General features: G+C 68.5%; 51 protein-coding genes and 1 pseudogene (1 of these 52 running past the window's edge). 23 read left to right on the forward strand and 29 right to left on the reverse strand.

The window, feature by feature from the left end; translation table 11 throughout:
• Window positions 1-702 precede the first annotated feature (702 nt).
• From CWC60_RS05715 to CWC60_RS05730, 4 genes are all read right to left on the reverse strand, one after another.
• Window positions 703-1,332 carry a ParA family protein gene (locus CWC60_RS05715; protein WP_206419789.1) on the reverse strand — a complete coding sequence of 210 codons (630 nt, stop codon included), beginning with the start codon at window positions 1,330-1,332 and terminating at the stop codon, window positions 703-705.
• Between the two features lie 14 nt (window positions 1,333-1,346).
• Entirely contained in the window at window positions 1,347-2,834 is a 1,488-nt protein-coding gene (locus CWC60_RS05720; protein ID WP_164516395.1) for a CYTH and CHAD domain-containing protein, read from the reverse strand.
• Between the two features lie 205 nt (window positions 2,835-3,039).
• Entirely contained in the window at window positions 3,040-4,041 is a 1,002-nt protein-coding gene (locus CWC60_RS05725) for a lipid A deacylase LpxR family protein (protein WP_109793035.1), read from the reverse strand.
• Window positions 4,038-4,844 (reverse strand): hotdog family protein, encoded by an 807-nt coding sequence (locus CWC60_RS05730; RefSeq protein WP_109793036.1) that lies wholly within the window; start codon window positions 4,842-4,844, stop codon window positions 4,038-4,040. Before CWC60_RS05730 ends, CWC60_RS05725 begins: the two co-directional genes overlap by 4 nt.
• 329 nt (window positions 4,845-5,173) lie before the next feature.
• Here CWC60_RS05730 and CWC60_RS05735 point away from each other — a divergent pair, with 329 nt between their 5' ends.
• The 17 genes from CWC60_RS05735 (at window position 5,174) to lpxC (ending at window position 24,545) form a co-directional block, all read left to right on the forward strand.
• The gene (locus CWC60_RS05735; protein ID WP_109793400.1) at window positions 5,174-5,641 is read left to right on the forward strand and encodes a division/cell wall cluster transcriptional repressor MraZ; all 468 of its coding nucleotides are present in this window, start codon (window positions 5,174-5,176) and stop codon (window positions 5,639-5,641) included.
• Window positions 5,638-6,606, forward strand: coding sequence for a 16S rRNA (cytosine(1402)-N(4))-methyltransferase RsmH (gene rsmH, locus CWC60_RS05740; RefSeq protein WP_109793037.1), 969 nt, complete (start codon window positions 5,638-5,640; stop codon window positions 6,604-6,606). The genes CWC60_RS05735 and rsmH overlap by 4 nt, the downstream gene beginning before the upstream one ends.
• On the forward strand, window positions 6,603-6,932 hold the full coding sequence (gene ftsL, locus CWC60_RS05745; RefSeq protein ID WP_109793038.1) for a cell division protein FtsL: 330 nt from the start codon (window positions 6,603-6,605) through the stop codon (window positions 6,930-6,932). Before rsmH ends, ftsL begins: the two co-directional genes overlap by 4 nt.
• Window positions 6,929-8,689 carry a peptidoglycan D,D-transpeptidase FtsI family protein gene (locus tag CWC60_RS05750; protein WP_109793039.1) on the forward strand — a complete coding sequence of 587 codons (1,761 nt, stop codon included), beginning with the start codon at window positions 6,929-6,931 and terminating at the stop codon, window positions 8,687-8,689. The genes ftsL and CWC60_RS05750 overlap by 4 nt, the downstream gene beginning before the upstream one ends.
• Window positions 8,676-10,106, forward strand: a complete 1,431-nt coding sequence (locus CWC60_RS05755) for a UDP-N-acetylmuramoyl-L-alanyl-D-glutamate--2,6-diaminopimelate ligase (protein ID WP_109793040.1) — start codon at window positions 8,676-8,678, stop codon at window positions 10,104-10,106. The genes CWC60_RS05750 and CWC60_RS05755 overlap by 14 nt, the downstream gene beginning before the upstream one ends.
• Window positions 10,103-11,527 carry a UDP-N-acetylmuramoyl-tripeptide--D-alanyl-D-alanine ligase gene (locus tag CWC60_RS05760; RefSeq protein ID WP_109793041.1) on the forward strand — a complete coding sequence of 475 codons (1,425 nt, stop codon included), beginning with the start codon at window positions 10,103-10,105 and terminating at the stop codon, window positions 11,525-11,527. Before CWC60_RS05755 ends, CWC60_RS05760 begins: the two co-directional genes overlap by 4 nt.
• A gap of 11 nt (window positions 11,528-11,538) precedes the next feature.
• Window positions 11,539-12,627, forward strand: a complete 1,089-nt coding sequence (gene mraY / locus CWC60_RS05765) for a phospho-N-acetylmuramoyl-pentapeptide-transferase (protein ID WP_109793042.1) — start codon at window positions 11,539-11,541, stop codon at window positions 12,625-12,627.
• Window positions 12,628-12,631: 4 nt separating this feature from the next.
• On the forward strand, window positions 12,632-14,008 hold the full coding sequence (murD, locus tag CWC60_RS05770) for a UDP-N-acetylmuramoyl-L-alanine--D-glutamate ligase (RefSeq protein ID WP_109793043.1): 1,377 nt from the start codon (window positions 12,632-12,634) through the stop codon (window positions 14,006-14,008).
• The gene (locus CWC60_RS05775) at window positions 14,005-15,126 is read left to right on the forward strand and encodes an FtsW/RodA/SpoVE family cell cycle protein (RefSeq protein ID WP_109793044.1); all 1,122 of its coding nucleotides are present in this window, start codon (window positions 14,005-14,007) and stop codon (window positions 15,124-15,126) included. The genes murD and CWC60_RS05775 overlap by 4 nt, the downstream gene beginning before the upstream one ends.
• Entirely contained in the window at window positions 15,126-16,244 is a 1,119-nt protein-coding gene (gene murG / locus CWC60_RS05780) for an undecaprenyldiphospho-muramoylpentapeptide beta-N-acetylglucosaminyltransferase (RefSeq protein WP_109793045.1), read from the forward strand. Before CWC60_RS05775 ends, murG begins: the two co-directional genes overlap by 1 nt.
• Window positions 16,241-17,659, forward strand: a complete 1,419-nt coding sequence (gene murC, locus CWC60_RS05785; protein WP_109793046.1) for a UDP-N-acetylmuramate--L-alanine ligase — start codon at window positions 16,241-16,243, stop codon at window positions 17,657-17,659. The genes murG and murC overlap by 4 nt, the downstream gene beginning before the upstream one ends.
• 11 nt (window positions 17,660-17,670) lie before the next feature.
• Window positions 17,671-18,594 carry a UDP-N-acetylmuramate dehydrogenase gene (gene murB / locus CWC60_RS05790; RefSeq protein WP_206419790.1) on the forward strand — a complete coding sequence of 308 codons (924 nt, stop codon included), beginning with the start codon at window positions 17,671-17,673 and terminating at the stop codon, window positions 18,592-18,594.
• Window positions 18,591-19,496, forward strand: a complete 906-nt coding sequence (locus tag CWC60_RS05795; protein WP_109793048.1) for a D-alanine--D-alanine ligase — start codon at window positions 18,591-18,593, stop codon at window positions 19,494-19,496. The genes murB and CWC60_RS05795 overlap by 4 nt, the downstream gene beginning before the upstream one ends.
• On the forward strand, window positions 19,484-20,371 hold the full coding sequence (locus CWC60_RS05800; protein ID WP_109793049.1) for a cell division protein FtsQ/DivIB: 888 nt from the start codon (window positions 19,484-19,486) through the stop codon (window positions 20,369-20,371). Before CWC60_RS05795 ends, CWC60_RS05800 begins: the two co-directional genes overlap by 13 nt.
• Window positions 20,372-20,375: 4 nt before the next feature.
• Complete coding sequence (gene ftsA, locus CWC60_RS05805; RefSeq protein ID WP_109793050.1) at window positions 20,376-21,623, forward strand: cell division protein FtsA; 1,248 nt, start codon at window positions 20,376-20,378, stop codon at window positions 21,621-21,623.
• A 144-nt stretch (window positions 21,624-21,767) separates the two neighbouring features.
• Window positions 21,768-23,432 (forward strand): cell division protein FtsZ, encoded by a 1,665-nt coding sequence (gene ftsZ / locus CWC60_RS05810; protein WP_109793051.1) that lies wholly within the window; start codon window positions 21,768-21,770, stop codon window positions 23,430-23,432.
• Between the two features lie 210 nt (window positions 23,433-23,642).
• Window positions 23,643-24,545 carry a UDP-3-O-acyl-N-acetylglucosamine deacetylase gene (gene lpxC / locus CWC60_RS05815; protein ID WP_109793052.1) on the forward strand — a complete coding sequence of 301 codons (903 nt, stop codon included), beginning with the start codon at window positions 23,643-23,645 and terminating at the stop codon, window positions 24,543-24,545.
• Window positions 24,546-24,584: 39 nt separating this feature from the next.
• Here the strand turns inward: lpxC and CWC60_RS05820 are convergent, their stop codons facing one another.
• Window positions 24,585-24,992 (reverse strand): helix-turn-helix domain-containing protein, encoded by a 408-nt coding sequence (locus tag CWC60_RS05820; protein WP_109793053.1) that lies wholly within the window; start codon window positions 24,990-24,992, stop codon window positions 24,585-24,587.
• A gap of 174 nt (window positions 24,993-25,166) precedes the next feature.
• Between CWC60_RS05820 and CWC60_RS05825 the strand changes: the two genes are divergently transcribed.
• The 3 genes from CWC60_RS05825 to ligA are packed head-to-tail and all read left to right on the forward strand — an operon-like array spanning window position 25,167 to window position 29,770.
• Window positions 25,167-26,018, forward strand: coding sequence for an outer membrane protein assembly factor BamD (locus tag CWC60_RS05825; protein ID WP_109793054.1), 852 nt, complete (start codon window positions 25,167-25,169; stop codon window positions 26,016-26,018).
• Between the two features lie 12 nt (window positions 26,019-26,030).
• Window positions 26,031-27,698 carry a DNA repair protein RecN gene (gene recN, locus CWC60_RS05830; RefSeq protein WP_109793055.1) on the forward strand — a complete coding sequence of 556 codons (1,668 nt, stop codon included), beginning with the start codon at window positions 26,031-26,033 and terminating at the stop codon, window positions 27,696-27,698.
• Complete coding sequence (gene ligA, locus CWC60_RS05835; RefSeq protein ID WP_109793056.1) at window positions 27,695-29,770, forward strand: NAD-dependent DNA ligase LigA; 2,076 nt, start codon at window positions 27,695-27,697, stop codon at window positions 29,768-29,770. The genes recN and ligA overlap by 4 nt, the downstream gene beginning before the upstream one ends.
• Before the next feature lie 185 nt (window positions 29,771-29,955).
• On the opposite strand, the gene CWC60_RS05840 is transcribed toward ligA, so the two are convergent.
• The 22 genes and pseudogenes from CWC60_RS05840 to CWC60_RS05940 form a co-directional block, all read right to left on the reverse strand.
• Complete coding sequence (locus CWC60_RS05840; protein WP_164516396.1) at window positions 29,956-30,810, reverse strand: SMP-30/gluconolactonase/LRE family protein; 855 nt, start codon at window positions 30,808-30,810, stop codon at window positions 29,956-29,958.
• Between the two features lie 106 nt (window positions 30,811-30,916).
• Window positions 30,917-33,082, reverse strand: a complete 2,166-nt coding sequence (pnp, locus tag CWC60_RS05845; protein WP_109793058.1) for a polyribonucleotide nucleotidyltransferase — start codon at window positions 33,080-33,082, stop codon at window positions 30,917-30,919.
• Between the two features lie 124 nt (window positions 33,083-33,206).
• Window positions 33,207-33,476, reverse strand: a complete 270-nt coding sequence (gene rpsO, locus CWC60_RS05850) for a 30S ribosomal protein S15 (RefSeq protein WP_109793401.1) — start codon at window positions 33,474-33,476, stop codon at window positions 33,207-33,209.
• A 40-nt stretch (window positions 33,477-33,516) separates the two neighbouring features.
• Complete coding sequence (gene truB / locus CWC60_RS05855; protein ID WP_109793059.1) at window positions 33,517-34,422, reverse strand: tRNA pseudouridine(55) synthase TruB; 906 nt, start codon at window positions 34,420-34,422, stop codon at window positions 33,517-33,519.
• A complete protein-coding gene (gene rbfA / locus CWC60_RS05860) occupies window positions 34,409-34,813 on the reverse strand; it encodes a 30S ribosome-binding factor RbfA (protein WP_109793060.1) in 405 nt (134 codons plus the stop codon). The genes truB and rbfA overlap by 14 nt, the downstream gene beginning before the upstream one ends.
• 36 nt (window positions 34,814-34,849) lie before the next feature.
• Complete coding sequence (infB, locus tag CWC60_RS05865) at window positions 34,850-37,510, reverse strand: translation initiation factor IF-2 (protein WP_109793061.1); 2,661 nt, start codon at window positions 37,508-37,510, stop codon at window positions 34,850-34,852.
• An 18-nt stretch (window positions 37,511-37,528) separates the two neighbouring features.
• Window positions 37,529-38,125: a DUF448 domain-containing protein gene (locus CWC60_RS05870; protein WP_164516397.1), complete on the reverse strand. Its 597-nt coding sequence runs from the start codon at window positions 38,123-38,125 to the stop codon at window positions 37,529-37,531.
• A 13-nt stretch (window positions 38,126-38,138) separates the two neighbouring features.
• Complete coding sequence (nusA, locus tag CWC60_RS05875) at window positions 38,139-39,704, reverse strand: transcription termination factor NusA (protein WP_109793063.1); 1,566 nt, start codon at window positions 39,702-39,704, stop codon at window positions 38,139-38,141.
• A gap of 7 nt (window positions 39,705-39,711) precedes the next feature.
• Entirely contained in the window at window positions 39,712-40,260 is a 549-nt protein-coding gene (gene rimP, locus CWC60_RS05880; RefSeq protein WP_109793064.1) for a ribosome maturation factor RimP, read from the reverse strand.
• Window positions 40,261-40,400: 140 nt separating this feature from the next.
• On the reverse strand, window positions 40,401-41,063 hold the full coding sequence (gene trmB / locus CWC60_RS05885) for a tRNA (guanine(46)-N(7))-methyltransferase TrmB (protein WP_109793065.1): 663 nt from the start codon (window positions 41,061-41,063) through the stop codon (window positions 40,401-40,403).
• 1 nt (window position 41,064) lies between these two features.
• Window positions 41,065-42,234 carry a methionine adenosyltransferase gene (gene metK / locus CWC60_RS05890; RefSeq protein ID WP_109793066.1) on the reverse strand — a complete coding sequence of 390 codons (1,170 nt, stop codon included), beginning with the start codon at window positions 42,232-42,234 and terminating at the stop codon, window positions 41,065-41,067.
• 124 nt (window positions 42,235-42,358) lie between these two features.
• Window positions 42,359-42,778, reverse strand: coding sequence for a helix-turn-helix domain-containing protein (locus tag CWC60_RS05895; protein ID WP_206419791.1), 420 nt, complete (start codon window positions 42,776-42,778; stop codon window positions 42,359-42,361).
• A 242-nt stretch (window positions 42,779-43,020) separates the two neighbouring features.
• On the reverse strand, window positions 43,021-44,583 hold the full coding sequence (gene lnt, locus CWC60_RS05900) for an apolipoprotein N-acyltransferase (RefSeq protein ID WP_125182728.1): 1,563 nt from the start codon (window positions 44,581-44,583) through the stop codon (window positions 43,021-43,023).
• 26 nt (window positions 44,584-44,609) lie between these two features.
• Window positions 44,610-45,557: a hemolysin family protein gene (locus tag CWC60_RS05905; protein ID WP_109793069.1), complete on the reverse strand. Its 948-nt coding sequence runs from the start codon at window positions 45,555-45,557 to the stop codon at window positions 44,610-44,612.
• Window positions 45,554-46,072: an rRNA maturation RNase YbeY gene (gene ybeY, locus CWC60_RS05910; RefSeq protein ID WP_109793070.1), complete on the reverse strand. Its 519-nt coding sequence runs from the start codon at window positions 46,070-46,072 to the stop codon at window positions 45,554-45,556. Before ybeY ends, CWC60_RS05905 begins: the two co-directional genes overlap by 4 nt.
• A gap of 2 nt (window positions 46,073-46,074) precedes the next feature.
• Window positions 46,075-47,025: a PhoH family protein gene (locus CWC60_RS05915; protein WP_109793071.1), complete on the reverse strand. Its 951-nt coding sequence runs from the start codon at window positions 47,023-47,025 to the stop codon at window positions 46,075-46,077.
• 64 nt (window positions 47,026-47,089) lie between these two features.
• On the reverse strand, window positions 47,090-48,448 hold the full coding sequence (miaB, locus tag CWC60_RS05920; RefSeq protein ID WP_109793072.1) for a tRNA (N6-isopentenyl adenosine(37)-C2)-methylthiotransferase MiaB: 1,359 nt from the start codon (window positions 48,446-48,448) through the stop codon (window positions 47,090-47,092).
• A gap of 107 nt (window positions 48,449-48,555) precedes the next feature.
• The gene (locus CWC60_RS05925; protein ID WP_109793073.1) at window positions 48,556-49,353 is read right to left on the reverse strand and encodes a lysophospholipid acyltransferase family protein; all 798 of its coding nucleotides are present in this window, start codon (window positions 49,351-49,353) and stop codon (window positions 48,556-48,558) included.
• Between the two features lie 3 nt (window positions 49,354-49,356).
• Window positions 49,357-49,791 (reverse strand): Fur family transcriptional regulator, encoded by a 435-nt coding sequence (locus CWC60_RS24345; protein ID WP_165787539.1) that lies wholly within the window; start codon window positions 49,789-49,791, stop codon window positions 49,357-49,359.
• A 93-nt stretch (window positions 49,792-49,884) separates the two neighbouring features.
• Window positions 49,885-50,280: pseudogene (locus tag CWC60_RS24350) on the reverse strand (GNAT family N-acetyltransferase); the annotation flags it as partial.
• Entirely contained in the window at window positions 50,277-50,960 is a 684-nt protein-coding gene (gene tsaB, locus CWC60_RS05935) for a tRNA (adenosine(37)-N6)-threonylcarbamoyltransferase complex dimerization subunit type 1 TsaB (protein ID WP_164516398.1), read from the reverse strand. The pseudogene CWC60_RS24350 and the gene tsaB, both read right to left, overlap by 4 nt.
• Before the next feature lie 4 nt (window positions 50,961-50,964).
• Complete coding sequence (locus tag CWC60_RS05940; protein ID WP_109793076.1) at window positions 50,965-51,480, reverse strand: nitroreductase family protein; 516 nt, start codon at window positions 51,478-51,480, stop codon at window positions 50,965-50,967.
• Between the two features lie 95 nt (window positions 51,481-51,575).
• On the opposite strand from CWC60_RS05940, the gene CWC60_RS05945 reads away from it, so the two are divergent.
• Window positions 51,576-52,592 carry a polysaccharide deacetylase family protein gene (locus CWC60_RS05945; protein ID WP_109793077.1) on the forward strand — a complete coding sequence of 339 codons (1,017 nt, stop codon included), beginning with the start codon at window positions 51,576-51,578 and terminating at the stop codon, window positions 52,590-52,592.
• On the opposite strand, the gene CWC60_RS05950 is transcribed toward CWC60_RS05945, so the two are convergent.
• Window positions 52,589-53,485 carry a glucosaminidase domain-containing protein gene (locus CWC60_RS05950; RefSeq protein ID WP_109793078.1) on the reverse strand — a complete coding sequence of 299 codons (897 nt, stop codon included), beginning with the start codon at window positions 53,483-53,485 and terminating at the stop codon, window positions 52,589-52,591. The two genes, CWC60_RS05945 and CWC60_RS05950, sit on opposite strands and share 4 nt — an antisense overlap.
• A gap of 87 nt (window positions 53,486-53,572) precedes the next feature.
• Window positions 53,573-54,136, reverse strand: coding sequence for a NifU family protein (locus tag CWC60_RS05955; protein WP_109793079.1), 564 nt, complete (start codon window positions 54,134-54,136; stop codon window positions 53,573-53,575).
• Between the two features lie 138 nt (window positions 54,137-54,274).
• Here CWC60_RS05955 and CWC60_RS05960 point away from each other — a divergent pair, with 138 nt between their 5' ends.
• Entirely contained in the window at window positions 54,275-55,489 is a 1,215-nt protein-coding gene (locus tag CWC60_RS05960) for an adenylate/guanylate cyclase domain-containing protein (protein ID WP_109793080.1), read from the forward strand.
• A 43-nt stretch (window positions 55,490-55,532) separates the two neighbouring features.
• A protein-coding gene (locus tag CWC60_RS05965) for a LysE family translocator (protein ID WP_109793081.1) crosses the window boundary here: on the forward strand, window positions 55,533-56,069 show its 5' portion. 66 nt of this gene lie beyond the right edge of the window; the window shows 537 of its 603 coding nt (coding positions 1-537); it begins with the start codon at window positions 55,533-55,535; the stop codon falls past the right edge of the window.

Genomic DNA, 56,069 nt, shown 5'->3' on the forward strand with positions numbered 1-56,069 from the left:
GCACGCAAAGCCGACAAGGGGAATCCCCATCGGGACTCCACTGTCGGGTTCAATCCACTAGCATGGCCAATTGCAGTAGCCAGCGTCGGTATTTTGGTCGGGATTGTAATTGCCGGAATTTGCGCGGTCGACGTTTTGCCGTTTGAAAAGTGTTCAGAATAGAGGATGTGCCGTTTGTAGACTGAAATTTATCAATTTGCTCTGACAGAGAGCTGCCAATCTCATCTAGTTTCGAAACCTTCTGTGCACGTGCCGGCACGGGCATTCGCCCAACAGATTTTAAGTCTGTTGCGTCTACCAATTCCGCCACGCCCGGTTGCCATGACGCTGGCAGGAAGCCTGCCCCCGCGCCCGCGATTTGCCAAGGGGTGGCGCGCAACCAGCGACGGCGCCCTTGGGCTTGACCCAAGGGCCCAGCGGAAAGTCTGACTGGGTCCCGGGGTCGAGCCCCGGGACGCCGTATTGTGGGTGGCGGTGGCGGAGCGGGTCCGGATGGGTCGGTGGCAGGAGTCAGAAGGCGCGCGGGCCAGCCCAACCATCCCCCGCGCGCCGACCGGGAAAGTCAGAAGGCGCGCGGGCCAGCCCACCATCCCCCGCGCGCCAACCGGTAATGCCAGCCATGCCAACCCCGGCGGGCCAACCGGTGATGCCAGCCCAGCCATCCCCCGCGCGCCAACCGGTGATGCCATCCCCCGCCGGCTCCTATTGCCCTTCTATGAGTCTTATCAGCGGCAGCCAGTCGTCGACCGCGCCGGCGCGGCGGGAGGGGGCGAGGTCGAAGATGCCCAGGCCGCGCCGCGCCACATCCGGGTAGAGCGCGCGGTCGGCCAGCCGCGCCGCCGTCTCGTGGCCCAGGCCGGCCAGGAATTCGTCCAGCTCCTTCGCCGCGCGGGTGTTGGCGCGCACCCGGTTGGCGACCACGGCCAGGGGCTTGCGCCCCTTGGCGATGGGCTTGATCTCGTCGACCTTCTTCACGAAGCGCTTCGTCGCCGCCTCGTCGAAGACCGAGGGCAGCACCGGCATCACCACCAGGTCGGCCTGCTTCAGCAGCGCCTGCACGGCCTTCGAGGTGACCCCGGCCGGCGCGTCGATGACCAGCCGCTCGATCCCCTTCGGCACCTCGCCCGGCCCCTTGCGCCAGTCGAGCCCCTCGATCGCCGCGGCGTCCGCCGGGCGGCGCTTCAGCCATTGCAGGGCCGAGCGCTGCGGGTCGCCCTCGGCGATGGCGGTCCTGAGCCCGGCGGCGGCGAAGCAGGCGGCGAGATTGGTCGCCAGGGTGGTCTTGCCGCAGCCGCCCTTGGCGTTGGCCACCAGCACGGATATCAGCGCCATTCGCTCGTCCCCCCTCAGTCGCGCCAGAACGGCGCCGCCGCCCGGAAATCGTTCCAGGCCGCGATCATGTGCGGCTCCACCGCCTTCAGCCGGTGGGTGTACCAGCCCTTGACCAGCGCCGCGCCGACCATCGCTTCCGGCTGGCCCGCGGCGAGATTCTCGGCCAGCCCCTCGGCCACGGTGGCGTCGTTCATCCGTCCCAGATCGTCCTGCAGCGCGCGCAGGCTCTCGCGGAACGGGCCGATGCTGTCGTCGGGATACAGCGACTGGAAGAAGTCCAGCGCGTAGCGGAACTTCTTCACCGCGATGCGCACCTCGTGGCGCTGCGCCGTCGGCATGGTCTCGAAATCGCGGCCCTTCTTCCGGGCCTTGCGGAAGCGCTTGTCGAGCACCCGCGCGGCGAAGGCGGGCAGCGGCTCGCTCAGGTCGCCGGGCCCGGCCATGTCCTCGGCCAGCAGCATGACCTTCACGATCAGGCGGCTGAGCTCCCGGCCGGCGCAGAGCTCGCGCACCGCCGCGTAGGCCGCGGCCTGACGGGCCTCGGCGGCCTCCGTCAGCAGCTTCAGCCCGCGCGCCTCCCCATGCGCGGCGGCGACCGGCGGCAGGGTCTCGGCCAGGAAGACGTCCAGGTCCCGCGCCGGGCCCAGCGCCTTCAACACCGGCCGCGCGCGCTCGTCCAGGCGCTCCGCCTCCGCGCCGATGGCCTTGCCGAAAACCTTGAAGGCCGAGCGCAGGCGGCGCAGCGCGACGCGGAGCTGGTGCACGCCCTCCGGGTCGCGGCCGTCGGCGGCGGCGGGGATGTTGGCCATGATCTGGGTCGCGGTCTCGCCCAGGATGCGGGCGATGGCGCGGTTGACCGTGTCGCCGGGGCCGAGTTCCGGCTTGCGGGCCTTGCGCCAGGCGGGCGGCGCGCCGCCGGCCAGCTCCATGCCGCGGGCGGCCTTGGAGCGCGGCTCCAGCGCCAGCGCGTGCTTCGACAGCAGCATTTCCGCGGCAGCGAGCACGGCGCGCGGCTCGCCCTTCAGCAGCTCCAGCTCCAGCTCGCCCACGGGCATGCGGCGGTCCCCGGCCTCGATCCGGCCCGCGTCCAGCGAGCATTCGAGCACCGCGCCGCCGAACTCGACGATCTTCTTCGTGCGGCGGACCACCGTGCGATGCCGCTCCGACAGCTCCTCGGGCAGGATCACACCCAGCTCTCCGCGCGGCGCGCCGGCGGGCAGCAGGCCGGGATCCGCGGCCGGCGCGTCCAGCGCGGTCTCCCATTCGCCGCGCGCCAGCTCGCCCTGGCCCTCGCGCTTCAGGGTCAGGATGTGCTCGCCGCCCTTGTCGCGCAGGCGGAAGGTGAAGCCCTTGCGCCAGAGGCGGTCATCGGCGGTGTCGTGATAGACGCTGACCACGTCCGTCATCTTCTGCTCGCCGCGCCCCAGGTCGGCCAGCGCCGCCTTCAGGACGCGCGCCGGGCCCGTCAGCTTGATCTCCACCTCGACAGGCGCGTCCGTCATCTCCGCCTCCCTGGGCGCCATCCGGCCGCTGTGCGGCAACCGATCCGGGGACGCCCTGACCAATCCCGTCCGTTTAACCCGGGCTTCGCGGTCCTGTCAGCCGGAATCGGCATCGGGCCCTGTACAGCCGCGTTGTCACAAAAGTGACACATTTGCGGTGTTCAGTAATCGCAGGTCTCGGGAAGGATTGTTCGGGCGCACGCTATCAATAGCGCGTGGTCAGGGAAATCGCGGCGAAGTAGTGGGGGTCCTGCTGGGTGTCGAACTCCCGGCTGCGGCGCACCATGGTATAGGCCAGCCGGAAACCGCCGATATGGATGGCGATGCCGGCATCCGCCTCGAAAACGAAATTGCGTTTGTCGACCCGCGCGCTCTCGGTGAAGTTGTTGCCGTCCAGGACCAGGTTCTTGGCCACGCCGCGGGCCTGGAAGCCGGTGAAGAAGTACCAGTTGAAATCCGGGGCGCCGGCGATGAAGCCGCCGCCGGCCAGGCTGGGGCGGATGCGCGGCGGACCCAGGTCGTCCTGCAGGTCCGGCCCGAAGCGGGCGGTGAAGCCCAGCCGGCCCTCGGTGCGGATGTTGCCGATGCTGACGCCGGCGCTGGGCAGCACGTCGAAATTGTATTCCCGGCTTTCGCGCCAGACCCGCCAGGTGCGGTCGAAGCTGAGCAACAGGACGGGTTCATTCGACAGCTGGTTGTCCCAGCCCTTGGCGATCTCGCTGGCGATGAGCTGGTGCACCGTGTTCTGGGTGAACTCGCCCATGGCCAGCGGCCCGACAACGCCGAGCTGAAGGGTCAGGGTGTCCACCGCCGAGGTGCGGTCGACCACGCCGGCGAATTCCAGGTAGAGATAACCGGCATAGGGGTGCTCGCCGGGCTGCGGATCGGGGTCGGTGATGTCGCGCGGGGTGAACAGGTTCTGGCCGACGGAGACGCCTTCGTAGATGCGGGTCTCGTCCGCCACATCCAGGAAGGTCTGGCCCAGCCAGTCGGTCAGGTCGCTGACCGCGCCCTTGGGGCGCAGGTACTGCAGCCGCCAGCCATTGGTGTAGTTCTGGTCGGTGCGGGCGAAATAGTCGTTCTCGATCACGAATGACAACGTGCCGATCTCGGTCTCGGGCGCCTGCGCGCGCGCGCCTGACAGGACGGACGACAGCGCCAGCAGGGCCAGCAGGGTCAGCCGGAAACGCGAAGCCTGGGAAATCATGCACTCATCCGAACCTGTCTCGGTTCGTATATGGCGACATGGTCGATGCGCGCAATGGCGCGGCCTTCCGAGAACAGGGCGACGTCCAGCTCGACGAAGCCATGGCCCTTGTGGTCATAGCGCCGCGCGACCCGGGCGCGGGTCTCCAGATCGCCGCCCGCCTGCAGGGGCGCGAAATGGCGCACCGTGCTGCCGACATGGATCCACGGGCCCAGCCGGACATTGTCCTTCAGCGCGCTGTTCGCGCGGCGCAGCAGGAAGCCCGGATGCACCGCCCCGGTCTCCGTGTAGAGCGGATGCGTCTCGCGCACGTCGGCGCGGTAGCTCTGCTGGCCCGCGCCGTCGGCGGTCTCCCGGATCGTGCCCAGCGCCGCGCCTTCGGGCAGGGATTGCGCCGAGGCCGGCGGCCGCGCGTCCGGCGCCGGCAGCCCGGCTGTCGGGTACTGCTCCGGCAGAGGCGGCTCCGCCGGCTCGGCCAGCCAGGCGGTCGCCGTCGCCAGCTCGGTGTCCCGCGCCGAGAGCGCGATGGCCAGCCGGCCGTCCGCGTCGTCCCGGGCCTCGATCCGCGCGGTCTCGCCGTCATAGAGCGGCTTGCCGAAGCGGCACTCGATCATGCCCCGGGCGAGGAACGCCGCGCCGAAGCGGATCACCGCCGCCCGGGTCATGTAGGCGTAGACGTCGACGCCCGGCACCAGGCCGCCCTGGAAACCGAACTTCTTCGCCACCGAATCGTCATGGATTCGGTTCTCGCTGGCCGTGGCCGTGTTGAAGGCCGCCACCTCGTAGGCAATCGCGCCGCTCATCGAATTCCTCCCTGTCACGCCGGCCCGAGCATATCGCCTCGCGTCTGAGGGGTCACGGGGACCGGCGGCGCGGGCGTACGGGATTTGTCGCCCTGTTTCTTCGCGCCCGAAACAAAAACAGAACATATTGGCGTCGCAATTCTCCAATTGTTGGCGGCCATCACCATCCAGTTCCGGTCGATTCCATTGACGGCCCATTTTTTTCCACGTATATCCATTTTTGCCCCAGAAAATTCCGTGTATTTCCGGTGAGATCCAGAAGCCTCGGAGGGGAGAAGGCGTAACGGGCGGCGCGCAGGAAGCCAGAGCAGCGGAGCATCAGGCCGGGCATGAAGTTCTTCCTCGGCACATATGTCCGAAAGGTGGACCGGAACGGGCGGGTCTCCATTCCCGCCAAATTCCGCACGCTGCTGGGCGAGAGTGACGAGTCCGCCGAAGTTCACATCTTCCGCTCGCGCCACGACGACAACGTCCTCATCGGCTGCGGCGACGCCTTTCTCGAAAAGCTTTTCGAGCGGCTGGAGCGGGAAGACCCCACCAGCCAGGCCTATGAAGACATCAGCTATTCCATCTTCGGCGGGGTCAGTACGCTGACCATCGACGGCGACGGCCGCATCGTCCTGCCGCCCGAACTGCGCGAAGCGGTCGGCGTGGAGAAGGAGATCGCCTTCGTTGGCCGGGGCGACCAGTTCTCGCTGATGCATCCCGACGTCGCCTCCGGCAAGGTCGAGGAAGGCCGCGTGCGTTCCCGCAGCGCCCATGAGGGCATGCTGTCCAAGCGGGGGCGGGACGAATGAGCGCGCATCTGCCCGTCATGCTGGACGAGGTGACCGCGGCGCTGCGCGTGCGCGACGGCGGCCGCTATGTGGACTGCACCTTCGGCCTGGGCGGCTACACGGCGCACTGGCTGGCCTCGGCTGACTGCCGGGTCTACGCCATCGACCGGGATCCGGACGCCATCGCCGCCGCCGAGGTCATGGCCGAGGCTCATGGCGGACGGCTGACGCCCCTGCACGGCGCTTTCGGTGACATGGAGACCCTGTTGCGGGATGCAGACGCCGGCGCCGTCGACGGTGTCGCCATGGATCTGGGCGTCTCTTCGCCGCAGCTCGACCGCGCCGAGCGTGGTTTCAGCTTCCTGCGCGACGGGCCGCTGGACATGCGCATGAGCCGAAGCGGCGAGACCGCCGCCGACATCGTCAACACCTGGGAGGAATCCCGGCTGGCGGACCTGTTCTACCATTATGGCGAGGAGCGCCGCTCCCGTCCGGCGGCCCGCGCCGTGGTCCGCGCTCGCGACGAAGCGCCCATCGACACCACGGGCCGCCTGGCGGAGATCATCGCCGCCGCCATCCCCGCGCCGGGCAGCCGCATTCATCCGGCGACGCGGGTCTTCCAGGCCCTGCGCATTGCCGTAAACGACGAGCTGGGGGAACTGCGCCGCGGTCTCCGCGGCGCGGAACGCGTGCTGGCCGAAGGCGGCCGGCTTGCCGTGGTGAGCTTCCACAGCCTGGAAGACCGGCTGGTCAAACGCTTCCTGACCGAACGCTCGGGCGCCGAGCCCAGGGGTTCGCGTCACCGCCCCGAGGCCGCGGACGGGCGGGAGCCGTCCTTCCGGCTGCTCAAGCGCGGGGCGATCAAGCCCGGCGACGCCGAAATCGAACGCAATCCGAGGGCCCGGTCGGCGCGGCTGCGGGTGGCCGAAAGGTCCGCAGCCGCGCCGTGGCCGCCCGGCGCGGGCACGGAGGACGAAGCCGCATGAAGGGCTATATCGCCATCGCTTCGGTGTTCGCCGGTCTTTCCGTCGTCGGCGGGGTCTACGAGATCGAGCGCCGCCATGACGCCGCGGACAGCCACGCCCGTGAGATCGAGCGCCGCATTGAGAACGCCCGGCGCGAGATCCATGTGCTGGAGGCGGAGTGGAGCTATCAGACCCGCCCGTCCCGGATCGAGGACCTGGCGGCGCGGCACCTGCCGCTCAAGCCGACCGCGGCGGAGCGCATCCTGGCCGATCCGGCGGCGCTGCAGACCGTCATCGACCGCATGGGCGGCATTGTCGAAGCCCGATCGACGGAGGCACTGAAATGAGCCGCACCCTGTTCGATCCGGCGCCCTCGGCGGAACTTACGGGCCGTGATCTGAAGTCCCGGCTGCCCTCCAGCGACGCCGCGCGCGTGCGCCGCCGGCTGGTGCTGCTGGCCGTGGCTTTCGCCATCGGGTTCTTCGGACTTTCCGCGCGGACGGTGCAGCTTTCACTGCCCGCGCAGCCCCTGCTGGCCGACGCCGCCCAGGCGTCGGAGTCCGAGGCGCCGGCGTCGGCATCCGAGGCGCTGCCCTGGCGCAAGCGGGCTTCCATCGTGGACCGCAATGGCGGCCTGCTGGCCGTCGACCTGCCGACCCATACGCTGCTGGTCCACAAGCGGCGGGTGAAATCGATCCCGCATCTGGCGGAACGGCTGGCCGTGGCTCTTGGCGAAGACGACGCCGCCGGGATCCGCGAGCGGCTGGAATCGGCCCGCGCCAGCGTCATCCTGCGCCGCCGGCTGACTCCCGATCAGGTGGCCGCGGTCTACCGGGTCGGCGATCCGGCCATCGAGATGCTGCCAACGGTCACCCGCAACTACCCGGCGGGCGCGCTGACCGCGCACGTGGTCGGCTTCCTGGACGGGGAGCACCGCGGCCGCGCGGGCATGGAGCGGGGCCTCGAGACGCGTCTGCACGATCCCGCCGCGGAACCGGTCGCCCTTTCCATCGATCTCGGCGTGCAGCATGTGGTGCACCGGGAACTGAAGCGGGCCATCGAGACCTTCTCCGCCATCGGCGGCGCTGGCGTGGTGATGGACGTGGACACCGGTGAAGTGATCTCGCTGGTCTCCCTGCCGGACTTCGACGCCAACATGCGCGAGGCGATGCGCGAGGACGCCTTTTTCAACCGCGCCACCTATGGCCGGTACGAGATGGGCTCCACCTTCAAGGCCTTCACCACGGCCATGGCGCTGGAGGTGGGGCGCATGCGTCTGACCGACGGCTACGACGCGACACATCCGATCCGTTATGGCCGCTTCACCATCCGCGACCACCACGCCAAGGCGCGCTGGATGACGGTCGCCGAGATCTTCATGTACTCGTCCAATATCGGCGCGGCGAAGATGGCGGTGGACGTCGGTACCGAAGCCCAGCGCCGCTTTCTGGGCTCGCTCGGTCTCCTGGACCGGTCGCCGCTGGAACTGCCGGAAGTCATCGATCCCCAGGCCCCGGCCCGCTGGAAGGAACTCGAGACCATGACCATCGCCTTCGGGCATGGTCTCGCGGTCTCGCCGATGCAGGTCGCCGCCGCCATGGCCGCCATGGTCAATGGCGGACGCCACGTCACGCCGACGCTGCTGCGGCGCGGACCCGGCAACCCTGCCACCGAACGCGAGGTGATCTCCCCGGCGACCTCGGAGAAGCTGCGCAAGCTGTTCCGGCTCGTCGTGGCGGAAGGCACAGGGCGCCAGGCCCAGGCGCCGGGCTATGTCGTCGGCGGCAAGACCGGCACGGCCGAAAAGCCGAAGGCCGGCGGCTATTCCCGCAAGGCGATGATCACCTCCTTCGCGGGCATCTTCCCGATGCACGACCCGCGATACGTCATTCTCATCATGCTGGACGAGCCGAAAGGCACCAAGGAGACCTTCGGCTACGCCACCGCCGGCTGGAACGCCGCGCCGACCGCCGGTCGCATCATTCCCGAGATCGCGCCCATCCTGGGCGTGCGCCCGGTCGCGCCCGACGATCCGCGTGTCATCGAGGCGCTGTCCCTCCCCGCCAACGCCGAACGGACAGCGAGGCGGAATGAAACTCTCTAGGCTTGCAGGCGGGAGCGCGGGCGAACTTGGCGATATCGACATCGCCGGACTGACAGCGGACAGCCGGGAAGTACGTCCCGGCTTTCTCTTTGCCGCGCTGCCGGGCGTCCGCCATGACGGGACCGAATTCGTGCCGCAGGCGGTGGCGAGCGGCGCCGTCGCCGTGCTTGCCGGACGCAGCCTGGACGCCGGCGTGCCGCTGATCACCGGTCAGGATCCCCGACGCTGTCTGGCGCGCATGGCAGCCCGATTCTACCGTTCCCAGCCGGAAACGGTCGTTGCCGTGACCGGCACCAACGGCAAGTCCTCGATCGTGTGGTTCCTGCGCCAGATCTGGGCCGCGGCAGGGATCAACGCAGCCTGCCTCGGCACGCTGGGCGTGACCACCCGGAACGGCCACTATCCCGGTTCGCTGACGACACCGGACCCGGTGGCGCTGCAGCGACGGGCGGCGGCGCTGGCCAATGACGGCGTGACCCATCTGGCGCTGGAGGCCTCCAGCCACGGGCTGGCCCAGCGCCGCCTCGACGGGCTGCGGCTCGCCGCCGGCTGCTTCACCAATCTCAGCCACGATCATCTCGACTATCACAGCTCCGTCGAGGATTACCTCGAGGCCAAGTCCCGGCTGTTCGCCGAGTTGCTGCCAAAGGGCGCGCCGGCGGTGATCTGCGCCGATTCCGAACATGGCGCCACGATCGCCGGCCGCGCCCGTGAGGCCGGGCTGCGCGTGGTCACCTATGGCCGGAGCGGCGCCGACGTCGCCTACCGCGTGCTGGAGGCCGACCTGGACGGACAGCATCTCGAGATCGACGCCGCCGGAGAGCGGGCGCGGGTCCGCCTGCCTCTCGTCGGCGCGTTTCAGGCCGAGAACGCGATCGCGGCCTTCACCCTGGCGACCGTCCTGGACTCCGGGCGCCGGGGTGCTCTGGCGGCGCTGGCCGGACTGACGGGGGCGCCGGGCCGGCTGCAGCCGGCCGGCAGGTCCGCCGGCGCCGCCGCCTTCATCGACTACGCGCATACGCCCGAGGCGCTGCGCGCGGCGATTACCGCCCTCCGGCCCCACACGGCGGGCCGCATCGTCACCGTCTTCGGCTGCGGCGGCGACCGCGACCGGGCCAAACGGGCAGTGATGGGCCGGATCGCGGCCGAGCTGTCGGACGTCGCCATCGTGACCGACGACAATCCGCGCACCGAGGACGCCGCCGCCATCCGCGCCGAGATCATGGCGGCCTGCCCGGGCGGAATCGAGATCGGCGACCGCCGCCGGGCGATCGTGCGCGCCGTTTCCATGCTGCGCCAGGGCGATATCGCGCTGATTGCCGGAAAAGGCCATGAAACCGGCCAGATCGTGGGCGATCAGGTGCTTCCGTTCGACGACCTGTCGGTGACGGGCGAGGCGATGGAGGCGCTGACATGATCGATCTCTGGCATGCGGACGAGGTGGCTGCGGCCACGGGAGGGCAGGCGGCCGGCGGCTGGCGGGCCGGCGGCGTCTCCATCGACAGCCGCACCGTGACCGGCGGCGACCTGTTTGTCGCCCTGGCAGGGCCGAACTTCGACGGGCACGACTATGTCGAAGACGCGCTCGCGAAGGGCGCCGCGGCGGCCATGGTCCACCGCGCGCCGGCCGGCGCCGATCCGGCCCGGCTGGTCGTCGTGGGCGATACGCTGAAGGGGCTGCAGGATCTCGGCCGCGCCGCCCGCCAGCGGACCTCGGCGAAGGTACTGGCGGTGACCGGCTCCGCCGGCAAGACCGGCGCCAAGGAGGCGCTGCGCCACTGTCTTGCCGCCTGCGGGGTGCGGGTCCACGCCTCGGACAAGAGCTTCAACAACCATTGGGGCGTGCCGCTGACGCTGGCGCGGATGCCGCGCGACACGGACTACGCCGTCCTGGAACTGGGCATGAACCATCCCGGCGAGATCTCGGCGCTGGTCGAGATTGCCCGGCCCGAGGTGGCGCTTATCACCACCATCGCCCCGGCGCACATGGCGGCGTTCGAATCGCTGGACGCCATCGCCGACGCCAAGGCCGAGATCTTCGAGAAACTCGGTCCGGAAGGCGTCGCGGTCATCCCCGCCGACCTGCCGCAGACCGCACGTCTGACCGCAGCAGCGAATCGGGCGGGCGCCGGTCGGATCGTGACCTTCGGCGCGGCGGACGCGGCGGATGTCCGGCTGATCTGCGCGAAGGTCAAGGCCGACCGCTCCTGTGTCCGCGCCGATCTCGCCGGCGTGGAGGCCACGTTCTGCGTCGGCTTGCCCGGCGAACACTGGGTGATGAATGCGCTGGGCGTGCTGGCCGCGTTGCAGGCTGCCGGCGCCGACATCGGACGCGCGGCCCCGGCGCTGGCGCGGCTGCAGCCGCTCGCCGGCCGCGGCGCGCGCGAACAGGTGCCGATGCGCGGCGACCGATCCTTCACCCTGATCGACGACAGCTACAACGCCAATCCGGCCAGCATGCGCGCCGCCTTCTCCGTGCTTGGCGCCGCCGAGCCGGCGGGCCGGGGCCGCCGCGTCGCCGTGCTGGGCGACATGCTGGAACTGGGCCGCGAATCGGGCCGGATGCACGCAGGCCTGGCCGACGACCTCGCCGAAAGCGGCGTCCGGCTGGTCTTTCTCTGCGGCCCCGAGATGGCCCGGCTGGAGACGGCGATGAAGCACCGCGCCGACGTCGTGCACGCGCCCGACTCCGAGACACTGGCGCCGAAGGTGGCCGCCGCGGTCGGCGACGGCGACGTGGTGCTGGTCAAGGGCTCGCTGGGCAGCCGCATGGCGGTCGTCGTCGAGGCGTTGAAATCCCTGGGCGAGGGCGGCCGCGCAGCCGCCGCCCGCGGCTGAAGGGGGCGGAGATGCTCTACAACCTCCTCTCGCCCCTCTCGGAGCAGTTCCTGTTCTTCAACCTGTTCCGCTATCTGACCTTCCGGACCGGCGGCGCGGTCATCACGGCGCTGCTCGTCTGCTTCATCGTCGGGCCCTACTTCATCCGCTGGCTGCGTTCCCAGCCGCGCTACGCCCAGCCGATCCGCGAGGACGGGCCCCAGGGCCACATCGTGAAGAAGCAGGGCACGCCGACCATGGGCGGTTTCCTGATCCTGTTCTCCGTCACGGTGGCGACGCTGCTCTGGGCGGATCTGTCGAACCAGTATGTCTGGATCGTCATGATGGTGACCCTCGGCTTCGGTCTGGTCGGCTTCGTCGACGACTATTCCAAGGTGAAGGGCGGCACCCATCGCGGCCTGCCGGGACGGTTGCGCCTGGGCGTCGAGTTCGGGATCTGCCTGGTGGCCACCGTCTGGCTGGCGCTGATTGCGCCGGAGAACCTGTCCAACCGGCTCGCCTTCCCGTTCGTGAAGGACTTCATGCTCGATCTCGGCTGGTTCTTCGTGCCCTTCGGCATGTTCGTCATCGTCGGCACGGCGAACGCCGTGAACCTGACCGACGGGCTGGACGGTCTCGCCATCGTGCCGGTGATGATCGCCTCCGCCACTTTCGCGCTGATCGCCTATGTCAGCGGCCATACGATCTTCGCCGAATACCTCCAGATCAACTTCGTGCCCGGCGCGGGCGAACTGGCGGTCTTCACCGGCGCGCTTGTCGGCGCGGCACTCGGGTTCCTGTGGTTCAACGCGCCGCCGGCCATGGTCTTCATGGGCGACACCGGCAGCCTGGCCCTGGGCGGCGCGCTGGGCGCCATCGCAGTGGTGGTAAAGCACGAGTTCGTGCTCGCCATCGTCGGCGGCCTGTTCGTGCTGGAAACCGTCTCCGTCATCGTTCAGGTGGCCAGCTTCAAGCTGACCGGCCGCCGCGTCTTCCGCATGGCGCCGCTGCACCACCACTTCGAACAGAAGGGCTGGGAAGAGCCCACCATCGTCATCCGTTTCTGGATCATCGCCCTCATCCTGGCGCTGATCGGCCTCGCCACGCTGAAGCTGAGGTGAGCCGATGATCGCATTGAGGGGGATGGAGGGGAAACGGATCGCGGTTCTGGGCCTCGGCAAGAGCGGCCTCGCCACTGTCCGGGCCGCCCGCGCCGGCGGCGCCGAGGTCGTCGCCTGGGACGACAGCGCCGAACGCCGCGCTGCGCTGAAGGACGCCCCGGTTGAAGCCCCCGAGCGTATCGACTGGGCCGCCGTCGACATGCTGGTGCCGGCGCCGGGCATACCGCTGACCCACCCCGAGCCGCATCCGGCAATCCGTGCGGCCACGGCGTCCGGTGTCGAGATCGCGGGCGACATCGAGCTTTTCGTCCGCGCCTGTCCCGAGGCGCGCGTGATCGGGGTCACCGGCACCAACGGCAAGTCGACGACGACGGCGCTGATCGGACATGTTCTGACCGAATGCAGGGTCGACGCCGAGGTCGGCGGCAATATCGGCACCGCCGCGCTCGATCTGGAGCCGCCGAAGCCGGGCACGGTCTGCGTCCTGGAGCTCTCCTCCTACCAGCTCGACCTCACTGAATCGCTGAAGCCGAAGGTGAGCGTGCTGCTCAACATCACCCCCGACCATCTGGACCGGCATGGCGGCATGGCCGGCTATGTCGCCGCAAAGGAGCGGCTGTTCGCCCGGGTCGGCCAGGGCGACACGGCGGTGATCGGCGTCGACGACGACTTCGGCGCGGATCTGGCGCAGCGCCTCGCCGACCGCCACGACGTCCATGTCGTGCCGGTCGCCGTCGGCCGGCCGCTGGCCGACGGGGTCTATGTTCTGAAGGGGCAGCTGTTCGACGGCGGGCTGAAGATCATGGACCTTGCGGCGGCCAGGGCGCTGCCGGGCGCGCACAATCACCAGAACGCCGCCGCCGCCTACGCGGCCTGCCGCGCCATCGGCTGCCGGACCGCAGACATCGCCCGCGCCATCGCGAGCTTTCCCGGTCTGCCGCACCGGATCGAACGCATCGGCGAGCGCGAGGGCATAACCTTCTACAACGACTCCAAGGCGACCAACGCCGAGGCCGCGGCACGGGCGCTGGGCGCTTTCACCGGCATCTACTGGATCGCCGGGGGCAAGCCGAAACAGGGCGGACTGGGCCCGCTTTACCCGTTCCTCGACCGGGTGCGCCGTGCCTATCTGATCGGCGAGGCCGAAGCCGCCTTTGCAGACGAGCTGGAGGGCCGCGTCGAGACCCGGCGCTGCGGTACGCTGGCCGCGGCGGTCGAGACCGCCTGGTCCGACGCCCGGCAGGCCGGTTCCGGCGTCGTGCTGCTGTCGCCCGCCTGCGCCAGCTTCGACCAGTTCCCGAACTTCGAGGCGCGCGGCGACGCGTTCCGCGCCGTGGCGTCGTTCATCATCGAACGGTCGGACGCGGAGGGCGCGCCATGATCGGTTTCGGACGCACCGACCGCTCGACCCTGGGCCGCTGGTGGTGGACGGTGGACAAGTTCACCCTGGTCGCCTTCGTGCTGCTGATCGGCATCGGCATCACCCTGACCCTGGCGGCGGGGCCCGCGACCGCGCACCGCAAGGGGCTGGACCACTTCTTCTTCGTGCAGCGCCAGATGATCTTCCTCGCGCCCGCGCTGGCGGCGCTGGTCGGCCTCTCGATCCTTTCGGTCGCCCAGGTCCGCCGCCTTGCCATCATCGGTTTCGCGCTGGCCTTCCTCGCCACGCTGGCGACGCTGTTCATGGGTGTCGACGTCAACGGCGCCACCCGCTGGCTCCGGCTGGGCGGTCTTTCGGTGCAGCCATCGGAGTTCATCAAGCCGACCTTCGTCGTGGTCACCGCCTGGCTGATCGCCGCCGGCCGCCGCGAACCGGGCGGCCCGCCCGGCGTCGGCATTTCCGCCGTGCTCTGCCTGCTGATCGTCGGCGTACTGGCCTTGCAGCCGGACATCGGCATGTCGCTGGTTGTGGCCTGCGTGTGGGCCGCCCAGTATTTCGTCGCCGGGATGCCCATGCTGCTGGTCGGCGTGCTGGCGGCGGCGGGTGCCGGAGCGCTGTACGGCGCCTATCACCTGTTCGAACATGTCCGGGAACGCTTCGACCGGTTCCTCGATCCGTCCGCCGAGAACTACCAGGTCCATCGTGCGCTGGAAGCCTTCGAGGCCGGCGGCCTGACCGGCCGGGGTCCGGGGCAGGGAGAGGTCAAGTACCTGCTGCCCGACGGCCATACCGACTTCGTCTTCGCCGTCGCCGCTGAGGAGTTCGGCGCACTGGCCTGCGTCGTCGGCATCGCCCTGTTCGCCCTGATCGTGGTGCGCGGGCTGATGCGCATGCGCCGCGAGGACGATCTGTTCGTCGTGCTCTGCTGCACCGGCTTCCTCGCCATGTTCGGCCTGCAGGCGGCGGTCAATATCGGCGTCAATCTCAACCTGCTGCCCACCAAGGGCATGACGCTTCCGTTCATCTCCTATGGCGGCTCGTCGCTGGTGGCCCTGTCGATCGGCGCGGGATTCCTGCTGGCGCTGATGCGCCGTCAGGCGCCGGGAGGCGGCGGCTGATGGCGGGGCGGAAGAAATTCGTGCTGACTGCCGGCGGGACCGGCGGTCACCTGTTCCCGGCGCAGGCGCTGGCCGAGCAGCTCGCGCGCCGCGGCCATGGTCTGGCGCTGATGACCGACCGGCGCGGAGCACAGTTCGGCCAGCGGTTCCCCGACGCCGAGATCGTCACTGTCGAAGCGGCGTCTCCGGCCGGCGGAATCGGCCAGAAGCTGCGGTCCGCGGTACGCATGGGGCGTGGCTGCATGCAGGCGCTGACGGCGCTGCGTCGTCTGGCGCCTGCGGCCGTCATCGGCTTCGGCGGTTATGCTTCCCTGCCCGCGCTCTGGGCGGCGGGGCGGCAGCGCCGGCCCATCGTCCTGCACGAACAGAACGCCTTCGCCGGCCGCGCCAACCGGCTCTTCGCCGGCCGCGCCGCTGCGGTCGGTCTCTCCTTCGCTGCGACCGGCGGGTTGGAGCGATTCGGGGACACGCGCACCGTGGTGGTCGGCAATCCGGTCCGTGACGCGATCCTGACCCTGCGGGATGCGCCCTATGAAGGCCCCGGTCATGACGGCCCGCTCAACCTGTTCGTGTTCGGCGGCAGTCAGGGCGCGGCGGTCTTCGCCGAGACGGTGCCCGAGGCGCTGGGCGGCCTGCCCGAGCGGCTCAGGTCGCGGCTGAGCGTCACCCAGCAGGTTCGCCCGGAGAACATGGATGCCGCCCGCGCCGCCTATGCCGCCGCCGGGATGGAAGCGCGGCTGGAGCCTTTCTTCGAGGACATGGCGGCACTTCTGGGCAGGGCGCATCTGGTGCTGTCCCGCGCCGGCGCGTCGACCGTGAACGAGCTGGCCGTTGCCGGGCGGCCCTCGGTCCTGGTGCCCTATCCCCACGCCGCCGACGACCATCAGACTGCCAACGCCCGCGCCATGGCCGATGCCGGCGGGGCCTGGCTGGTGCCCAACGAGAGATTCGACGTGGCGACCTGCCGCCGCACGCTGGAGGCATTGCTGGAGGATCCGGCGGCCCTGTCGCGCATGGCGGCCGCCGCACGGCAGATCGCGATGCCCGACGCGGCCGAGCGTCTTGCCGATCTGGTCGAAGAAGTTTCCTGCGTGCGTAGCGTGGAGGACCGGACATGACCCAGATGCCCCTGGATATCGGCCCCATCCATTTTGTCGGCATTGGCGGTATCGGCATGAGCGGCATCGCCGAGGTGATGCACACGCTGGGTTACCGCGTGCAGGGCAGCGACATCGCCGAGAGCGCCAATGTCGAGCGGCTGCGCGGTCTCGGCATCGGGATCTCGATCGGCCATCGCGCCGAGAACCTGGGCGAGGCGCAGGCGCTGGTCGTCTCCTCGGCGGTCAAGGCCGACAACCCCGAGGTCCGCGCCGCCCGTGAACGACACGTTCCGGTGGTCCGCCGCGCCGAAATGCTGGCCGAGCTGATGCGGCTGAAATGGGCGCTGGCCGTCGGCGGCACCCATGGCAAGACGACGACCACTTCCATGGTGGCGCAGTTGCTCGACCATGCCGGTTTCGATCCGACCGTCATCAACGGCGGCATCATCAACGCCTACGGCACCAACGCCCGTCTGGGCGGCGGCCAGTGGATGGTCGTGGAGGCCGACGAGTCTGACGGCAGCTTCGTCAGGCTGCCGGCCGCGGCGGTGATCGTGACCAACATCGACGCCGAACACCTGGATCACTACGCCGACTTCGACGAGATCCGCGACGCCTTCGTCACCTTCGTCGAGAACATCCCCTTCTACGGCGTCGCCGTGATGTGCATCGACCATCCGGAAGTGCAGTCGCTGATCGGCCAGATCACCGACCGCCGCGTCATCTCCTACGGCTTCAGCCGCCAGGCCGATGTGCGCGCGGTCGACGAGAGCTTCAGCGAGGGCGCGGCGCATTTCGCCGTCGAGTTCCACGATCGCCGCACCGGCGCGGAATCCCGCATCGATGACCTGACGCTGCCGATGCCGGGCCGCCACAACATCCTCAATGCACTGGCCGCGATCGCCGTCGCGCGGGAGATCGGCATCGGCGACGAGGCGATCCGCGACGGGCTTGCCGCCTTCTCCGGCGTGAAACGGCGCTTCACGAAGACCGGCGAGGTCGGCGGGGTCACCGTGATTGACGACTACGGCCATCATCCGGTGGAGATCGCCGCCGTGCTGAAGGCCGCGCGGGAGAGCACGACCGGCCGCGTCATTGCCGTGGTCCAGCCGCACCGCTACTCGCGGCTCGCCGCGCTCTTCGGCGACTTCTGCTCCTGCTTCAACGACGCCGACACCGTGCTGGTGGCGCCTGTCTATCCGGCTGGTGAACAGCCGATCGAAGGTTTCGACCGCGACGCCCTGATCGAGGGGCTGAACGCCCGCGGACATCGCCGCGTGCGCGCGCTTGCCGGACCGGAAACGCTGGCGGCGATGGTGCTGGAGGAAGCGGAAGCGGGCGACATGGTCGTCTGCCTGGGCGCGGGATCCATCACCCAGTGGGCGAACGCGCTGCCCGAACAGCTCCGGGCGCTGCAGGACGGAACGGCATGAGGGCGGCGGTCATGACACGACGGGCTACATTGCTGATCGACCGTCTGCCGCAGGTGCGCGGAAGCTACACGGCCGAGGCGCCGATGAAGGATCTGACATGGTTCCGCGTCGGCGGTCCGGCGGAGGTGCTGTTCCGGCCCGCCGACCTGGACGATCTCATGCTCTTCATGGCCTACCGGCCAATGGATGCGCCGGTCACCTTCATCGGCGCGGGCGCCAACCTGCTGGTGCGTGACGGCGGCATCCCCGGCATCGTCATCCGCCTGGGGAAGGGCTTCAATCATATCGAGGATGACGCGCGCGGCCTGCGCGTAGGCGCGGGCTGCAGCAACGTCTCGGTGGCGCTGCGGGCGCGGGACCGCGGGCTGAAGGGCTACGAATTCCTGCGCGGCGTACCGGGCACCATCGGCGGCGCGCTGCGCATGAACGCCGGCGCCTATGGTCAGGAGATGAAGGACATTGTGCTCGCCGCGCGCTGGGTGAGGGGGGACGGCCTGCTGCAATGGTCTTCGGTCGAAGAACTCGGCTATGGCTACCGGCACTGTTCGCTGCCCGAGGACCGGATCTTCGTGGAGGCGATGCTGCGCGCCGAGCCGGGCGACCGGGAGGCCATCCGCCGCCGGATGGACGAGATCAGCGCCGAACGCACTACCACGCAACCGGTGAAGACCAGCACCGGCGGCAGCACTTTCGCCAACCCGCCCGCACACAAGGCCTGGGAACTGATCGACCGCGCCGGCTGCCGCGGCCTGGTGATCGGCGACGCCCAGGTCTCGGAGCAGCACTGCAATTTCCTGATCAACCGCGGCGCGGCCACGGCCGCCGACCTCGAGACCCTGGGCGAGACGGTGCGCGAACGCGTGAAGGCCGCCACCGGCATCGAACTCCGCTGGGAAATCCGGCGCATCGGCGTTGCCGGGGGGGCGCGGTCATGAGCCGGATCGCGGTCATCATGGGCGGCTGGTCCGCCGAGCGCGAGGTTTCGCTGGTCACCGGCGGGGCCTGTGCGAAGGCCCTGGAATCGCTGGGCCACGATGTGGTCCGCATCGACGTCGACCGGCGTATTGCCGAGACCCTGAACGCCGCGAAGGTGGATCTGGTCTTCAACGCCCTGCACGGCCGCTACGGCGAGGACGGCACGGTGCAGGGGATGCTGGAGATCATGGGCATTCCCTATACCCATTCCGGCGTTCTGGCCTCAGCCCTGGCGATGAACAAGCCCGAAGCGAAGATTCTGTTCCGCGACGCCGGTATCGCCGTGCCCGACGGCGAGGTCATGACCCGCAAGGCGCTGGCCGCGAGCCGGAAATACGCGCCGCCGCTGGTGCTGAAGCCGCTCAACGAGGGCTCTTCGGTGGGCGTCGAGATCATCCTGGAAGGCGACAATTTCCGCCCGCTCGATCAGGGAGATCCGGATGAGCGCCTGCTGGTCGAAAAATACATCCCCGGCCGGGAAATCCAGGTCGCCGTCATGGGCGACCGGGCGCTGGGCGCCATCGAGATCGTCTCGCCGGGCCGTTTCTACGACTACGAGGCGAAGTATGCGCCAGGCGGGTCCAGGCACCTGATGCCGGCGCCCATGCCGAAAGCCGACTACGAGCTGGCCCTCGACTATGCGCTGCGCGCCCACAAGGCGCTCGGCTGTCGCGGTCTGACCCGGAGCGATCTTCGCTACGACGACACCGGTGAGGGCGGCGCGGAACTCTACCTGCTGGAGGTCAATACCCAGCCGGGCATGACGCCCACGTCCCTGGCGCCGGAAATCGCCGCGCACCAGGGACTCAGCTTCGAGGACCTCTGCAGGGAACTGGTGGAGGACGCATCATGCGACCGTTGATGGCGGACAGCGCCGACCGCGTGCTGGGCGGCGGCGAGAAGGGCAAGGGCGCGGCGGGCCGCAAGGCGCCGGTGGAGCGGGAACTGTTGCGGCGCCAGCGCCACCGCAAGCTCGGCCGCTTCGTCATAGCCGGAGCCTTCGCGGTCGCCCTGGCCGGTGGCTATGTCGGCCTGCAGCGGGACTGGCACGGCGCGGCGCTGGCGGCGATGGACCGGGGCCTCGACACGGCGTTCCGCGCCGCAGGGCTGGGTGTCGCCGAAGTGACGCTGGAAGGCCGTCGCCGCGCCGGCCCCGAGGCACTTCGCCGCGCGCTGGGCGTCGCAGTCGGCGACCCGATCCTGCGCCTCGACCTGGAGGACCTGCAGCATCGCGTGGAGGGCGTCGGCTGGGTCGAGACCGCGACGGTCACCCGCCGTCTGCCGGACCGGCTGCACATCGCCATCATCGAACGCGAGCCCTTCGCGCGCTGGCAACTCGATGGCCGCACCGCGCTGATCGACCGTACGGGCCAGGTGATTCTGGCCGATGTGGGCGCGCGCTACCTCACTCTGCCGCGTCTGGTGGGGCCGGGCGCGAACCTCCGTGCGGCCGAACTGTTCGCCCTGCTGGACAGCGCGCCGGCGCTGAAGCGCCAGGTGAGCACCGCCAGCCTGATCCGGGAACGCCGCTGGGACATCGGCATGGAAAGCGGCGTCACCGTTCGCCTGCCGGAGACCGATCCCGGCGAGGCCTGGGCCCGCTTCAGCGAGGTCAACCGCCGGGACGGGCTGTTGGAGAAGCGTCTGAATCTAATCGATCTTCGCGTGCCCGGACGGGTGATCGTGCGGCTGGAGCCGCCGGCCGCCGAACCCGGCGCGGTCGAGCGGGAGACCTGAAAGCATGGCCAGTTCGCGTTCCCACATCATCGCCGCACTCGACGTCGGTTCCGCCAAGGTGGCCTGCGTCGTCGCCCGGCCCGGCGAGGATGGCTACCGCGTCCTCGGCGCCGGCACGCGGCGCGCGCACGGGCTGCGCAAGGGCGTGGTGACCGACATGGACGCGGCGGAAGCCGCGATCCGCGCCGCCGTGGATACCGCCGAGAAGATGGCGGGTATCGCCATCGACGAGGTCTTCGTGGTGCTCTCGGGCGGCCATCCCGCCTCCCACATGGTGGGTGTCGAGGTGGCTGCCCCGGACCGTCCGATCGGCGACCATGACGTGCAGCGCCTGCTGAAGCAGGCCGGTGCGCGCTCGGAGCCGGGCGAACGCTCCGTGCTGCACGCCATTCCCGTGGGCTTTTCCCTGGACGGCGCGGGCGGCATCCATGATCCGCGCGGCATGGAAGGCCGGCGGCTGGGCGTCGACGTCCACATCGTCACCGCCGCCACCTCGGCCCAGCGCAATCTGGACATCTGCATCGGCCGTGCGCACCTGACGCCGGTCGACCTGGTGGCCGGCGCCTACGCGGCCGGACTCGGCGCGCTGACCTGGGACGAGCGGGATCTCGGCGCGGTGGCCGTCGACATCGGCGCCGGCGTCACCAAGATCGGCATCTTCCGCGACGGACACCTGATCCACGTCGATTCGGTGCCGATCGGCGGCGCGCACGTCACCAACGACATCGCCCGCATTCTCGCCACCTCGATCGATGCCGCCGAGCGGCTGAAGACCACACGCGGCGGCGTCTTCGTCGGCCCGCATGACGACGACGAGACGATCCCCGTGCCCGCGATCGGCGACGGCTGGACCGAGAGCGCATCCAGCCGCATGCCGCTGTCGCTGCTGATCGGCGTCATCCGCCCGCGCGTCGAGGAAATCCTGGAGACCGTGCGCGAACGCATCGAATCGAGCGGTCATGCCGCCATGGCCGGGCGCAAGATCGTGCTCACCGGCGGCGGCAGCCTGCTGTCGGGAATCGACCGCCTCGCCCACGACATCCTGGACAAGCCGGTTCGCATCGGCCGCCCCCAGAACGTCACGGGTCTGCCCGAGGCCATGCTGAGCCCCGCCTACTGTGCGCTGGCCGGCAGCCTGGCCTTCGCCGACCGCAGGCTGGAGGCCCGGGCGCAGCTCGCCGGCGGCCCCACGGCGCAGCGTCGCAGCGGCGGGCTGATCCGCATCGGCCGCTGGCTCAGGGAGAACTTCTGATGGCCCGGGCCGATCGAATCCACACGCAATTCCCCGGTCGGGGAACCGACGGGAAGGCGCGCCCGCGAACAGCGCCACGGGACCGGCAAACCGGCCCCGCAACCCTGAACCCCTCTGTCGAGCATTGAGCAAGGAGGCATCAACATGCCCATCAATCTGACTTATCCGGAACTGACGGAAACGCTGCCCCGGATCGTCGTCTTCGGCGTGGGTGGCGCCGGCGGCAACGCAGTCAACAATATGATCGAATCCGAACTGCAGGGCGTGGAGTTCGTGGCCGCGAACACCGACGCGCAGGCGCTGAACAAGTCCCGCGCCTCCAAGCAGATCCAGCTTGGCGCAGGTCTGACCCAGGGGCTCGGCGCCGGCGCCCAGCCCGATGTCGGCCGCCAGGCCGCCGAGGAGGCCATGCCCCAGCTCATGGAGCATCTCGAAGGCGCACACATGTGCTTCATCACCGCCGGCATGGGCGGCGGCACCGGCACCGGCGCCGCACCCGTGATCGCCCGCGCGGCCCGCGAGGCCGGCGTGCTGACCGTCGGCGTCGTCACCAAGCCCTTCCAGTTCGAAGGCAAGCGCCGCCTGGCGATCGCCGAAGAGGGCGTCAAGGAACTGCAGCGCAATGTCGACACGCTGATCGTCATTCCGAACCAGAACCTGTTCCGCGTGGCCAACGAGAAGACCACTTTCGCCGACGCCTTCAAGATCGCCGACGAGGTGCTGCACTCGGGCGTGCGCTCCATCACCGACCTGATGGTGCAGCCCGGCCTGATCAACCTGGACTTCGCCGACGTCCGCACCGTGATGAACGAGATGGGCAAGGCGATGATGGGCACCGGCCAGGCCGAGGGCGAGGAGCGGGCGCGGCGCGCGGCCGGCGACGCCATCGCCAACCCGCTGCTCGAAGATCTCAGCCTGAAATCCGCACGCGGCGTGCTGATCAATGTCACCGGCGGCATGGACCTGACATTGCACGAGGTCGACGAGGCCGCCAGCCTGATCCGCGAGGAGGTGGACGAGGACGCCCACATCATCATCGGCTCCATCCTGGACCCGGAACTGGACGGCCAGATGCGCGTGTCCGTGGTCGCCACCGGCATCGACGCGATCGAGGAAGAGGCCGCCGAGCCCATGGCCGGCTTCACCCCGCGCGTGGTCGCATCGACGGGTCAAACGGGCCGCCCGGCTGCCACGACGGCGCAGCAGGCCGCCGCCAATCCGCCGCAGCCGCAGCCTTCCATGCCCCGCATGCCGTCCTTCGGCGCCGGTGCGACAGCGCTGAAGATGGAGCCGGAGGATCATGCCGCGCCCGATGAGGAAGCCCGCGTTCAGCCTCCGGTGATCGATGACGTCGCCGAAGCGGCGGCGCGTCCCGAAACCCGGGCCGAAGCCGCCGAACAGCATGCGGACAAGCAGAACTACGAGTTTCCGACCTTCCCGACCAACCGCAACGGTCCGCCGCCGGCCCGTCCGGTGATCGGCAGCAAGGCGCCGGCCGAGCCCGAGCCGAAGCACGCCGGCGCCGCGCCGCGTCATGCTGCGGGAGCGGAAAGGGACGACGCCCCGAAGGCGCGGTCGCTGTTCGACCGGCTGACCGGCCGCGCGCCGAAGCAGGAGGAGGCTTCGAAACCGGAACCGCGCCGCGGTCTGTTCGGCGCCAGGACCGGGGTTTCCGCGGAAGACGAGGCCCGCAGCGAGCCCCAGATGGGCGCGCCGCGTCTGGATCTGGGCGAACCGGAACAGAAGCGCAGCCAGGCCGTCGAAGACGACCTCGACATTCCCGCTTTCCTGCGGCGTCAGGCGAATTGAAGACCGCCCCGCCAGAGGCTTGGCAGGGTAACAGAGGGTAACAAAGAGTGACTTGAGCGCTGTCAGGGCCGTTCATATAACCCTGACAGCGCCTTTCTTTAAGTGATTCAGTCGCTTAATCGAGGCGACAGCAAGGCCGGCGAGGGGCTTTTTTTACCCGGCCGACAGATTGGATGAGTACCGGATCGGGTCACGATAGGGGCATTACGCGTGAGCTTTCAGAAAACCATCGCGAAGGGCGTCGAGCGCAACGGCGTGGGTCTCCACTCCGGCGTGGATGTGCGCCTTGCCCTCAGGCCCGCCCCGGCGAATACAGGCGTCGTCTTCCGCCGTACCGACCTGGAAGGCGATGCCGCCGCGATTCCGGCGCGCTTCGATCATGTCGCCGACACGCGGCTCTGCACGGCGATCGCCAACGCGCACGGCGCGTCGGTCGCCACCATCGAGCACGTCATGTCGGCGCTGTCCGGGATGGAGGTCGACAACTGCTTCGTGGACGTCTCCGGCCCGGAAACCCCGGTGATGGACGGCAGCGCCGCGCCCTTCGTGGAGATGATCCGCGAGGCTGGCATCAAGCAGCAGGATATGCCGCGCCGGGTCATCCGCATCCTTCGCGAGGTGCGCGTCGGCGACGACCGGAGCTGGGCGCGGCTGTCGCCGGCGGACGAGTTCCGGCTGAGCTTCAACATCGCCTTCGACAATGCGCTGCTCGCGGCGCAGTCGACGCAGTTCCATCCCGGCTTCCACAGCTTCGAGCAGGACGTCGCGCGGGCGAGGACCTTCTGTCTCTACGAGGAGATCGAGGGGATGTGGGCGGCCGGACTCGCCAAGGGCGGTTCGCTGGACAACGCTGTCGTGGTGCAGGGCGACAAGGTGCTGAATCCCGAGGGGCTGCGCTACGAGGACGAGAGCGTGCGCCACAAGGCGCTCGACGCGATTGGCGATCTCTATACCGCGGGCCATCGCATCGTCGGCGCCTATCACGGCGAACGCGCTGGTCACGGGCTCAACAACCGGTTGCTGAAGGCCCTGTTCGCGGACCGGGCCAACTACGCCATCGAACAGGAAACGGCTGACTGGGAAGAACTCAGGCTGGTCGACGCCGCCGACTGACCGTCGGCATCCCTTCAGACTGGCATTGCTGCGGTGCGGCTATTCCGCCGCGATCCGGTGGGCCGCCGCCTGGATGCTGGTTTCCTCGCCATCGGCCAGCGCGCGCACCAGGCTGCTGATCGCGCCCTTCACGGTGCCGGTCGGCAGGCGATTGAAATTGCGCGCCAGTTCGATCGTGGTCCGGTTCTGACCGCCATGACCGAGTTCCGGCATCACGGTGGAGGGTTCCAGCCCGTCGAAGAAATATCCGACATGGCAGCCGAGCCGCCGGGAGAGATCATAGAGCCGTCCCGCACTGACGCGATTGGACCCGGTCTCGTATTTCTGAACCTGCTGGTAGGAGATGCCCAGGGTCGACGCCAGATCGTGCTGCGTCAGGCCCAGTTCGGCCCTGCGGCTGCGGATCCGCTCCCCGACATGCCGGTCGACGCTTCGGTCGTGTTGCATTTGGTCTCTCCCTGTCACCAATTGTGATCCAGTTGGGGACTTCGGCTCCGGCCGGGCTCGGTCGGCGTCTGGTCCGCAGCCTCAAGCTTCAAGTCCCGTGCCGTCTTCCGCTACGGCGCGCGGACGGGCTCGGGGCCGCTTGATTTCGCTCATCCGTCGTGAGAATAAGCCCTCATGGACTCCAGATTTCCGATCGTGCGCTCACTGGGCGCGCTGACGCTGCTGACCCTGCTTGCCGCGTTTCTCGCCGGCTGCTCGGGCGGCGAGGACGAGACTCCGGTCGCCAGCGCGCAGCCGGCCCCGGAACCCCCGGTCGAAGTGCTCTACAACAGCGCGCTCGATGCGCTCGTGGCGGAGGAGTACGAACAGGCGGCGGCCGGCTTCGATCTGGTCGAGCGGCAGTATCCCTATTCGGTCTGGGCCACCAAGGCGCAGATCATGGCGATCTTTTCCTATTACATGACCAACGATTACGACCTCGCCATCGGCGCGGCCGAACGCTTCATTCGCCTGCATCCGGGCAGCAAGGACACGCCCTATGCCCACTACATGATCGCGGTCTCCAACTACGAGCAGATCGCCGATGTGGAGCGCGACCAGGGCCGCACGCGCGAGGCGCTGAACAAGTTGCAGGAGGTTCTCCAGCGTTATCCGCGCTCGGCCTACGCTCAGGATGCCCAGGCCAAGCTGGCGCTGACCCGCGATCATCTGGCGGGCAAGGAGATGACGGTCGGCCGCTATTACCTGCAGCGCGGTCACTACGTCGCGGCCATCAACCGGTTCCGCAATGTCGTGGAGCAGTTCCAGACCACCAGCCACACGCCCGAGGCGCTGCATCGGCTGGTCGAATCCTATCTGTCCCTCGGCGTGACCGACGAGGCGCAGGCGACCGCGGCCGTGCTGGGCCACAATTACCCGCAGAGTCAGTGGTATCGGGACTCCTATGCCATGCTCCAGGGCGAGGACCTGGAGCCGGAGCCCAGCGAGGGCTCCTGGATTTCGCAGGTCTGGAACAGCATTTTCTGATGTATATGGGCGATGCTCCGGTCGCTCTCGATTCGTGACATCGTCGTCTTCGACCGGCTGGATATCGATCTGGCCGGCGGCCTTTGCGCGCTGACCGGTGAGACCGGCGCTGGCAAGTCCATCCTGCTCGATTCCCTGGGCCTCGCCATCGGCCAGCGCGCCGAAGGCCGGCTGGTCCGCTCCGGCGCCGACCGCGGCGCAGTGATCGCCGTCTTCGAGCTTCCCGGCGATCATCCCGCGCAGGAACTGTTGCGCGAACAGGAAATCGAGCCCGAGGACCAACTCATCGTCCGCCGCACCCTGTCGGCGGACGGCCGCAGCCGGGCCTTCGTCAACGACCAGCCGGTCAGCGTGGGCTTCCTCGCGCGGCTGGGCGAAACCATTGTCGAGGTACATGGGCAGGCGGCGGAGGTCGGGCTGATGAAGACGGCCAACCATCGTGGCATTCTGGACCGCTTTGCGGGCAACGACGCCCGCCTGGCGGCCGTCGCGCGGACGCACGCCGAGTGGCGGCGGCTGGAGAAGGCACACGCCGCGCGCGTCGCGGAAGTCGAGAAGGCGCGGGCGGAGCAGGACTTCCTTGAACACGCCCTGGCCGAGCTGGAGGAGCTGGCGCCGGAGCCCGGTGAGGAGGAGCGGCTGGCCGAGCGCCGCGGTTTCCTGATGCAGGTGGAGAAGATCGCCGAGGCGGTCTCCGACGCGGTCGGCGCATTGGAGGACGAAGGCGGTGTGGCCTCCCGCCTGCGCGCCGCCGAACGCGCCCTGGACCGGGTGCGGGACCGGGCCGCGGGACGGCTGGAGGCGGCGCTCGACGCACTGGCGCGGGCGGCGGTGGAGGCCGATGAGGCGGTGAACGCGATTTCCGCCGTGGCGGCCGATCTGGACGCGGAACCGGGCGAACTGGAGCGCGTCGATGAGCGGTTGTTCGCGCTGCGCGGCGCGGCGCGCAAGCACCGGGTCGAAGCGGCCGGTCTCCCGGAACTGCTGGAACGCTACCGCAGCCAGCTCGCCGCGATCGAAGGCGGCGGCCGGGACATCGAGCGGCTGGCCAGCGAAGCACAGGCAGCGCGGGAGACCTATCTTGCGGCGGCGGAGACGCTGTCGGCCGCGCGCCGCGAAGCGGCCGGCCGGCTGGATGAGGCGGTTCGCGGCGAACTCGAGCCCCTTCGAATGGGCGGGGCGCGGTTCCTGACCGGCGTCGCGCCGCTGGGGGAGCAGGACTGGGGCGCGCAGGGCGCCGATCAGGTGCGCTTCGAGGTCGCCACCAATCCGGGCGCGGAGCCCGGCCCGATCGCGAAGATCGCTTCGGGGGGCGAACTCTCGCGTTTCATGCTGGCGCTGAAGGTGGTGCTGGCCGGTTCGGGCGATGCGCCGGTGCTGATCTTCGACGAGGTCGACCGAGGCGTCGGCGGCGCGACGGCCGACGCCGTGGGCGAGCGGCTGCAACGTCTCGCCGGGCGCTTCCAGGTTCTGGTCGTCACCCACAGTCCGCAGGTCGCCGCGCGCGCGGGGCGGCAGTGGCTGATCGCCAAGGACGTCTCCGACCGCGCCACGACGCGCGTTGTCCGGCTGGAAAGCGGCGAACGGCGCGAGGAGATCGCGCGGATGCTTTCCGGCGCTGAGATCACCGCGGAAGCGCGCGCCGCCGCCGACAAGCTGCTGAGCGGGAGGCAGCCATGAGCGACAAGGCGCCGATCGAAGCGCGCGAGGAGCACGCCGGGCTGGTGAAGCAGATCCGCGAACACGACCGCCGCTATTACCAGGAGGATGCGCCGACGGTCACGGACGCCGAATACGACCGGCTGCGCGCGCGTCTGGAGGAACTGGAGGCGGAGCATCCGGACCTCGTGACCCCGGACAGCCCGACGCAGAGCGTGGGCGCGGCGCCGGCCTCCGGCTTCGGCAAGGTGACGCACGCCCGGCCCATGCTCTCGCTGGGCAACGCCTTTTCCGAAGAGGACGTCGCCGACTTCATCCAGCGCGTGCGCCGGTTTCTCAACCTCGACGCCGAAACGGAAATCGCGCTCAACGCCGAGCCCAAGATCGACGGGCTGTCGGCCTCGCTCCGCTACGAGAAGAGGCGGCTGGTCACCGGCGCAACGCGCGGCGACGGCTATGAGGGCGAGGACGTCACCGCCAATATCCGCACCGTGGGCGACATTCCGAACGAGTTGCCGAACGGCGCGCCGGATGTCTTCGAGGTGCGCGGCGAGGTCTACATGTCGAAGACGGCCTTCGCCGAGCTGAACCGCGCCCAGGCTGAGGCGGGGCGGCAGATCTACGCCAATCCGCGCAATGCGGCGGCCGGCTCGCTCCGCCAGATCGACGCTTCGGTCACGGCGAACCGGAAACTCGCCTTCTTCGCCTATTCCTGGGGGGAGGTCTCGGCCCTGCCCGCCGACACCCAGTCCGGCGTGCTGGCGGCGCTCGAAGGCTGGGGCTTCACCATCAATCCGCTGACGCGCATCTGCCACGGCATCGACGAGATCATGGCGCTCTACCGGGAGATCGAGGCCGGGCGCGGGGAACTCGACTACGACATCGACGGCGTCGTCTACAAGGTCGACCGCCTCGACTGGCAGGACCGGCTCGGCTATGTCAGCCGCAGCCCGCGATTCGCCATCGCCCACAAGTTTCCGGCCGAAAAGGCCATGACGGTGCTGAAGGGCATCGACATCCAGGTTGGCCGAACGGGCGCGCTGACGCCGGTGGCGCGGCTGGAGCCGGTGACCGTCGGCGGTGTCGTGGTCTCCAACGCGACGCTCCACAACGAGGACGAGATCGCCCGCAAGGACGTCCGTATCGGCGACACGGTGATCCTGCAGCGCGCCGGGGACGTGATCCCGCAGATCCTGGGCGTGGTCGAGGACAAGCGGCCCGGGGACGCGAAGCCCTACGAGTTTCCCGAGACCTGCCCGGCCTGCGGCAGCCACGCCGCCCGCGACGTGCGCGCCGACGGCCAGCTCGACGTGGTGCGCCGCTGCACCGGCGGACTGATCTGCCCCGCCCAGGCGGTGGAGCGGCTCAAGCACTTCGTCTCCCGCAACGCCTTCGACATCGAAGGTCTGGGCACGCGGCAGATCGAGATGTTCTTTCAGGAAGGCGTGATCCGAGCCCCTGCGGACATCTTCACCTTGCCCGGGCGCAACGGGGAATTGAAGCTGGAGGAACGCGAGGGCTTCGGCGCGACATCGGTGCGGAACCTGTTCGCCGCCATCGAGGAACGCCGCGAGATCGGCCTGGACCGTTTCCTGTTCGCCCTCGGCATCCGCCATGTGGGCCAGCAGACCGCGCGCGTGCTGGCGACCAACTATCTCAGGCTCGACGACCTTCTGGCGGCTGCAAGGGCGGCGGCGGAAGGACCGGAGTCGGAGGCCTATCAGGAACTGGTCGCCATCGACGGCATCGGCGCGACTGTCGCCGACGCGCTGGCCGAGTTCGCCGCCGAACCGCACAACCGCGAGGTTCTCGACGCGCTGCTGGCGGAAGTGCGGGTCACGGATTTCGAAGCGCCGAAGCGCGACACGGCGGTCGCCGGCAAGACCGTGGTGTTCACCGGTACGCTGGAAACCATGACCCGGGACGAGGCCAAGGCCCGTGCGGAATCGTTGGGGGCAAAGGTTTCCGGCTCGGTCTCGAAGAAGACCGACTACGTCGTCGCCGGCCCCGGGGCCGGCTCCAAGGCGAAGAAGGCCGCCGAACTGGGCATCACGACCCTGACCGAGCAGGAATGGCTGGAACTTATAGGCTAAAGCGTTCCGGTGTTTGATTGAATCGCCGCCGCCGCTTGGGTGTCATGCCCGCCCCCGTGCGGGCATCCGGCCAGGATCATCGACTTGCGGCGCAGCCGCTCCGAACCCCCGCACAGAGGCGGGGGTGACTCGCCGAGTGAGTGGCGGTTCCGCAATTTGGTGAATCGATCTGTCCCGTTGACCGTTTAGTCGCTCCGGCGCAGCCGCACCCGGCATGGCGGAACCGCGAGGCCGGCGACGCCGATGCCGGTGACATAGATGCTGCCGCAGTTCTCGTGCGGGCCCTCGCGTGAGCCGGTCACCACATAAAGATCGCGGAGATCGTTACCGCCGAAGGCCACGCTGGTGACCATCGGCAGCGGAACCCGGAGGCTTTCCCGCAGCGACCCGTCCGGCTCCAGCACGGCGACGCGGCCGCCGAAGGCGACGGCGACAACGACGGCGCCGTCCTCGGCGACGCACAGCCCGTCCGGATGACCGTCCTCGAACTCGGCGAATACCGACCACTCGCCGACCCGGCCGTCGTCGACATCGTAGACCCGGACGATGTTCTTCCGGGCGTCCGAATGGTAGAGCCGCTTGCCGTCGGGCGAGAAGCCCATGCCGTTGGTCAGCATGACGCCGTCGGAAACCGTCGAGGCGGTGCCATCCAGGTGAATGACATGGAGGTGTCCCGGCCGTTCGGGATCGCCGCTGAAGACCTGGAAGCCGAGCGAGCCGACAAAAAGCCGGCCGGCCGCGTCGGTGGTGAAGTCGTTGAAGCCGATGGCCGTTTCGGTGATGTCCTTGTCCAGCAGGATTTCCGTGCGCGTCCCGTCGAAGCTCTTGAATGCGATGTTGCGTCCGCCGACCACCACGCCGCCGTCGGCATGATGGACCATGCCGCCGATGCCGCGGCGGTGGGGGAGAAGCGTCGTCACCGCGCCGTCACGGCCCAGGGCGTGAACCCCGCCGTTCTGAACGTCGCTGAACAGCAGCCCGCGTTCCGCATCCCACAGCGGCGCCTCGATCAGGCCGTAGCCCGTCGCCAGTTGCTTCATGTCGCATTCCTCCCGCGCGGCATTCTGGGCGAGGGCGTCGGAGCGGGCAAAGAAAAACCCCGGAAGCGGCGCTTCCGGGGTTTCCCGTTCGGTTCTGGCCGTGGCGTCAGTCGCGCCGGCGGGGACGGCGGTCGCCGCCGCCCGAGCGCTCGCGCTGGGGCAGGGGCTCGACGCCCTCCTTCTCGATGCCGGTCTCCTGATCGACATAGCGCATCGACAGGCGCACCTTGCCGCGGTCGTCGACCTCCAGCAGCTTGACGTAGACCTCATCGCCCTCGTTGACGACGTCGGTCACTTTCTCGGTGCGGCCTTCCTGCATCTCGGAGACATGGACCAGGCCGTCGCGACTTCCGAAGAAGTTCACGAAGGCGCCGAAGTCCATGATCTTCACGACCTTGCCCTTGTAGACCGCGCCGGGCTCCGGCTCCGCGACGATGGAATGGATCCAGTCCAGCGCCTTCTGCGCGGCGTCGCCGTCGCTGGAAGCCACCTTCACCGTGCCGTCGTCGTCGATGTCGATCTTGCAGCCGGTGACCTCGGTGATTTCCCGGATCACCTTGCCGCCGGTGCCGATGACGTCGCGGATCTTGTCGGTCGGAACCTTGATCACGGAGATGCGCGGAGCGGTCTCCTTCAGCTCCTCGCGGCCTGCGCTGATCGCCTTGGACATGCAGTCCAGGATGTGGGCGCGGCCCTCATTGGCCTGACCGAGGGCGGTCTTCATGATCTCCTCGGTGATGCCCGCGATCTTGATGTCCATCTGCAGCGAGGTGACGCCCTTCGACGTGCCGGCCACCTTGAAATCCATGTCGCCCAGATGATCCTCGTCGCCGAGGATATCGGACAGGACGGCGTGACGATCGCCTTCCAGGATCAGGCCCATGGCGATGCCGGAGACCGGGCGGCGCAGCGGCACGCCCGCATCCATCATCGCAAGCGAGGTGCCGCAGACGGTCGCCATCGAGGAAGAACCGTTGGATTCCGTCACCTCGGAAACGATCCGGATGGTGTAGGGGAACTCGGTCTTCGACGGCATCAGCGGATGCACCGCCCGCCAGGCCAGCTTGCCGTGGCCGATCTCCCGGCGTCCCGGGCCCAGGCGGAAGCTGGTCTCGCCCACCGAATAGGGCGGGAAGTTGTAGTGCAGCATGAAGTGCTCGCGGCTTTCGCCGGCCAGCGCGTCGATGATCTGCTCGTCCTGGCCGGTCCCCAGTGTGGTGACCACCAGGGCCTGGGTCTCGCCGCGGGTGAACAGCGCCGAACCGTGCGCGCGGGGCAGGATGCCGACCTCGCATTCGATCGGGCGGACCGTGCGGGTGTCGCGGCCGTCGATGCGCTTGCCGGTGTCCAGGATGCCGTTGCGGACGATGTTCTTCTCGAGGTCCTTGAGCGCGGCGCCGACAGCCTGCCGGCCTTCCTCGTGTTCGGCCAGGGCGTCCTTGACCTTCTGCTTGGCCGCCGAGACGGCGTCCTGGCGGGCGGTCTTCTCGCGGATCGTGTAGGCGGCGGCGAGATCGTCGCGGGCGATGCCGGAGATCTGCTCCATCAGAGAGTCGGTGTAGAGCGGCGGCGGCGGGGCCCAGGGCTCCTTCGCGGCCGTCTCGGCCAGGTCGATGATGGCGTCGATGACTTCCTGATAGGCCTTGTGGCCGAACATCACCGCGCCCAGCATTTCGTCCTCGCTGAGCTCGTCGGCCTCCGATTCCACCATCATGACGGCGTCGACGGTGCCGGCCACGACCAGGTCGAGCCGCGAATCGGGCATCTGCTGGCGTGTGGGGTTGAGCACGTACTCGCCGTCCACCATGCCTACGCGGCAGCCGCCCAGCGGGCCCATGAAAGGCAGGCCGGAAATGGTCAGCGCCGCGGAGGCGCCCACCATCGCGGCGACGTCGGGCTCATTCTCCAGATCGTGCTGCAGCACGGTGCAGATGATCTGGGTCTCGTTCTTGAAGCCCGGGGCGAACAGCGGCCGGACGGGCCGGTCGATCAGGCGGCTGGTCAGCGTCTCGCTGTCGGCCGGCCGGCCCTCTCGCTTGAAGAAGCCGCCCGGGATCTTGCCCGCGGCGAAATACTTCTCCTGGTAATTGACGGTCAGCGGGAAGAAATCCAGGTCCGGCTTCGGGGACCTTTCGGCGACGACCGTGCAGAGCACCATGGTTTCGCCATAGGTCACCATCACGGAGCCTGTCGCCTGGCGGGCGACCTTGCCCGTTTCGAGGACCAGCTTGCGCCCGCCCCACTCGATCTCTTTTCGTTTTACCTGAAACATTCTTGCATACCTTCCTTCAGCCCCCCTGGGCTGATCCTGAAACCGGAAGGCGGGGTCCGCCCCTGCGGCCCGCGCCTGTCAGCTTTCCGATTTCCTTGCCCGGCGCGACGGCCGGGCCGCAGCATCAGCGGCGGATTCCGAGACGCTGAATGAGTTCGCGATAGCGCGACTCGTCCTTGCCCCTGACATAGTCAAGCAGCGAGCGCCGCTTGGAGACCAGCATCAGCAGGCCGCGGCGCGAGTGGTTGTCCTTCTTGTGGGTCTTGAAGTGCTCGGTCAGATTGACGATCCGTTCGGTCAGGATCGCGATCTGCACCTCGGGGGAACCCGTGTCGCCGCCTTCGCGGGCAAATTCCTTGATCAGTTCCGACTTGCGTTCGGCAGTGATCGACATCGTATTCTCCATCTCGATTTCGCAGACCGGCCGCGGCCGGTCAGAGATTGAACACACGCACCGGCTCGACGAATTCCGAGCGGTAGCGGGCCAGCGCCACCGGCTTGCGGTCGTGCGTCACGCACAGCAATTCCGCCTCCGGGGACGTGAAGTTGAGGACCCGGACCGGCTGACCATGACGAAGTCTGTCAGCCTGCTCACCGGTCAGGGCCAGAGCCGGGATGTCGTCCAGCGCGGTCTCGATCGGTGACAGGGCCTCAAGGCCGGCGCGCTTATCGCACAGGGAAACGAAATCATCCAGAGAAATCGCCGTGTTTTCGCGGAACGGACCCACCGCCGTGCGGCGCAGTTCGGCCACGTGGCCGCGGGCGCCGAGCGCCAGGGCCAGATCGCGCGCCAGGCTGCGCACATAGACGCCCTTGCCGGAGCGCATCTCGAAGCGGCTGTGGTCCGGATCCGGGTCGTCGATATGCACAAGGCCGTGAATCTCCGCCTCGCGGGGCGGCAGATCCGGCGGGGCGCCGGCGCGCGCCAGGTCATAGGCCCGCTGGCCATTCACCTTGATGGCGGAGAAGGTCGGCGGGGTCTGCATGATCCGGCCGGTGAACGTGGCCAGCGCGGCGCCGATCGCTGCCGGGGCTGGCCGGATATCGCTCTCGGCCAGAGCCTCGCCTTCGGCGTCGTCGGTCGTCGTCTGGACGCCCCAGCGCACGGTGAAGCGATAGACCTTCGTGGCGTCGTTCAGCAACGGCACGCATTTCGTGGCCTCACCGAAGGCGATCGGCAGGATGCCGCTGGCCAGCGGATCGAGGGTGCCGGCATGACCCGCCTTCTGCGCATCCAGCAGCCGCCGTGCGCGATTGACCATGTCGGTGGAGGTCGGCCCCACGGGCTTGTCGAGGACCAGCCAGCCATGTACGGGCTGGCCGCGCCTACGCCGTCCCATCGTCGTCCAGGTCGCCGCGGACGGCGTCGGAGCGCAGGATCCGGTCGATGTGGTCGGCGTGTTCGAAGGTCTCGTCGCGGCGGAAGATCAGCTTCGGCGCGTATTTCAGCTTCACCGAGCGGGCGATCCGGCCGGCCAGGAAGCCGGCTGATCGGTTCAGGCCGGCCAGCACGTCCTCGACCTCGACGCCACCCAGCGGTTCGACGAAAACCGTGGCGTTGCGCAGGTCGGGCGAGAGCGAAACCTCGGTCACGGTGATCGAGCGGCCACTGACTGCCGGATCCTGGACCTCGCCGCGGTTCAGCGTTTCCGACAACGCGTGACGGATCAGTTCGCCGACACGCAGTTGCCGTGTGCCGGGGCCTTCGGACTTGTTGCGGTGATGACGCATGGGATGGAGAGCGGCCGCTGCGCGCCGGTCATGGCGCTACAGCGTCCGCTCGATCTCCTGGATCTCGTACACCTCGATCTGATCGCCTTCCTGGATGTCCTGATGGTTCTGGAAGGCAATGCCGCATTCGCTGCCCTGGCGCACTTCGGCCACTTCTTCCTTGAAGTGCTTCAGGTTGGCGATGGTGCCTTCGTGCAGCACGATGCCGTCACGCAGCTGGCGATATTTCGCATTGCGCTTGACCGTGCCGTCGACAACCAGACAGCCGGCGATCTTGCCGACCTTGGTGATGTTGAACACCTGACGGACCTCGGCCGTACCCAGGTTGATCTCCCTGGCTTCCGGTTCCAGAAGGCCGCTCATGATGGCCTTCAGGTCGTCCGTCAACTCGTAGATGACGTTGTAGTAGCGGATATCGACGCCATCCCGCTCGGCCGCCTCGCGCGCCTGCTTGTTGGGTCGTGCGTTGAAGCCGAAGATCACCGCCCCGGCGGATTTCGCCAGGGTGACGTCGGTTTCCGTGATGCCGCCGACGCCGGCGTGGAGGATCCGCGCCTTGACCTCGTCGGTCGACATCTTCTCCGCCGAGGCGACGATCGCCTCGACCGAGCCCTGCACGTCGCCCTTGATGAGGATCGGCACCTCGGCCGCCTGGCCTTCCTTGATGGCGGACAGCATCTGCTCCAGCGTGCCGCGGCCGCCCTGCGAGGCGAGGTGGTTCTTCATGCGCCGGGCGCGGACCTCGGCCACTTCGCGGGCGCGGGATTCGCTGTCGACCACGATGAAGTCGTCGCCGGCCGACGGGGCGTCCTGATAGCCCAGCACCTCCACCGGACGGGACGGCTCGGCGGCATCGAGGCGAGCGCCGTGTTCGTCCACCAGGGCGCGGACACGGCCCCAGGTCGCGCCGGAGACGAAGATGTCGCCGACCTTCAGCGTCCCGCCCTGAACCAGAACGGTCGCCACGGCGCCGCGGCCCTGTTCCAGCTGGGCCTCGATCACCGTGCCGTTGGCGGTGCGGTCGGGATTGGCCTTCAGGTCCATCAGCTCCGCCTGGAGCACGATGGTTTCCACCAGCGAATCGAGGTTGGTGCCCTTCAGCGCGGAGATCTCGACGACGAGTTGCTCGCCGCCCATCTCCTCGACCACGATATTGTGCTGCAGCAGATCCTGCTTCACGCGGCTCGGATCGGCGTCCGGCTTGTCGATCTTGTTGACCGCGATGATGATCGGCGCCCCGGCCGCCTGGGCGTGATGGATCGCCTCGACGGTCTGCGGCATGACCGAATCGTCGGCCGCAACCACCAGTACCACGATGTCCGTCACCTTGGCGCCGCGGGAGCGCATGGAGGTGAAGGCCGCGTGGCCCGGCGTGTCGAGGAAGGTGATCTTCTGGCCGTTGTCCGTGGTGACCTGATAGGCGCCGATATGCTGGGTGATGCCACCGGCCTCGCCGCGGACGACTTCGGTCTTGCGCAGCGCGTCCAGCACCGAGGTCTTGCCGTGGTCGACATGGCCCATGACCGTGACCACGGCCGGGCGCGGCTTCAGATCGGCGTCCACATCCTGCGGCGGGACGATCGCGTCCTCGACATCGGTTTCGGAGACGCGCTTGATCCTGTGGCCGAACTCCTCGATGACGAGTTCCGCGGTGTCGGCGTCGATGGTCTGGTTGATGGTCGCCATCACGCCCATCTTCATCATCGCCTTGACGACGTCGCCGCCTCGTACGGCCATGCGGTTGGCCAGTTCGCCCACGGTCAGCGCCTCGGGCACCACGACCTCGCGCACGATCCTGCCCTGGGCCTCCTGGCCGCCGCCGGAGCCCTTGGAGGACCGCTTGTCGCGGTTGGTGCGGCGGCGGAAGGCGGCCAGCGATTTCTGTTTCTCGCCGGTATCGTCCAGCGCCTGGGATATCGTCAGCTTGCCGCTGCGGCGATTCTTGCCGCCCGGCTTGCCGCGCGCGGGCGGACGCGCCGGCGTCGCCGCGGGGCGGCCGCCCTTGCGGGCGCGGCTGCTCTCGTCGCTTTCGGTTTCCTCGGCGGCGGCGGCGTCGGCTGTCCTGGCCGGCCGGGGCTTGTCGGTCGCCTGCTTCGCCTTCTCTTCCGCAGCGGCCTTGCGGCGGGCTTCCTCTTCCTCGGCCTGCCGGCGGGCCTCTTTCTCTTCGGCCTTGCGGCGGGCTTCCTCTTCCTCGGCCTGCCGGCGCACCTCTTCCTCTTCGGCCTTGCGGCGGGCTTCGGCGGCGGCGAGCCGCTCGGCGTCCTCGCTGGCCTTGGCCTTGCGATCGGCGGCCTGCGCCTGGGCCGATTTCAGCGCCTTCGCCCGCGCGGCCTTCTCGTCCTCGGTCAGCCGCGGCAGGACGTTGCGGTTGCGCGTCTGCTCCAGACGCGAGCGACCGTCGGGCTTCGCCGGCGGCGAGGTCGCGCCCTGACGCCTGGTGATTTCCTCGCGCTCGGCGGCGCGGGCCGGATCGGCCGGTTTGGGCGCCGGCTGTTCGGACTGTGGCGCGGGGGCCTGCCGCTCGGGCTCGCGCTTCGTCGAGCGCTTCTTCTTGACCTCAACCTGGACGTTGCGCGTGCTGCGGCCGCCCGAGCCCTGACGGCCCGGACTTCCGTCCGAACGTTTCTTCAGTTCCAGCCGTGCGCCTCGCGAGACGGTCAGTGTCTTCTTCTCGCCAGGTTGCTTTTGGTCAGTCATGTACGATCCGCTTTTCCGTTACCAATCTACCGGCGAACCCGAGATCAGGCTCAGCCGTTCCGTTTCACGCAGGAACATGTCGGCCAGCCGCCCCGACGCGACCGCAGCATGTACCACATTTTCCCGGCCCAAGGCCAAGCTCAATTCCTCCCGGCCGAACAGGCCGATCAGAGGCGCCGGACCGGCCAGCCTGGCCGCCCTTTCCCGGGCGGTCCCGCCGCCGTCGGCGGCGACGATCATGACCGCCGCCTCGCCCTTTCCGGCCTTGTCGGCGACCTTCTCGAAGCCCGCCGTCACCAGGCCGGCGCCGTTCGCCAGACCCAGAAGGTTCAGGCAACGCCGCCGGAGCAGCCGTTCCGTCAGACCCGCCAGGTCCTCGGGCAGATTCGCCTCCTCGCGGAAGGCGCGGGGAAAGGGATTCTTCCGCCCCAGCCCTTCGAAGGTCTTCCGCTCGGCCGACAGCCAGGCGCCGCGGCCGGGCAGCTTCTCCTCGACGTCCGGCGTCACCACCCTGGCCGGATCCAGCACGAACCGGATCAGCCGGGCAGTCTCGCCGCTGGCGCCGCTGACGATGCAGCGCCGCTGCGGCGTTTCGCGCGCGGGCTTGCCGGTCACCGCGTCCGGCGGATCAGACCGCCGGGGATTCCTCGTTTTTGTCGCTCTCCGCAGTCTCTTCTTCCTCGTCGGCGAACCAGTGCGCCCGCGCGGCCATGATGATCTCGTTGGCGTCATCGACACTCAGATCGAATTCGCGCAGCGGCGCGTCCGCGTCGGTGACAAGCTCCTCCGATGCAAAGTCGCCCAGGTCGTCGAGGGTCTTGACCCCGGCCTCGCCGAGCTTCACCAGCATGGCCGGGGTAAGCTTCTCGATCGCAGCGATGTCGTCGTCGACGCCAAGCTCCCGGCGCTTCTCGTCCATCGCTTCCTCGAGCCGCTGGAGATGCTCCTGGGCCCGTGACGACAGCTCTTCGGCGACGTCGCGATCGAAGCCCTCGATCTCCTCCAGATCCTCCAGCGGGGAATAGGCGACTTCCTCGACGCTGTCGAATCCTTCCGCCACCAATAACTGGGCAATCATCTCGTCGACGTCCAGAGCCGCGATGAACATTTCCGAGCGTTCGCGGAACTCCGTCTGGCGGCGTTCGGATTCCTCTTCCTCGGTCAGGATGTCGATATCCCAGCCCGAAAGCTGGGAGGCGAGGCGCACGTTCTGGCCGCGGCGGCCGATCGCCAGGCTGAGCTGGTCGTCTGGGACCACCACTTCGATGCGATTCTGATCCTCGTCCAGCACCACCTTCATCACATCGGCCGGCGCCAGCGCGCTGACGATGAAGCTGGCCGGGTCGGAGGTATGCGGGATGATGTCGATCTTTTCGCCCTGCAGTTCGTTGACCACCGCCTGGACGCGGCTGCCACGCATGCCGACGCAGGCGCCGACCGGGTCGATCGAGGAATCGTGGCTGATCACGGCGATCTTGGCGCGGCTGCCCGGATCCCGGGCCACGGCCTTGATCTCGATGACGCCGTCATAGACTTCCGGGACTTCCTGGGCGAACAGCATCGCCATGAAGCGCGGATGCGTGCGCGACAGGAAGATCTGCGGCCCGCGGTTCTCCCGCCGGACATCGTAGATATAGGCGCGGACGCGGTCGCCGGGGCGGAAGGTTTCCCTGGGCAGCAGCTCGTCGCGGCGCAGGATCGCCTCGGCGCGGCCGAGATCGACCATGACGTTGCCGTGTTCGACGCGCTTGACCAGACCGTTGATGATCTCGCCGACGCGGTCCTTGTATTCGTCGTACTGGCGGTCGCGCTCGGCATCGCGGACCTTCTGGAAGATGATCTGCTTCGCCGACTGGGCGGAGACGCGGCCGAAGTCGATGGGCGGCAGGGGCTCCGAGATCAGGTCGCCGAGCTGGGCGTCAGGGTTCATCTCCCGGGCCTCGTCCAGCGAGATCTGGGTAGCCGCGTCCTCGATCTCGTCGACCGTCTCGCGCAGGCGCCAGATGCTGATGTCGCCGGATTTGCGGTCGATCTCGGCGCGGATCATGTGCTCGGCGCCGTAGGTCACCTTGGCCGTGCGCTGGATCGCTTCCTCCAGCGCCTCCATCACGATCTCCGGATCGATGGACTTCTCGCGGGCGACCGCGTCGGCCACCTGCAGCAGTTCCAGCCTGTTCGCTGTGGTCACCGCCATGATGCTGCTACTCCGTCTCTTCCGTCTTGCGGCGCGCCTTTTCGCGCGCCTTGCTTTCCTTGAGGCTCGCCTCGATCAGCCGATCGGTCAGAACCAGCTTGGCGTCCGCGATATCGTCCAGCGGCAGGGTGACTGCCGCGTCCTCCGGCCTGACGCCGTTCAGTTCCATCTTCACGGCGTCGCCGTCCAGGCCGGTCAGCAGGCCCTTGAAGCGCTTGCGGCCATCGATCGGCTGGTGCAGCTCCACGCGGGCGTCATGGCCGGCATAGCGCTCGAAGTCCTTGCGCCGGGTCAGCGGCCGGTCGATGCCCGGCGAGGAAACTTCCAGCGAATAGGCCTCACTGACTGGATCCTCGACGTCCAGCAGCGCCGAGACCGCGTGGCTCACCGTCTCGCAGTCCTCGACCTCCATGCCGCCGTCCGACATCCGCTCCGCCATGATCTGCAATACGGGCCGCGCGCCGCCCGTGTAGCGGATGCGGACGATCTCGTATCCCATGCTTTCCAGTGACGGCGCGATCAGTTGCCCGATGCGGTCCGTCAGTGCCGATGTCATGAATCCGGTACCCAAAGATTGCCCAAACCGGCTGCCGACACACGCCAGAAACAAAAAAGTGGGCCCGCGGCCCACCCGATCCGACGCTCCAAGCAGCGTTTACTGGTGTAGGCCGGATAATAAGGATTTCCGCCACATCTTCAAGTGTTTCTCGTGAAGCGGAAATACAGTGGCCGGTCGCCCTTCTCCAGCGCCTTGGCCTCGTAGCGCGTCCGCCGGTGCCCGGCCGGCGGCAGCCGCCAGTCGCCGGGGCGCTCTGCGGGCCAGTCGAAGTCGGGATGGGCCAGCAGATGACGCAGGATCCAGCGCGCGTAGTCCATGTGGTCGGTGGCGATGCGCAGATCGGCGCCCGGCTTCAGAACCCGCGCCAGGCTGTCCAGATTCTCCCGCGAGACGATGCGCCGCTTGTGATGACGCAGCTTCGGCCAGGGATCGGGGAACAGGATGAAGCAGCGGTCGACCGACGAGTCCGGCAGGCCGTCGAGCAGGGGCCTGACGTCGTCGTCCAGCAGCAGGACGTTCCCCAGCCCCTCGTCCTCGATCATGCCGAGCGTCTTGGCCACGCCTTCCAGGAAGGGTTCGCAGCCGATCAGGGTGGCCTCGGGGTGGTCCGCGGCCTGGGCCGTCAGATGCTCGCCGCCGCCGCTGCCGATTTCCAGCCAGAGCGGCCCGGCAGGCAGGCGCGCCGGATCGGGCGCAAGCCGGGGCAGCAGGTCGTCGATCAGCCGTTCCTGGCGCGGACTGAGCCGCTTGCCGCGTCGCCGGCCGTAGAACCGGTAGGGCGGTCCGTCCGCGCGGCCCAACTCAGGCGCAGGCGTCTTTCAGCGCGCCGACCAGATCCAGCTTCTCCCAGGTGAAGCTGTTGTCGGCGCCCGGTTCGCGGCCGAAATGCCCGTAGGCGGCGGTGCGCTCGTAGATGGGCCGCATCAGGTCCAGGTGCTGGCGGATGCCCCGAGGACTGAGGTCCATGACCTGGCGCAGCGCGCCTTCCAGTTTCTCCTCGTCAACCTGGCCGGTGCCGTGCAGATCGACATAGACCGACAGCGGCTTGGAGACGCCGATGGCGTAGGAAAGCTGGATCGTGCAGCGCTCCGCGAGCTCGGCGCCGACGACGTTCTTGGCCAGATAGCGCGCGGCATAGGCGGCCGAGCGGTCGACCTTGGTCGGATCCTTGCCCGAGAAGGCGCCGCCGCCATGGGGCGCCGCGCCGCCATAGGTGTCGACGATGATCTTGCGCCCGGTCAGGCCGGCGTCGCCGTCGGGCCCGCCGATCACGAACTTGCCCGTCGGGTTGACGTAGAATTCGTCCTCCGGGCACATCCAGCCCTCGGGCAGGGCGGCGGTGACGAAGGGGCGCACCATCTCGCGCACCTCCTCCTGGCTCAGGCCGTCGGCGTGCTGGGTCGAGACCACGACCGAGGTCGCGCCCACCGGCTTGCCGCCGACATAGCGAAGCGTCACCTGGCTTTTGGAATCGGGGCCGAATGCGGGCTGGCTGCCGTCATGTCGGGCCTTCGCCATGGATTGCAGGATGCGGTGCGAGAAGTAGATCGGCGCCGGCATCAGCGAGTCGGTCTCGCGGCAGGCATAGCCGAACATGATGCCCTGGTCGCCCGCGCCGAGATCCTTGTTGCCGGTCGAATCCACACCCTGGGCGATGTCCATCGACTGCTCGTGCAGGTAGATCTGAACCTTGGCGTCGCGCCAGTGAAAGCCTTCCTGTTCGTAACCGATGTCGCGCACCGCCCGCCGCGCCGTCTCCTCGATCATGTCGTTGGTGATGGACGCCGGCCCGCGGGTTTCCCCGGCGAGCACGATCAGATTGGTCGTGGTCAGCGTCTCGCAGGCGACGCGCGCGTCCGGTTCGTGCTTCAGGAACAGGTCGACGATCGCATCCGAAATGCGGTCGCAGACCTTGTCGGGATGACCTTCGGAAACGGACTCGGACGTGAAAAGATAATTCTGCCGCGGCACCGGGGCCCCTCCATTGTCGTCTGCGGGGCGTGATGCCCTTCGATTTCGATCGCTGTTTCTGGCAAGCGGAAACGGCGCGGTCAAGCGCGACCGCGCGTGTATCGCCGGCGGTCGGGCTGCCGCTTCAGTCCTTGCCGGAGTACTGTCCGCCGATGGCCTTGACCAGTTCGAACAGCCGCTTGCGCACGGCCGGGTCCGAGATCTTGTCGTAGGCGCGCACGAACTCGAGGATCTCGCGGCGGAAGAGCCGCTCGGAATCGAAGGGGGTCTGGTCGCCCTCGGAGAGACCGGGAGCCGCCGACGGCTCGCCGTCGCCGCCCGGTGCGCCGTCGAAGAAGAACGATGGCGGCACGTCCAGGATGCGGCTCAGTTCGAACAGCCGGCTGGCGCCGATGCGGTTGGCGCCGCGTTCGTATTTCTGGACCTGCTGGAAGGTGAGGCCCAGCGCCTGGGCGAGTTTCTGCTGACTCAGGCCTTTCAGGGTCCGGCAAAGCCGCACGCGGCTGCCCACGTAGATGTCCACGGGATGCGGATTCTCAGCCAATCTGTCGTTTCCCCTTCGTGTCGTCGCCCGGCTCGGTTTCGCCCGGCGCTCTCAAAATGTCGGACCCCTTCTCCCTTTCGCTTCTATGTAGAAGCCGTGCCGTCGGGTCAAGCGAAAACCACGCCTCTAAAGAAGCTGATTAACGCTTCGACAAGGTCTTCAAGCAATCGATGTTCTGGTATATTTGTTTCGCATTCTCAATTACTTGCTGACAATGCCTCGCAAAATCACGAATATTTTGCTTAATGCGTCGTGGAAGCCCTACCGGAAGGTAGGTCTTCATTTCGTCGCGAAAGTAAAGCCCCGGCGGCTACCAATAAAAGAACCGCCAAGGTCGTTCCGAAGACAAGTGCATTACCGGTTTTTGCATAGAATGTCTTGGCGGCCGGCGCAGGCAGCTGCGCGTCGATCACGCCGGCGCTGTTGAGCGGCAGCGATGCGACAATTCGCCCGCGGGCGTCCACGACCGCAGAAATCCCGGTGCCGGCGGCGCGGACGAGGGGCAGGCCCTGCTCGACGGCCCGGAAGCGCGCCATGGTGAAATGCTGATCGGGACCGGTGAGTTCGCCGAACCAGCCGTCATTGGTGAGGTTGAGCAGCCATTCCGGACGCTCACCGCGGTTGCTGAGAGCGGGGAATATCGCCTCGTAGCAGATCAGCACCGATGCAGGGGGAAGGCCCGGCGGATCAAAGCGTTGGTCCTTCGGGCCGGGGATGAAGTCGCCCCGGCCCCGGGCCAGTTTCTCGAGACCCAGGAACTGCAGCAGTCCGCGCAACGGCAGGTACTCGCCGAACGGCACCAGGTGGGTCTTGTCGTAGACGGCGACGATGCCCGCCGCCGGGTCGATGGCCAGAGCCGAGTTGTGCGGCATTTCCCGCCCGTCCCGGACCTCGACGCGCGGCGCCCCGGTGATCACCAGTCCGCCCCGGCCATCGTCCAGCGAGGCGGCGATGGCGCCCAGGGTCTGACGCGGCTGCTCGGCGCGCGAGAGCAGGAAAGTCGCCGCCGTCTCCGGCCAGATCACCAGGTCCGGCGTCCCTTCCTCGGCCGGCTGCAGGCTCATCTCGACCAGCTTCTCGAAATTCGTGCGGATCAGGTCAGGCCGCCATTTCTCGCGCTGCGGGATATTGGCCTGGACGATGCGCAACTGAACGGGTTCGGCGCGCGGGCCCGGCGCATCGAGACGCAGCATGCCGGCGCCGGCGGCCAGTACAGCCGGAAGGATCAGCGCCAGCGCCGCCCATGTCCGGCGGCGGGGCAGAAAAAGGAGCGCCGGCGCGGCGAAGGCGAGCACCGCGAGGAAGCTCAGCCCATAGACACCGATCCAGGCGGCGGGCTGCATCGCCGCCGGGTGGAAGCCGAAGGCATAGCCCGCCAGGTTCCAGGGGAAGCCGGTCAGGACATGACCGCGCGCGAACTCCAGCAGTGTCCATGACGCGGCCAGGGTCGCCAGGCGCAGCGGACCCGGCGCGGTCAGCCGCCAGGCGGCGGTCACGGCGACCGCCGGGAACAGGGCGAGAAAGGCGGGCAGGCCCAGCAGCGGCCCCGGTATCATCCAGGCGAACTTGTCCGCCTCGACCAGGAAGGCGGATGCGGTCCAGTACAAACCGGCGATGAAATGGCCCCAGCCGAAGAACCACGCGGTCCAGAAGGCGCCCGCCATCCGCCCGAGCCGGTCGAGCAGCACCGCGAGCCCGGTGAAGGCGACGAAGCCGGCCAGAGGCAGGTCGAAGGGCGAGAAGACCAGGGTGGCGAGCCCGCCCAGCAGGAACGCCGCCGCCAGACGCAGGGGCGTGGAGAGCATCCGCCGCCCCGCCTGCGCCGCCTGGTTCACGCCCGCGGCGGGTCGCTGCCGGCGGTTTCCGGTGTCCGCGCGGTCCGGTGCACCTTCAGCCTGTGGATGCGGCGGGGATCGGCGTCGACGACCTCGAACTCCAGGCCGCAGTCATGGCGGATGACTTCGCCGCGTTTCGGCACGCGGCCCAGGGCGACAAAGACGAAGCCGCCCAGCGTGTCGATCTCCTCGTCCTCCTTGTCGGCCAGCAGGTCGCAGCCGACGCGGGACTCGAACTCTTCCAGCTCGAAGCGGGCGTCGACGTCGATGCTGCCGTCGGGCTGCTCGATGAACAGGGGATCCGCCTCGCTGTCATGTTCGTCGCGGATGTCGCCGACGACCTCCTCGATCAGGTCCTCGATGGTGACCAGACCGTCCACGCCGCCATATTCGTCTACCACGATGGCCAGATGACGGCGGTTGGCCCGCATCTCGACCAGCAGGTCTATGACCGGTTTCGAAGGGGGCACGACCACCGGCTCGCGCAGGATCGACTGCAGGTCGACCTGGCCGGTATGGCCCCAGAACTTCACCAGATCCTTGATGTGCAGAATGCCCGCGATGTCGTCCAGATTGTCGCGGTAGACAGGCAGCCGGCTGTGCGGCGCCTCCATGTAGCGGTCCACGACTTCCTCGACGGGCAGGGAAATGTCCAGTGCCACGATGTCGGCGCGGGGAACCATGGCGTCTTCCACGCGCTTGCCGTCCAGCGCGATGATGTTGGTGAGGAGCCGGCGCTCCTCCAGGCTCAGTCCGTCGTGCTCGTTGGTATCGTGTTCCTCGAGTATCTCCTCGAGGCTCTCGCGCCAGCCATTGTCGCCGTTGCGGCCGCGGCCCAGGCCCCTCCAGATGTCGCCGAACCAGCCGCCGAGACCGGAGCCGCCCTCTTCTTGCTGTTCATCCCCGCCTTCCGCGGGGACGCTACTCGATGCGGAATCGCTCATTGCTCCTGTCCGTCAAGTTGCTGCCCGGCATAGGGGTCGGCGATGCCGAGAGAAGACAGGATGCGCCGCTCCATATCCTCCATCAACTCCGCTTCGCCGGGCGTCTGGTGATCATGCCCCAGGAGATGGAGCATGCCGTGAACCACGAGATGACACAGGTGGTCCTCGAAAGTCTTTTCCTCAAGTCCCGCTTCGCGCCGAGCCGTCTCCAGCGCCAGGGCGATGTCGCCGAGCATGCCGTCATGGCCCGGCCCCGCCACGAGGTCGTCATCGGCGGGGAAGGACAGCACGTTCGTCGGGCCTTTCCTGCCGCGGAACTCGGCGTTGAGACGGCCGATGGCGGCGTCGTCCATAAGCGCGACGGCGACCTCTGCCCGACCACCATCGCCGGCGGCGGTCCAGGCCGCGGCGGCGGCGCGCCCGATCAGGTCGGCGACGTCAGGCCAGTCGCCGCTGTCGGTAACGATGTCTGTTTCGAGTGCCGCGTCGTGGTTCGCGGCCGGCGCCACGCCCATGGTCAGTTGCCCTTGTCTTCCCTGCCGCCTTCGAACAGCTCGGGCTGGCGGGCATAGGCGCGGACGATCTTCGTGACCAGCGGATGGCGCACCACGTCGCGGTCGTCGAAGGTGGTGAAGGCGATCTCGTCGATGTCGGCGAGCACCTCGATCGCCTCGCGCAGTCCCGATTTCGTCCCCCGCGGCAGGTCCACCTGACTGAGGTCGCCGGTGATCGCCATGCGCGAGTTCTCGCCCAGACGGGTGAGCAGCATCTTCATCTGCACCGGCGTCGTGTTCTGCGCCTCGTCCAGAATGACGAAGGCGTTGGCCAGCGTGCGGCCGCGCATGAACGCCAGCGGCGCGATCTCGATCTCGCCGGTTTCCAGCTTCTTGGCCACCTGCTCCGCCGGCAGCATGTCGTAGAGCGCGTCGTAGAGCGGCCGGAGATAGGGGTCGACCTTCTCGCGCATGTCGCCGGGCAGGAAGCCGAGCCGCTCGCCGGCCTCGACCGCGGGGCGCGAGAGCACGATGCGGTCGACCCGGCGCGCCAGCATCAGGTTCACCGCCGCCGCGACGGCCAGATAGGTCTTGCCGGTGCCGGCGGGACCGATGCCGAAGACGAGTTCGTTTTCCAGAAGATTGCGGGCGTAGTGGATCTGGTTGGGCGAGCGCGGCTGGATCGGCCGCTTGCGGGTCTGGATCACCAGATGGCTGGCCGCTTCCGAGGCGTCGCCCAGGCGGATGGCGTCGTCGACCTCGCGGCGGCCGACCGGCCGGCCCATCTCCAGGCGCTGGTAGAGGCCCTGCAGGATGCCGCGGGCGCGCTCGCACAGTTGCGGATCGCCACCGATGAGCACGCGGTTGCCGCGCGTGGTGAGCGAGACGCCGAGCTGATCCTCCAGGCGCACGAGATTCTGGTCGTGATCGCCGAACAGGGCGGACAGCAGCGTATTGTCCTCGAAATCGACCATCAGGCCGCTCTGATCGCGATCCTCTCCGGGCCGCGCTACCAATGTATCATCCGTCCGCACTGCATCAGGCGGCGTCCCGCGCCGGATCCGCGGCCAGCCGCCCGGAGAGCGAGTTCGCCTTGCCGGCCTCGATGATCACCGGCGCGATGCGGCCCAGCCGGTGGCCGGGGGCGTCGACATGGACGGCCTGCATGTAGGGGCTGCGCCCGACGAGCTGGCCGTCGCGCCGTCCCGTGCGCTCCAGCAGCACATCCAGGGTGCGGCCGGCGGTGGCCTGGTTGAAGGCGAGCTGCTGGGCGTTGAGCAGCTCCTGCAGGCGCTGCAGGCGCTCGGCCTTCGCGGCTTCCGGCACCTGGGCCGCGGCCGCGGCCGCAGGCGTGCCCGGACGCGGGCTGTACTTGAAGGAGTAGGCCTGCGCGTAGCCCACGCGGCGCACAAGATCCATGGTCTGTTCGAAGTCCTCGTCCGTTTCGCCGGGGAAGCCGACGATGAAGTCTCCGGAAAGCGCGAGGTCGGGCCGCGTGTCCCGCAGACGATCTATGATACGGAAATAGGTGTCACGATCATGACGGCGGTTCATCGCCGTCAGAACGCGGTCGGCGCCGGCCTGCACCGGCAGGTGCAGATAGGGCATGAGCTGCGGCACCTCGCCATGAGCGGCGATCAGGTCGCCGGTCATTTCCAGCGGATGCGAGGTGGTGTAGCGCAGCCGCGCCAGCCCCGGCACCTCGGCCAGTTCGCGGATCAGCCGGCCCAGCGTCCAGTCGCGGCCGTCCGGACCCTCGCCGTGATAGGCGTTGACGTTCTGGCCCAGCAGGGTGATCTCGACCACGCCGTTGGCGGCCATGCCGCGCGCTTCGGCCAGGATATCGCCGGCGGGCCGCGAATATTCGGCCCCGCGGGTATAGGGCACGACGCAGAAGGTGCAGAACTTGTCGCAGCCCTCCTGCACCGTCAGGAAGGCGGCCGGCCCGGCGTCGGCCGACGGCGCCGGCAGCACGTCGAACTTCTCGACCACGTCGAAGTCGGTTTCCAGCACCGTCTTTCCGGCGGCGCGTGACGCGCGCGCCACCATCTCCGGCAGACGGTGATAGCTCTGCGGTCCGAACACGATGTCGACATAGGGCGCGCGGCGGACGATCTCCTCGCCTTCCGCCTGGGCGACGCAGCCGGCCACGCCGATGACCATGTCGGCGCCGGCCTCGCGGCGATGTTCGCGCATCTGACGGAGGCGGCCCAGTTCGGAAAAGACCTTCTCGGCGGCCTTCTCGCGGATGTGGCAGGTGTTGAGAATGACCATGTCGGCGTCGGCGGGCGCATCGACCGTGCGATAGCCGAGCGGCTTCAGGATGTCGGCCATACGATCGGAATCGTAGACGTTCATCTGACAGCCATAGGTCTTGATAAAGAGATTCTTCGTCACTCAGGACCGTGTCTTGCGGGGCCGGCGAACCATGCGCCGGGAACCCCATTCTTACGCGCTCTTCGCAACCTAGCCGCCACGCAATCGAAGTCAAGACCGGCCGGGCTTCAGGCGCGGGCGGACAGGGCCTCCGAATTGCCCTCGACGATCAGCCGGCGGCAGTGCTGCGCCAGGGCCTTGCGGTTGCCGAACTGCTCGATGGTGACCGGTTCGAAGAACTTCAGCGTCGCCTCGTAGGGACCGCCCAGCAGGAAGTCCTTCAGATGCGGCGCCAGATCCATGTCGCCGTACCAGGCGGCCTTGTCCATGGAGCGGCGGGTGACGGGGAAGCCGTCGACCCGGGTATAGGTGATGGAAAACGGCTGCACCTTGAGGGCATGGCCTTCGGCTTTCAGCTCGGCCAGCGAGAAGAATGCGGCGCGGAATTCGCCGATGCGCAGGCCGTCCGAGGACGTGCCTTCGGGAAACAGGATCAGGCTGTCGCCCTTCCCCAGCCTTTCGGTCATGTCCTCGCGCTCCTTCGCAGCGGTCTTGCGGTCGCGGGAGACGTAGACCGTGCGTTGCAGGTTCGCGAGATACTTGATCACCGGCCAGGTGCCCACCTCCCGCTTGGCGACGAAGGAGGCCGGCAGGACCGCGCCCATCACCACGATGTCGACCCATGAGACATGGTTGGAGACGAACAGCGCCGGCTCTCCGATCAGCGGCCGGCCGACGACCCGGATGCGGATGCGCAGCAGCCGCCGTGTGAACTGGTGCCAGAAGACCGGTATCCACTTGGCGATGCGCGCGCCCAGCGACAGGCCGAGCGCCGAAAGTGCGAGCCCGACGAGATGGGGGAGCAGCACCACCAGCGTCATGAGAAGAATCGCCAGGATGACGAACGCGATCCTGATGACAGCCATGCTTCAGTCGTTCTTGCGGTCGGCCCGCGTGCCATAGAGCTCCAGGCGGTGGCCGACGAGCCGGTAGCCGAGCTGTTCGGCGACGACACGCTGGAGTTCCTCGATCTGTTCGTTGCGGAACTCGATCACCTCGCCGGAGTTCACGTCGATCAGGTGGTCGTGATGCTCGACCGGCGCCTCCTCGTAGCGGGCGCGGCCGTCGCCGAAGTCGTGGCGTTCCAAGATGTTGGCTTCCTCGAACATCCGCACCGTGCGGTAGACGGTGGCGATGGAGATGTTCTCGTCGACTTCGCTGGCGCGCTGATAGACCTGCTCGACATCCGGATGGTCTTCGGATTCGGAGAGAACACGCGCGATGATGCGGCGCTGCTCGGTCATCCGCATGCCGATGTCGATGCACTTCTGCTCCAGGCGGGAAGGCTGGTCGTTCGAGGGCATGGTGCAATCTCTCTCGTTCAGGCCCGCGCTGTATAGCGATGGCGCATCCGCCTCGCAACCGAACGGCAGCCGCCGCGCCAGAACCAGGGCGTCGGCGCCATTGTCGTAGTATTTTGGTCTGCGGCCAACCTCGTTGAAGCCGAGGCTGCGATAGAGCCGTCTCGCGGCCCGGTTGTGCTCCGATACTTCCAGGAAGAGCGTCGCGCAATTCTCCAGTCCGCGGGCCGCGCGCCGAATCAGCTGGCCCGCCATGCCCCGGCCGCGCATCTCCGGCACGACGCCCACGCTGATGATCTCGGCCTCGTCGGCGGCCTGGCGGACAACCGCGAAGCCGGCGGGGGCGCCATCAAGCGCCGCTATCCAACCGAGTGTGCCCGGCATGGCGAGAATCCCGGCGAAGGCCTTCTCGTTCCAGGCATCGGCGAAGCAGGCCGCGTGCAGCGCCGCCAGCAGCGCCGGATCGCGCGTGATCCTGATGGCGACAGTCATCGGTCCGGACGGGGCCGGGCGGGCGTCGCATCGGCCTGTCTCAGATAGATCGGCGCCGGCGGCGGCGCACCGCGCCACGCAGATCCCCGGGAGGCGGCGATCCGCGCGATGTCGCGGGCATCCGGTTCCATGTCGGCGGCCAACACGCCCGGCTGCGTCGCGCCGCAATGGGCGGCGACGAGAGCTGCGCCGCTGCCGGCCAGCGCCGTGCCCGGCACCAGCATGGCCGCGGCCGCCGCCGCCGGCATCGCCGCAGGCGCGGTCCAGGCTTCGGCGAAGGGTCCGTCGGCGCGGCGGAAATACTGGACGTAGACCTGATCCCGGCGGGCGTCGATCGCGGCCAGTACCGGCCGGTCGGGCCAGCGCCGCGCGGCGCCGGCGGCCAGCGCTTCCAGGGTTGAGAGTCCGATGACGGGAATGCCGAGCGCGACCCGGAAGCCGCGCGCCGCGGCCAGTCCGATGCGCAGTCCGGTGAACGTGCCGGGGCCCAGCGTGACCGCGACGGCATCCAGTTGCGCGGGCGTGGTTCCGGCGGCGTCGAGCACCCGCTCCAGCAGGGGCATCAGAGCTTCGGCATGGCCGCGCCGCCGCCGCTGGAAGACCGCGAACCGCACGCTGTCCTCCGCCCAGAGGGCGGCCGAGAGCGCGCCGCAGGCGGTATCGAAGGCCAGGATACGCAAGGCGTCAGAGGATTTCGCAGGCCTCGGCGAACGCGGGGCGGTCGCCGGGCGGCTGCAGCGCCGAGGGATCGCCGTGGCCAATGGCGCAGACGAAGCACGACCGCGCGCCGCTGCCGGGAAAGAACGCCGCGTCCACCAGCGCGGCGTCGAAGCCGCTGATCGGTCCGCAGTCGAGACCCAGCGCGCGCGCGGCGATCATCACGTAGGCGCTCTGCATGGCCGCGTTGACGGTGTCCTCCGCGCCGGCGCTGTCATGGGCCACGACAACGACGACGGGTGCGGACATGGCCGGTTCGCGCTCCGCCACCGGCAGGGCAGGGGCGAGGCGGGCCTTGGCTTCCGGCGATTTCAGGAATCGCAGCCGTGCAGTCGCGCCGGCCGGATCGGTCGGGCCCTGGCGCACAAGATCGTAGAGGGCGTGCAGGCTCACGTCCGCGACCGGCTTGTCCAGCCATGCGCCATGCGTTCCCGCGTGGCGGAAGATCAGGTCCATGCCGGCGTCGCTGAGTATGGATGTCACTGGGCGTCTCCATGCCGGGGCCGAGGTGGCGGAGCGAGGTGCTCCATACTAGATTGACGACCAATTCTGAACAGCCGGTTGAGGAACCCTGAACGATGCCGCGCTTCCGCTTCGCCGCACTGCTGCTCGCGGGGCTCGTCGCGTCCGGCGCACGCGCCGCCGACCATGCCGTCGTGTTCATGTATCACCATTTCGGCCAGACGGGTCTGCCGGCGACCAATATCCGTCTGGAGCAGTTCGAGGCGCATCTGGATTACCTGGCGGCGGAAAACTACACGGTCTGGCCGCTCTCGCGCGTCGTGCAGGCGCTGCGGACCGGCGAATCCATGCCCGAGCGGACGGTGGCGCTGACGGCGGACGACGCCTATCGCAGCGTGATGACGGAGGCCTGGCCGCGGCTGAAGGCGCGAGGCTGGCCTTTCACGCTGTTCGTCGCCACCGACCAGGTCGACGGCGGTGGCAAGCGGCTGTTGGACTGGGACGAAGTGCGCCGGCTGCGCGATGAGGGCATGGAGATCGCCGGCCATTCGGCAGCTCACGGCCACATGGCGGACATGACGCCGGAGGAGGCGGCAGACGACTTCGAGCGCGCCAACCGGCGGTTCCGGAAGGAACTGGGGTTCACGCCGGAGATCCTTGCCTATCCCTATGGCGAGTACAGTCGGGCGCTGATCGACGTCGCGCGGCAGGCCGGGTACAGCGCGGCCTTCGGTCAGCATTCCGGGCCGGTGGGCCCGGGGCGGCCGATCATGGCCCTGCCGCGCTTCGCCCTGAACGAACGCTTTGGCGAGATGGAGCGGTTCCGAACCGCGGCCGCGAGCCTGCCGCTGCCGGTCGCCGACGCCGAGCCGGCGGACACCCTGCTTCCGGCCGGCGCAACGCCCTTGATCGCGTTCACCCTGCAGGGCGTTGTAGCGCCCGAAGCCGTGGCCTGCTTCCATTCCTCGGCGCCGGGCCCGCTGCCGCTCGCAATCGAGGGACAGCGGATCAGCTTCGAGTTTCCGGTCCCCGCGCAGCCCGGGCGTTCGCGCTTCAACTGCACGGCGCCGGCGGGGGAGGGGCGCTTCTACTGGTACGGGCGTCAGTTCGTGGTGAAGGGTGGGCGCGACTAATCCCGGAAGTTGCGGGCGACCCTGTCGGCCATGACAGGAACGATTCGGCGGTCGAAGTCGCGCAGATCGTTGACCCGCATGATCAGACGCAGGTCGTCTACATAGACCTGGCCGGTTTCGGCGTAGCGGGTCAGATGGCCGGCGAGCCGGTAGCCGTCGATCAGCCGGCCCTCGCGGCGCATTTCTGCCCGCGCGCGCCGCAGTTCGGCATAGGCCGGATGCGTGTTCAGGTTCCGCATGTAGGCGTTGACCGATTCCAGCAGGCTGCGGAACGCCTTGACCTCGAAATTCTCGCCGCTGCGGCGGCGCTCGGGAACGATGCCGTCGCCGCGCGACCAGGTCCGCTGGCCGTAGAGCGCCCGTCCGTCCTGGGCGAAGCGTGAGGTGCCCCAGCCGCTTTCCGTGATCGACTGGGCGATGGCCAGCGAGGGCGGGATGATATCGACGCGCAGCAGCAGCGGCCGCACGAGGTCGCGCGGCGTGCCGTCCATGCCGTAGTCCCAGGCCAGTTCCTGGATCCAGAGACGGTCTTCCCGCGTCAGCACGCCCTGACGCGAGATCTCCAGCAGCCGATGGCGATTGGCCAGGATGCGGGCGTTGGCCTCCATCACCAGCGGCAGCACCAACCGGATGAAGGTGCGCTTCTTCTGTGCCGTGTCGGCGATCTCGCCGATATCCTCGGGAAGGGCCGTGGCGAAGACCGGCGGCGGCAGAGCCGCGCCGCGCCGGACTGCGTCAAGGTCGTAGCTCAGCCTGCCCTGCTCCCAGAGAACGGCCGAGTGCGGCGTCGGCGGAGCCGCGCCCTTCAGCCTGGCCTCCGTCGCGTGGGCACCCTGCAGCAGCAGCGGCAACGCCAAAAGCGCGGCCGCCGCATGGCGTCCATACAGCCCCATGGTCAAATACCCCGATTTCCGAATCGCCCAGCCGCGCACGCCCCGCGACCCTTGCGTCGTTGTTGTTCTTACGGTTCGGCGCGGAGGCTAGACCGCGCGGACCTCTTGCACTTCCGGCACGTAGTGGCGCAGAAGATTCTCGATACCATGCTTCAGGGTCATTACCGAGCTGGGGCAGCCCTGACAAGCACCTTGCATCGCAAGGTACACGACGCCGTCATCGAAGCCATGGAACACGATGTCGCCCCCGTCCTGGGCCACGGCGGGCCGCACGCGGCTGTCCAGCAGTTCGACGATCTGCTTGACGATCTCCGGGTCGCCGTCGCCGGCGTCCGCGTGAGCGCTGGCGGTCCCGATGCTGGCGCCGTCCTCGATCACCGGCAGGCCGGCGCTGAAGTGCTCCATGATGGCGCCGAGGATCGAGGGCTTGATGTGATGCCACTCGACATTCTCGTGCTTGCTGACCGACACGAAGTCGTGGCCGAGATAGACGCCTTCCACGCCGTCGACCTCGAACAGCCGGCGGGCGAGCGGAGAGACGGCCGCGTCCTCGGGGCCGCGGAAGTCGGCGACGCCCTCGTTCATGACCGTGACGCCGGGAATGAACTTCAGCGTCTGCGGGTTCGGTGTCGGTTCTGTCTGGATGAACATCCGTTCCTCCGTCATGCCCAGTGGACCCTTGCTCTCGGGTCTCAGGCAGCCTATCTGGCGCGCTCGGACGCGCCGGTCAATACTGGCCCGTCGCCGACGAGGCCTCGAGAGGGTGGAGTTTCGAAACTGGCGGGGCATATGCCACAGACTGATCGGGAAACCAAGACCGCCGTGATCGCCGGCGGCGGCTGGCGCTCGGACCCGATGGCGCTCTGGCTGATGACGGTCCTGCACCGGCCCAATGCCGAGCTGGATTTCTTCGCCGAGCTCTGCGAGCGGCTGACGGAGGAGGGCATGGAGCTGGCCCGCGGATTCTGCGGGCTGCTGTCCCTTCATCCGCAGTTCGTCTCGCGGAACCTGATCTGGACGCCGGAAACCGGCAGCGAGGTCAAGGGCCGCGAGCACGGCGTCGTCAGCACGAATTTCTACTACCAGAGTCCTGTCTATCTGATTCACCAGGGCGCCGAGGAGGTGCGGCAGCGTCTCGATGTGGACGAGGATCTGCTGGCCTTCGATATCTGGAAGGAAGCGCGGGCGGCCGGTATGACCGACTATATCGCCCTGCCGCTCAGGCATTCGACCGGCGAGGTCAACGTGCTGTCCTTCGCGACCCGCCGGTCCTCCGGCTTTGCCGACGCCGAGATCGCGCGGTTCAAGGATCTGCTGCCGCTGATCGCGCTCCGCCTGGAGTTGATGAACAGCTATTTCGCCACCAACACGCTGCTCACGACCTATCTGGGCGAGGCGGCGGCGCGGCGGGTGCTGGCCGGCACCATCCACCGCGCCGAGGGCGAGGCGCTGCGCGCAGCCATCTATTTCTGCGACCTGCGCGGCTTCACGCGCCTCTCCGACCAGCTGGGCGGTGAGCAGATGATCGAACTGCTGGACGATTACTTCGACTGCATGATCGAACCGATCCGCGCCTGCGGCGGAGAGGTGCTGAAATTCCTCGGCGACGGCATGCTCGCCATCTTTCCCATGGACGACCGCACCGCCCGGCTGGCCTGCCAGTCGGCGCTGGTCTCCGCGGAGGAGGGCATCGCCAATCTGGCCGCGCTCAGCCGTCGGCGCGAGGCCGAGGGCCAGCCGCCGCTGGTTGCCGGCGTCGGCCTGCATGCGGGCGACGTGATCTTCGGCAATATCGGCGCGGCGGACCGCCTAGACTTCACGGTGATCGGCCGCGCCGTCAATGAAGTCAGCCGCGTCGAGGCCCTGACCAAGCGGCTCGCCCGGCCGGTGCTGATGACTGCCGAATTCGCCCGTCTGCACGGCGACGGGCGTGCCCTCCGCTCGCTCGGACCGCAGCGGCTGTCCGGCATATCGGAACCGGCCGAGATCTTCGCGCCGGCCTGACCGCCACCCCGCCCCGCCCGCAGCCGCAGGACCCAGAATCCGGATGATCCAGTTCGCCCTCGCCGTCGCCTTCCTGATCATCACGCCCGGCCCCGGCGTCCTCTCGGTCGCCGGCGTGGGCGCCGGGTTCGGCCTGCGCGCCGGCGCGCGCTACATCGCGGGGCTGTTCGTCGGCACCAATCTGGTCGCCATCGCCGTGGTGAGCGGGTTGTGGGCGGCGCTGTCGACGGTGCCGTACCTGACCACGGCACTGCTGTTCGTTTCGGTCGCCTTCCTGGCCTATCTGGCGCTGCGCATCGCCTTCGCCGGCGCCTCCATCGCCTTCAACCGCGCGCTCAAGCAGCCCGGCGCGGCGGACGCGGTCTTCCTGCAGTTCGTCAATCCGAAGGCCTATGCGGTCAACACGACGCTGTTCGCCGGTTTCCCGATGGGCTTCACAGATCCCGCCACCGAGATCGCCATGAAGTTCCTGATCATGAACCTGATCTGGGTGCCGGTGCATTTCGGCTGGCTGTGGCTGGGCATCACCATCAAGCGCCTGGACCTGCCGGCGCGCACGCAACGGCGCATCAACTATCTG

This window comes from Minwuia thermotolerans, from assembly GCF_002924445.1.
Classification (GTDB): Bacteria; Pseudomonadota; Alphaproteobacteria; order Minwuiales; family Minwuiaceae; genus Minwuia; species Minwuia thermotolerans.

Excerpts from the sequence above, each read along its gene's own strand:
- CWC60_RS05735 (WP_109793400.1), top strand. The coding sequence starts at position 5,174 with ATGAAGTTCTTCCTCGGCACATATGTCCGAAAGGTGGACCGGAACGGG.
- CWC60_RS05960 (WP_109793080.1), top strand. The coding sequence starts at position 54,275 with ATGCCACAGACTGATCGGGAAACCAAGACCGCCGTGATCGCCGGCGGC.
- CWC60_RS05925 (WP_109793073.1), bottom strand. The coding sequence starts at position 49,353 with ATGGCTGTCATCAGGATCGCGTTCGTCATCCTGGCGATTCTTCTCATG.
- CWC60_RS05955 (WP_109793079.1), bottom strand. The coding sequence starts at position 54,136 with ATGTTCATCCAGACAGAACCGACACCGAACCCGCAGACGCTGAAGTTC.
- rpsO (WP_109793401.1), bottom strand. The coding sequence starts at position 33,476 with ATGTCGATCACTGCCGAACGCAAGTCGGAACTGATCAAGGAATTTGCC.
- CWC60_RS05775 (WP_109793044.1), top strand. The coding sequence starts at position 14,005 with ATGATCGGTTTCGGACGCACCGACCGCTCGACCCTGGGCCGCTGGTGG.
- CWC60_RS05825 (WP_109793054.1), top strand. The coding sequence starts at position 25,167 with ATGGACTCCAGATTTCCGATCGTGCGCTCACTGGGCGCGCTGACGCTG.
- rimP (WP_109793064.1), bottom strand. The coding sequence starts at position 40,260 with ATGACATCGGCACTGACGGACCGCATCGGGCAACTGATCGCGCCGTCA.
- murC (WP_109793046.1), top strand. The coding sequence starts at position 16,241 with ATGACCCAGATGCCCCTGGATATCGGCCCCATCCATTTTGTCGGCATT.
- rsmH (WP_109793037.1), top strand. The coding sequence starts at position 5,638 with ATGAGCGCGCATCTGCCCGTCATGCTGGACGAGGTGACCGCGGCGCTG.
- CWC60_RS05725 (WP_109793035.1), bottom strand. The coding sequence starts at position 4,041 with ATGATTTCCCAGGCTTCGCGTTTCCGGCTGACCCTGCTGGCCCTGCTG.
- CWC60_RS05945 (WP_109793077.1), top strand. The coding sequence starts at position 51,576 with ATGCCGCGCTTCCGCTTCGCCGCACTGCTGCTCGCGGGGCTCGTCGCG.
- CWC60_RS24345 (WP_165787539.1), bottom strand. The coding sequence starts at position 49,791 with ATGCCCTCGAACGACCAGCCTTCCCGCCTGGAGCAGAAGTGCATCGAC.
- CWC60_RS05750 (WP_109793039.1), top strand. The coding sequence starts at position 6,929 with ATGAGCCGCACCCTGTTCGATCCGGCGCCCTCGGCGGAACTTACGGGC.
- murB (WP_206419790.1), top strand. The coding sequence starts at position 17,671 with ATGACACGACGGGCTACATTGCTGATCGACCGTCTGCCGCAGGTGCGC.
- CWC60_RS05915 (WP_109793071.1), bottom strand. The coding sequence starts at position 47,025 with ATGGTCGATTTCGAGGACAATACGCTGCTGTCCGCCCTGTTCGGCGAT.
- CWC60_RS05950 (WP_109793078.1), bottom strand. The coding sequence starts at position 53,485 with ATGGGGCTGTATGGACGCCATGCGGCGGCCGCGCTTTTGGCGTTGCCG.
- ybeY (WP_109793070.1), bottom strand. The coding sequence starts at position 46,072 with ATGGGCGTGGCGCCGGCCGCGAACCACGACGCGGCACTCGAAACAGAC.
- ftsA (WP_109793050.1), top strand. The coding sequence starts at position 20,376 with ATGGCCAGTTCGCGTTCCCACATCATCGCCGCACTCGACGTCGGTTCC.
- CWC60_RS05720 (WP_164516395.1), bottom strand. The coding sequence starts at position 2,834 with ATGACGGACGCGCCTGTCGAGGTGGAGATCAAGCTGACGGGCCCGGCG.
- CWC60_RS05820 (WP_109793053.1), bottom strand. The coding sequence starts at position 24,992 with ATGCAACACGACCGAAGCGTCGACCGGCATGTCGGGGAGCGGATCCGC.
- CWC60_RS05905 (WP_109793069.1), bottom strand. The coding sequence starts at position 45,557 with ATGAGCGATTCCGCATCGAGTAGCGTCCCCGCGGAAGGCGGGGATGAA.
- ftsZ (WP_109793051.1), top strand. The coding sequence starts at position 21,768 with ATGCCCATCAATCTGACTTATCCGGAACTGACGGAAACGCTGCCCCGG.
- infB (WP_109793061.1), bottom strand. The coding sequence starts at position 37,510 with ATGACTGACCAAAAGCAACCTGGCGAGAAGAAGACACTGACCGTCTCG.
- ligA (WP_109793056.1), top strand. The coding sequence starts at position 27,695 with ATGAGCGACAAGGCGCCGATCGAAGCGCGCGAGGAGCACGCCGGGCTG.
- murG (WP_109793045.1), top strand. The coding sequence starts at position 15,126 with ATGGCGGGGCGGAAGAAATTCGTGCTGACTGCCGGCGGGACCGGCGGT.
- CWC60_RS05715 (WP_206419789.1), bottom strand. The coding sequence starts at position 1,332 with ATGGCGCTGATATCCGTGCTGGTGGCCAACGCCAAGGGCGGCTGCGGC.
- ftsL (WP_109793038.1), top strand. The coding sequence starts at position 6,603 with ATGAAGGGCTATATCGCCATCGCTTCGGTGTTCGCCGGTCTTTCCGTC.
- pnp (WP_109793058.1), bottom strand. The coding sequence starts at position 33,082 with ATGTTTCAGGTAAAACGAAAAGAGATCGAGTGGGGCGGGCGCAAGCTG.
- recN (WP_109793055.1), top strand. The coding sequence starts at position 26,031 with ATGCTCCGGTCGCTCTCGATTCGTGACATCGTCGTCTTCGACCGGCTG.
- lnt (WP_125182728.1), bottom strand. The coding sequence starts at position 44,583 with ATGCTCTCCACGCCCCTGCGTCTGGCGGCGGCGTTCCTGCTGGGCGGG.
- CWC60_RS05755 (WP_109793040.1), top strand. The coding sequence starts at position 8,676 with ATGAAACTCTCTAGGCTTGCAGGCGGGAGCGCGGGCGAACTTGGCGAT.
- truB (WP_109793059.1), bottom strand. The coding sequence starts at position 34,422 with ATGGGACGGCGTAGGCGCGGCCAGCCCGTACATGGCTGGCTGGTCCTC.
- CWC60_RS05795 (WP_109793048.1), top strand. The coding sequence starts at position 18,591 with ATGAGCCGGATCGCGGTCATCATGGGCGGCTGGTCCGCCGAGCGCGAG.
- CWC60_RS05730 (WP_109793036.1), bottom strand. The coding sequence starts at position 4,844 with ATGAGCGGCGCGATTGCCTACGAGGTGGCGGCCTTCAACACGGCCACG.
- rbfA (WP_109793060.1), bottom strand. The coding sequence starts at position 34,813 with ATGCGTCATCACCGCAACAAGTCCGAAGGCCCCGGCACACGGCAACTG.
- CWC60_RS05840 (WP_164516396.1), bottom strand. The coding sequence starts at position 30,810 with ATGAAGCAACTGGCGACGGGCTACGGCCTGATCGAGGCGCCGCTGTGG.
- mraY (WP_109793042.1), top strand. The coding sequence starts at position 11,539 with ATGCTCTACAACCTCCTCTCGCCCCTCTCGGAGCAGTTCCTGTTCTTC.
- murD (WP_109793043.1), top strand. The coding sequence starts at position 12,632 with ATGATCGCATTGAGGGGGATGGAGGGGAAACGGATCGCGGTTCTGGGC.
- CWC60_RS05760 (WP_109793041.1), top strand. The coding sequence starts at position 10,103 with ATGATCGATCTCTGGCATGCGGACGAGGTGGCTGCGGCCACGGGAGGG.
- CWC60_RS05800 (WP_109793049.1), top strand. The coding sequence starts at position 19,484 with ATGCGACCGTTGATGGCGGACAGCGCCGACCGCGTGCTGGGCGGCGGC.
- nusA (WP_109793063.1), bottom strand. The coding sequence starts at position 39,704 with ATGGCGGTGACCACAGCGAACAGGCTGGAACTGCTGCAGGTGGCCGAC.